The 43,926-nt window shown below is 63.7% G+C and carries 36 protein-coding genes, 1 pseudogene and 1 riboswitch; of the genes and pseudogenes, 20 read left to right on the forward strand and 17 right to left on the reverse strand.

The features are described 5' to 3' along the window. The 5 genes and pseudogenes from JWQ24_RS25270 to JWQ24_RS25290 form a co-directional block, all read left to right on the forward strand. The coding region (locus JWQ24_RS25270; RefSeq protein ID WP_299814262.1) for a ribulose bisphosphate carboxylase small subunit at positions 1-342 on the forward strand (342 nt) is incomplete at its 5' end. Positions 343-470: 128 nt separating this feature from the next. Continuing rightward, positions 471-1,379 carry a CbbX protein gene (gene cbbX / locus JWQ24_RS25275; protein WP_299814265.1) on the forward strand — a complete coding sequence of 303 codons (909 nt, stop codon included), beginning with the start codon at positions 471-473 and terminating at the stop codon, positions 1,377-1,379. A gap of 84 nt (positions 1,380-1,463) precedes the next feature. Continuing rightward, entirely contained in the window at positions 1,464-1,787 is a 324-nt protein-coding gene (locus JWQ24_RS25280; protein ID WP_299814268.1) for a hypothetical protein, read from the forward strand. 87 nt (positions 1,788-1,874) lie between these two features. Then, positions 1,875-1,973, forward strand: a riboswitch (glycine riboswitch). Between the two features lie 148 nt (positions 1,974-2,121). Then, positions 2,122-3,365 (forward strand): annotated as a pseudogene (locus JWQ24_RS25285) (D-amino acid dehydrogenase). A 157-nt stretch (positions 3,366-3,522) separates the two neighbouring features. Further along, positions 3,523-5,205: a thiamine pyrophosphate-binding protein gene (locus tag JWQ24_RS25290; protein WP_299814271.1), complete on the forward strand. Its 1,683-nt coding sequence runs from the start codon at positions 3,523-3,525 to the stop codon at positions 5,203-5,205. 28 nt (positions 5,206-5,233) lie between these two features. Here JWQ24_RS25290 and JWQ24_RS25295 read toward each other — a convergent pair whose 3' ends face one another. After that, on the reverse strand, positions 5,234-7,195 hold the full coding sequence (locus JWQ24_RS25295) for a methyl-accepting chemotaxis protein (protein WP_299814274.1): 1,962 nt from the start codon (positions 7,193-7,195) through the stop codon (positions 5,234-5,236). Positions 7,196-7,409: 214 nt separating this feature from the next. Continuing rightward, positions 7,410-8,090, reverse strand: coding sequence for a Crp/Fnr family transcriptional regulator (locus JWQ24_RS25300; RefSeq protein ID WP_299814277.1), 681 nt, complete (start codon positions 8,088-8,090; stop codon positions 7,410-7,412). A gap of 536 nt (positions 8,091-8,626) precedes the next feature. On the opposite strand from JWQ24_RS25300, the gene JWQ24_RS25305 reads away from it, so the two are divergent. Further along, a complete protein-coding gene (locus JWQ24_RS25305; protein WP_299814280.1) occupies positions 8,627-9,382 on the forward strand; it encodes an ABC transporter ATP-binding protein in 756 nt (251 codons plus the stop codon). Further along, positions 9,379-10,899 (forward strand): permease, encoded by a 1,521-nt coding sequence (locus tag JWQ24_RS25310; protein ID WP_299814283.1) that lies wholly within the window; start codon positions 9,379-9,381, stop codon positions 10,897-10,899. Before JWQ24_RS25305 ends, JWQ24_RS25310 begins: the two co-directional genes overlap by 4 nt. Before the next feature lie 26 nt (positions 10,900-10,925). On the opposite strand, the gene JWQ24_RS25315 is transcribed toward JWQ24_RS25310, so the two are convergent. Further along, positions 10,926-11,774: a transglutaminase family protein gene (locus JWQ24_RS25315; RefSeq protein WP_299814286.1), complete on the reverse strand. Its 849-nt coding sequence runs from the start codon at positions 11,772-11,774 to the stop codon at positions 10,926-10,928. 153 nt (positions 11,775-11,927) lie between these two features. After that, the gene (gene glgX / locus JWQ24_RS25320; protein WP_299814289.1) at positions 11,928-14,033 is read right to left on the reverse strand and encodes a glycogen debranching protein GlgX; all 2,106 of its coding nucleotides are present in this window, start codon (positions 14,031-14,033) and stop codon (positions 11,928-11,930) included. A gap of 205 nt (positions 14,034-14,238) precedes the next feature. On the opposite strand from glgX, the gene rocF reads away from it, so the two are divergent. The 3 genes from rocF (at position 14,239) to JWQ24_RS25335 (ending at position 17,221) form a co-directional block, all read left to right on the forward strand. Further along, a complete protein-coding gene (rocF, locus tag JWQ24_RS25325) occupies positions 14,239-15,207 on the forward strand; it encodes an arginase (protein ID WP_299814292.1) in 969 nt (322 codons plus the stop codon). A 62-nt stretch (positions 15,208-15,269) separates the two neighbouring features. Beyond that, positions 15,270-15,536: a hypothetical protein gene (locus JWQ24_RS25330; RefSeq protein WP_299814295.1), complete on the forward strand. Its 267-nt coding sequence runs from the start codon at positions 15,270-15,272 to the stop codon at positions 15,534-15,536. 98 nt (positions 15,537-15,634) lie between these two features. After that, complete coding sequence (locus JWQ24_RS25335) at positions 15,635-17,221, forward strand: alpha-amylase family glycosyl hydrolase (protein ID WP_299814298.1); 1,587 nt, start codon at positions 15,635-15,637, stop codon at positions 17,219-17,221. Positions 17,222-17,297: 76 nt separating this feature from the next. On the opposite strand, the gene JWQ24_RS25340 is transcribed toward JWQ24_RS25335, so the two are convergent. Together JWQ24_RS25340 and JWQ24_RS25345 are read right to left on the reverse strand one after the other, a co-directional pair. Further along, positions 17,298-18,989 carry an alpha-amylase family protein gene (locus JWQ24_RS25340; protein ID WP_299814301.1) on the reverse strand — a complete coding sequence of 564 codons (1,692 nt, stop codon included), beginning with the start codon at positions 18,987-18,989 and terminating at the stop codon, positions 17,298-17,300. A gap of 368 nt (positions 18,990-19,357) precedes the next feature. Next, positions 19,358-20,956, reverse strand: coding sequence for an ABC transporter substrate-binding protein (locus JWQ24_RS25345; RefSeq protein WP_299814303.1), 1,599 nt, complete (start codon positions 20,954-20,956; stop codon positions 19,358-19,360). 222 nt (positions 20,957-21,178) lie between these two features. Here JWQ24_RS25345 and JWQ24_RS25350 point away from each other — a divergent pair, with 222 nt between their 5' ends. The 7 genes from JWQ24_RS25350 to JWQ24_RS25380 all read left to right on the forward strand — a co-directional run bounded on the left by JWQ24_RS25350 (position 21,179) and on the right by JWQ24_RS25380 (position 28,570). Beyond that, complete coding sequence (locus tag JWQ24_RS25350) at positions 21,179-22,846, forward strand: ABC transporter substrate-binding protein (protein WP_299814361.1); 1,668 nt, start codon at positions 21,179-21,181, stop codon at positions 22,844-22,846. A gap of 208 nt (positions 22,847-23,054) precedes the next feature. Further along, entirely contained in the window at positions 23,055-24,008 is a 954-nt protein-coding gene (locus JWQ24_RS25355; RefSeq protein WP_299814306.1) for an ABC transporter permease, read from the forward strand. A 19-nt stretch (positions 24,009-24,027) separates the two neighbouring features. Further along, a complete protein-coding gene (locus JWQ24_RS25360) occupies positions 24,028-24,915 on the forward strand; it encodes an ABC transporter permease (RefSeq protein WP_299814309.1) in 888 nt (295 codons plus the stop codon). 4 nt (positions 24,916-24,919) lie between these two features. Next, positions 24,920-25,987 (forward strand): oligopeptide/dipeptide ABC transporter ATP-binding protein, encoded by a 1,068-nt coding sequence (locus JWQ24_RS25365; RefSeq protein ID WP_299814312.1) that lies wholly within the window; start codon positions 24,920-24,922, stop codon positions 25,985-25,987. Beyond that, entirely contained in the window at positions 25,984-26,181 is a 198-nt protein-coding gene (locus JWQ24_RS25370; protein ID WP_299814315.1) for a hypothetical protein, read from the forward strand. Before JWQ24_RS25365 ends, JWQ24_RS25370 begins: the two co-directional genes overlap by 4 nt. Continuing rightward, positions 26,178-27,593 carry an amidase gene (locus tag JWQ24_RS25375; RefSeq protein ID WP_299814318.1) on the forward strand — a complete coding sequence of 472 codons (1,416 nt, stop codon included), beginning with the start codon at positions 26,178-26,180 and terminating at the stop codon, positions 27,591-27,593. Before JWQ24_RS25370 ends, JWQ24_RS25375 begins: the two co-directional genes overlap by 4 nt. Continuing rightward, a complete protein-coding gene (locus JWQ24_RS25380; RefSeq protein WP_299814321.1) occupies positions 27,590-28,570 on the forward strand; it encodes an ABC transporter ATP-binding protein in 981 nt (326 codons plus the stop codon). The genes JWQ24_RS25375 and JWQ24_RS25380 overlap by 4 nt, the downstream gene beginning before the upstream one ends. Before the next feature lie 141 nt (positions 28,571-28,711). Here the strand turns inward: JWQ24_RS25380 and JWQ24_RS25385 are convergent, their stop codons facing one another. The 3 genes from JWQ24_RS25385 to JWQ24_RS25395 form a co-directional block, all read right to left on the reverse strand. After that, positions 28,712-29,194: a CinA family protein gene (locus tag JWQ24_RS25385; protein ID WP_299814323.1), complete on the reverse strand. Its 483-nt coding sequence runs from the start codon at positions 29,192-29,194 to the stop codon at positions 28,712-28,714. Positions 29,195-29,203: 9 nt separating this feature from the next. Then, entirely contained in the window at positions 29,204-30,517 is a 1,314-nt protein-coding gene (locus tag JWQ24_RS25390) for an MFS transporter (protein WP_299814325.1), read from the reverse strand. A gap of 150 nt (positions 30,518-30,667) precedes the next feature. After that, on the reverse strand, positions 30,668-31,567 hold the full coding sequence (locus JWQ24_RS25395; protein WP_299814327.1) for a transcriptional regulator GcvA: 900 nt from the start codon (positions 31,565-31,567) through the stop codon (positions 30,668-30,670). A 125-nt stretch (positions 31,568-31,692) separates the two neighbouring features. Here JWQ24_RS25395 and JWQ24_RS25400 point away from each other — a divergent pair, with 125 nt between their 5' ends. Together JWQ24_RS25400 and JWQ24_RS25405 are read left to right on the forward strand one after the other, a co-directional pair. Beyond that, positions 31,693-31,896 carry a DUF1127 domain-containing protein gene (locus JWQ24_RS25400; RefSeq protein ID WP_299814329.1) on the forward strand — a complete coding sequence of 68 codons (204 nt, stop codon included), beginning with the start codon at positions 31,693-31,695 and terminating at the stop codon, positions 31,894-31,896. A gap of 35 nt (positions 31,897-31,931) precedes the next feature. Further along, positions 31,932-32,543, forward strand: a complete 612-nt coding sequence (locus JWQ24_RS25405) for a GNAT family N-acetyltransferase (protein ID WP_299814331.1) — start codon at positions 31,932-31,934, stop codon at positions 32,541-32,543. A 148-nt stretch (positions 32,544-32,691) separates the two neighbouring features. Here the strand turns inward: JWQ24_RS25405 and JWQ24_RS25410 are convergent, their stop codons facing one another. Next, positions 32,692-33,393 carry an SDR family NAD(P)-dependent oxidoreductase gene (locus tag JWQ24_RS25410; RefSeq protein ID WP_299814334.1) on the reverse strand — a complete coding sequence of 234 codons (702 nt, stop codon included), beginning with the start codon at positions 33,391-33,393 and terminating at the stop codon, positions 32,692-32,694. 88 nt (positions 33,394-33,481) lie between these two features. Between JWQ24_RS25410 and JWQ24_RS25415 the strand changes: the two genes are divergently transcribed. After that, the gene (locus JWQ24_RS25415) at positions 33,482-35,254 is read left to right on the forward strand and encodes an acyl-CoA dehydrogenase family protein (protein WP_299814337.1); all 1,773 of its coding nucleotides are present in this window, start codon (positions 33,482-33,484) and stop codon (positions 35,252-35,254) included. A 71-nt stretch (positions 35,255-35,325) separates the two neighbouring features. Here JWQ24_RS25415 and JWQ24_RS25420 read toward each other — a convergent pair whose 3' ends face one another. The 7 genes from JWQ24_RS25420 to dxs all read right to left on the reverse strand — a co-directional run. Then, entirely contained in the window at positions 35,326-36,792 is a 1,467-nt protein-coding gene (locus JWQ24_RS25420; RefSeq protein ID WP_299814340.1) for an amidase, read from the reverse strand. A 97-nt stretch (positions 36,793-36,889) separates the two neighbouring features. Then, positions 36,890-38,245, reverse strand: coding sequence for an oxygen-independent coproporphyrinogen III oxidase (hemN, locus tag JWQ24_RS25425; protein WP_299814343.1), 1,356 nt, complete (start codon positions 38,243-38,245; stop codon positions 36,890-36,892). Positions 38,246-38,424: 179 nt separating this feature from the next. After that, on the reverse strand, positions 38,425-39,582 hold the full coding sequence (locus JWQ24_RS25430) for an alpha/beta hydrolase (RefSeq protein WP_299814346.1): 1,158 nt from the start codon (positions 39,580-39,582) through the stop codon (positions 38,425-38,427). Between the two features lie 71 nt (positions 39,583-39,653). Then, positions 39,654-40,892, reverse strand: a complete 1,239-nt coding sequence (locus tag JWQ24_RS25435; RefSeq protein ID WP_299814349.1) for a methyltransferase — start codon at positions 40,890-40,892, stop codon at positions 39,654-39,656. Continuing rightward, complete coding sequence (locus JWQ24_RS25440; RefSeq protein WP_299814352.1) at positions 40,885-41,640, reverse strand: TlyA family RNA methyltransferase; 756 nt, start codon at positions 41,638-41,640, stop codon at positions 40,885-40,887. Before JWQ24_RS25440 ends, JWQ24_RS25435 begins: the two co-directional genes overlap by 8 nt. Positions 41,641-41,642: 2 nt before the next feature. Beyond that, positions 41,643-42,191, reverse strand: coding sequence for a nucleoside 2-deoxyribosyltransferase (locus JWQ24_RS25445; protein ID WP_299814355.1), 549 nt, complete (start codon positions 42,189-42,191; stop codon positions 41,643-41,645). A 127-nt stretch (positions 42,192-42,318) separates the two neighbouring features. Next, positions 42,319-43,926: 1-deoxy-D-xylulose-5-phosphate synthase (gene dxs, locus JWQ24_RS25450; RefSeq protein WP_299814358.1), on the reverse strand; the 1,608-nt coding region annotated here is incomplete at its 5' end.

The raw sequence follows: 43,926 nt of genomic DNA on the forward strand, positions 1-43,926 counted from the left end.
CTGGACAACGATTGGGCGGTGAACCTCGAATTCACTGACGATCCGCACCCCCGCAATAATTTCTGGGAGATGTGGGGGCTGCCGATGTTCGATCTGCGCGATGCCGCGGGCGTCATGATGGAACTCAACGAGTGCCGCAAGGTTTATGGCGAACGTTACATCCGGATGTCGGCGTTCGATTCCAGCCATGGCTGGGAATCGCAGCGACTGTCGTTCATCGTCAACCGGCCGAAGGACGAGCCCGGCTTCCGGCTGGAGCGGCATGAGGTCGATGGCCGCAACATCCGCTACACCACGACGTCCTACGCCGTCGATCGTCCCGAGGGTCATCGCTACACCTGAATGATTCCCTGGGTTCGGCGGACGCGTTTCCCCCATCGTTCCTGTGTCCGCCGGACGCCCTGCTCCGTCGCTGTGAAAGCGGCGACGGAGTTTTTTTGGATTGCGCACGTAGCGGTTGAGGTTTCGCAATGGATTTGGATGTCCCGCCGATGCCCGACAGGGTCAATCTCCGTGAGGAACTCGAGGCCGTCGGCATCGAGGAGGTACTCACGCAGCTCGATCGTGAACTGATCGGGCTGAAACCGGTCAAGACCCGGATTCGCGAGATCGCATCGCTGCTGCTGATCGAACGTATCCGCAAGCGGATGGGACTGACGTCGGAAGTGCCGACGCTGCATATGTCATTCTCCGGCAATCCCGGCACCGGCAAGACCACGGTGGCGCTGCGGATCGCCAGCATTTTGCACCGGCTCGGATTCGTCCGGCGCGGCCACGTAGTGTCGGTGACGCGCGACGAACTGGTTGGCCAGTATATCGGCCACACCGCGCCGAAGACCAAGGAGATCCTGAAGAAGGCGATGGGCGGCGTTTTGTTCATCGACGAAGCCTATTACCTGCACCGGCCCGACAACGAACGCGATTACGGCCAGGAAGCAATCGAGATCCTGTTGCAGGTGATGGAATCGCAGCGCGAGGATCTGGTGGTGATCCTCGCCGGCTATGGCGACCGCATGGACAAATTCTTTGCCAGCAATCCCGGCTTTCGCTCGCGCATTGCGCATCACATCGACTTTCCGGATTATTCGGATGCTGAGCTGTTCGCCATCGCCGGGCTGATGCTGCACGACATGAACTATCATTTCACGCCGGATTCGTCGGAGGCGTTCGTGCGCTACATCGCCTTGCGAAAGACGCAGCCGCTGTTCTCCAATGCACGTTCGATCCGCAATGCGCTGGACCGCATCCGGCTGCGCCAGGCCAACCGGCTCGTTACCGATCTCGACCGCGAGCTGACAGCCGATGATATCATGTCCATCGAGTCGTCTGACGTGCTGGCCAGTCGTGTGTTTGGAGAGATTCGAAATACGACAGGTTGAGGGCTTCTAAAATTCCGGGCACGAAAGCGATTGAGTGGGAAGGGCGCAGGCTCTAGAAAATCGCGGGTCGCAAAGGACACACGAATGAGTGCTCAGCCTGTCAAGGTCTCCGATATCACCGACGAGAGTTCGGCACAGACCTATCTCGATCAGATGATCATGACGACGTTCTGCCGCGTGCTCGATACGTCGCGGTTGCCGCCGTCGCTGGTGATGCGGCTGATTGCCACCGCTCTGGGGACGACCTATCGTGAGGTCGCCTCGGCGCATCTCGACGGGCAATGCCCATGCGGCTGGTGCCCGTTGCCCACGATCGACATCGAGGCGCTTCGTTCGTCGCTGGAGGAGGCTGCCGCGCCAAAACGCATCGACGATCTGCATTCGATGGTTGTGGCCGGCCGCGCCTGATCAGGCTTTCGCGCTCAATCAATCGGCAGGCCGCACAGAAACGCGGCTTGTCTGCGCGGCCGCGCGTGTTACATTGGTCACGTCCGATCAGACGATGCGGGAGAGATCGATACTGGCTTGCCGGTATCGGCGCCGAAGGAGCAACCCCCCGGGAAACTCTCAGGCACCAGGGACCGCTTCGTTGGACAATCTGGAGAGTGACGCTTCGAGCGTCCACCGAAGGGGATATCCGGCGCTCGCGCCGGTCAAGCTCTCAGGTACCCGCGACAGATGGGGATAGCCGGTCCGGACCACGTCCGGATCATGTCGTCCGTCTGAGCGAAAGAGACTACCCATGTCCCATATTGCCGTGATCGGCGCCGGTATCACCGGCGTCACGACCGCTTATGCCCTGATCGAAAAAGGCCACACCGTCACCGTCTTCGACCGCCATCGCTACGCCGCGATGGAGACTTCCTATGCCAATGGCGGGCAACTCTCTGCCAGCAATGCCGAAGTCTGGAACCACTGGTCGACGGTGCTGAAGGGGATCGGCTGGCTGTTCCGCCGCGATGCGCCGCTATCGCTCAACCTCACGCCGAGCTGGCACAAATATTCCTGGCTGGCCGAATTCGTCGGCAGCATTCCGCACTATCGCGCCAATACTATCGCCACGACCCGTCTGGCCATCGCCGCGCGCCAGCATCTGCTGGGCATGGCGCAGAAGGCCGGCGTCAGCTTCGATGTCGAGCAGCGCGGCATCCTGCATATCTATCACGATGCCAAGGGGCTCGACGTGGCGACCAGAGCCAATGCCTTGCTGGTTGAGGGCGGCCTCAGCCGCGACGCAGTCTCCGCCGACGAGATCCGCCACATCGAGCCGGCGCTGCACGGCAAGTATGCGGGCGGCTTCTTCACGCCGTCGGATTTTACCGGCGACATCCACAATTCACCCGCGGCGTGATGGCCTATTGCCAGCGGATGGGGGCGACGTTTGTCAGCGATACCGACGTTACCAGCCTTGCCGCGACCGCGGATGGTGTTCGTGTCGGCTGGTCGCTGTCGTCGGGAAGCCCCGATCCGGATAGGCACGTCGAGACCGCCCGGTTCGACGGCGTCGTGATCTGCGCCGGAATCGCCAGTCGCAAACTGGCGGCGATGCTCGGCGACCGCGTCAACGTCTATCCGGTGAAGGGCTATTCCATCACCGTCGAACTGAACGATGAAGCAAACCAGCAGGCGGCGCCCTGGGTCAGCCTGCTCGACGACAAGGCCAAGATCGTCACGAGCCGGCTCGGCGTCAACCGCTTTCGCGTGGCCGGCACTGCCGAGTTCAACGGCGCCAACCGGGACATCCGCGCCGATCGCGTGCAGCCTTTGGTCGACTGGACGCGCAAGCAGTTTCCGGGAATCGACACCAGCCGCGTGATCCCGTGGAGCGGCCTGCGGCCGATGATGCCCGACATGATGCCGCGCGTCGGTGCGGGTCGGAAGCCGGGCGTGTTCTACAACACCGGCCACGGCCATCTCGGCTGGACGCTGTCGGCGGCCACGGCGCAGATCGTCGCCGATCAGGTCTCGCTGGGGATGGCGGCCTGATCGCTGCTCCGGAGGCCCACTGAATCGTTGCGGCGGAGGTCGTGACGAAGATGTGAGCCTCCGGAGGGGGCGTGGACAAGGGAATTCCTTTAGACCTAAAGTACTTGGCCCGATCCTTGAATGGCGAGTGGGATCAAAACCGGTGCAAAGTGATCTCATGACCCCGCTCTCCCTTGCAGACAACGCCTCGGCCCTGACGCCTGTCTGGCGCGATGTGGCGCGCGCCATTGCTGACATCGGCGCAAAACGCTGCTTCGGCCTTGTCGGCGGCGCGAATTTCAAGGTCACGCTGGGGTTAACCGAACTTGGCGTTGAGTTTGTTGCGGCGCGTCATGAAGGCGGCGCAGTGTCGATGGCCGATGTCGCCGCGCGGCTGACGCGCGACCTCACCGTCGTCAGCGTCACCGCGGGGCCGGGTCTCACCAATGCGATCACCGGCATCGGCGAAGCCGCCAAGTCTGACACGCCGTTGCTGGTGCTGGCCGGCGACGTCAGTCGCGGCGATACGCAGTCGGCCTTTGCCTTCCATCAGGCCGAGTTGGTTCATGCCGTCGGCGCCGTCTGGCGGCAGATCGCCGATCCGCTCACCGCCTATGAAGATGCGTGGCAGGCGGCCGCACAGGCGCTGCGTGAGCGCCGGCCGGTGGTGCTTAGCCTGCCGATCGACGTGCAGGAAATGAAGGTGGCGGCGAGATTCGGCAGAAAGCATGCCGCGATTGCAAAGCGGGCGCCGCTCAACGCCGACCGGCTCAACGAACTCGTTGCCACGCTTCGTGCCGCGAAACGGCCGTTGATCCTGGCCGGCCACGGCGCGGTGGTCGCCGGCGCCGAAGCCTTGCTGGTTGAACTCGCCGATCGCACCGGCGCGCTGCTGGCGACCTCGGTGCAGGCGCATGGCATGTTCAGCGGGCATCCGTGGAATCTCGGCATTGCCGGCGGTTTCTCCTCGCCGGCTGCGGCGGAACTGATGGCGCAGAGCGACATGATCATGGCGTTCGGCATGTCGCTGAACATGTGGACCACCAAGAAAGGCAAACTGATCTCCGAACTGGCGCAACTGGTGCAGATCGATGTCGAGAAGGGCCGCATCGGCGTGCATCGCCCGGTCGATCTTGAACTGGAAGGCGATGCGGCGGCCGTTGCGACCGCGGTGCTGGCTGTGCTCGATGGTGACTTGCCGGGCTGGCGCACGCCTGACGTCGCCGCCGTGCTCGACGCCAAGAGCAATCGCCGCTTTGCCTATGCCGACACCAGCGATGCCGGGCACATCGACCCGCGCACGCTCAGCAAGGCGGTGGACGATATCCTGCCGAAGGACCGTACGGTCGTCGTCGATGGCGGCCATTTTGTCGGTTGGGTCGCGCGCTATCTGTCGGTGCCGGACCATCGCGGCTGGTGCATTCCGATTGCGTTCCAGTCGATCGGGCTCGGACTTGCCGGTGCGATCGGTGCGGCGGTGGTGCAGCCGGATCGCCTGACCGTGCTCGCGGTCGGCGACGGTGGTTTCCTGATGGCTATCGCCGAGCTGGAAACGGCGGTGCGATTGAAGAAGCGGCTGTGCATCTTCATCTACAATGACAGCGCCTACAGCGCCGAGGTGCATCATTTTGTGCCGGAGGGTTATTCCGCCGCGATGGCGCAATTCCCGGTGACCGATTTCGCGGCCATCGCCCGCGGCTATGGCGCCGATGGCGTGGTGGTGCGGACGCTGGACGATCTCGAACCTCTCAGGCGCTGGGTCGATGCCGGCGCGCAGGGCGTGTTCATCGTCGACGGCCGCATCAATCCCCGTCTGGTCGCGGACTGGTACCGCGACCTTTTCGGCGCCGCGAATCTGTAGTCAGCGCACATTGCGTGCATCTGCGCGCTTACGCCGCCCGCACTTCCCGCAGGAACGCATCGACCTGGGTCTTGAGGTCTTCGCCGTTGCGCGACAGATCGGCGGCGGAGTCGACCACGCGGCTGGCGGCGAGGCCGGTTTCGCGGGCGGCGTCGTTGACCCCGGCGATATTGTCCGAAACCTCGCCGGTGCCGCGCGCGGCATCCGCGACGTTGCGGGCGATCTCCAGCGTGGCGGCGCCCTGTTCCTCCACCGCGGCGGCGATCGCGCTGGCGATCTCGCTGACTTTGCCGATCGTCGAGGTGATGCCCTGGATCGAATCCACCGAGGAGCGGGTGGCAATCTGGATCGCGTTGACCTGCGTCGAGATCTCGTCCGTAGCCTTCGAGGTCTGCGTCGCCAGCGCCTTCACTTCGGAGGCGACCACCGCAAAGCCGCGGCCGGCCTCACCGGCACGCGCAGCCTCGATGGTGGCGTTGAGCGCGAGCAGGTTGGTTTGGGCCGCGATCTCGCTGATCAGCTTGACGACGTCGCCGATCTTCTGCGCAGCCTCGGCCAGGCTCTGCACTTCCGAATTGGTGGTGTTGGCCTGATTGACGGCTTCACCGGCAACGCGGGCGGATTCGTTGACCTGCTGGGCGATCTCGCTGATCGAGGCGTTGAGTTCCTCGATTGCGGCGGCGACTGCCTGGGCGCTTTGCGTGGCTTCCGCGGACGCCGAGGCGACGGCGGCGGTCTGCTGCATGGATTCTTCGGCGGTGGCGGCCATCGATTGCGCGGTATGGCGCAACTCGCCGGCGGCGGAGCCGACCGCGCCGACCACGCTGCCGACGCCGCTTTCAAAACGGTTGGCCAGTGCGTTCATCATGTCGCGGCGCTCGAGCTGGGTATGTTCGCGCTGCTGCTCCTGCGCGGCGCGCAATCGATCGGTTTCGATCAGGCCGTTCTTGAAGATTTCGACTGCGCCGGCCATCGAGCCGATCTCGTCCTTGCGACCAGCGCCGGGCACGACCACGGTGTGGTTGCCGGCGGCGATGGTGCGCATCGCTGATTCCAGCGCGCGGATCGGCTTCGCCATGCTGCGGCCCATCAGGGTCGCGACGGCGCCTGCCAGCACCAGCACGCAGGCCGAGATGATGGCGAGCCAGTTCAGCGACGAGCGCATCAAGGCACGATAGGTGCTGGTGTCGCGGGTAATTTCAAACACCGCCACGTTCTCGCCGGAGAAGCTCTTGATCGCGCCGAAGGTTGTCGCGACCGGCTTGTCGTTGATTTCGCTGTATTGGGTAACGATGTCGCCAGCGATCGCGCGACGCAGCGCGGCCATGTCGGGCGCCGATGTCTTCAAGGTCGATGCGAGCGTCTTGGTGGCCTGCCCGTCGATCTGGTGAATGCCTACGTCGACGTTAAAGCGGGCTTTCATGCTCTCAACGAAGGTTTTGCCGAACGGCGCACCGACATCCATCGTGCCGAGGATCGTGTCGCCTTCGAAGATCGGGGCCGTACCGAAGAGGTTCAGTGCGTCGCGACCGGCTTCGATGCCGCCCACCGGCCTGCGCGTCGACATCGCCTGCACCACCATCTTGCGGCGGGCTCCGACGTCATCGCCAAAGGTTTCGGGCTTGTGCACGCGCATGAACGTGATTGATGGCGGCGTCTGCAGCGATATCAACTCCAGACCGCGCGGCGTCATCCGCTCCATAGCTTCCTTCATAAGGGCAATCGTCGCGTCGCGGTCCTTCGTGCGAACGCTGTCCTTGATCTGCTTCATCGACGCCAGCACTTCGGAAACGGCAAGCGCGGTGCGCGTCTCGGCGTTGAGGGCGGCGGTGAGGTTGGCGTAGTCGTCATGCGCCTCGCGGTCGAGCGCGGTATCGATAATGGCCTGCTGCTGCCACATGCTGAAGGCTGCGAGCGCGCCGCACGAGCCCGCCGTCACCAGCGTGATGGCCACGATCATGCGGGCTGAAATGGATTTTAGTGCGCGCATCTTGGTGCCCCTTAGTCCACGGCCGTAAATGGGCCGCAACGTGTCCCCGGTTAAAGAGATAGGGCGCACGCGTGAAGGAGCTCTTAATCAGGCAAAATCGCTGAGGCTTGGTTCCCACTTAATCGGCGTCGGGTAGTCAGCGCGCCCGCACGCCCGGGGGGCTTTGTGAAAAAGCATCTGAAGGTTGCGGCGGCGTGTGCGGATCCGACGCTTGCTAATCGGGGCGTTCGATCTGCGGCTTGTCATTCAACACGGCGTTGAGCAGCGAGTTATGGACCTCGATCTTGCCGTTATAGCTGATGAAGCCGAGCTTGCGAAACTTGTTCATGAAAAAGCTGACGCGCGAGCGCGTGGTGCCGATCATCTCGGCAAGGGTTTCCTGGCTCAGCTCAACCGCGATGGGTTGCGGGCGCCCTTCCTTGCCGAAATGCGCCAGGATCAGGAGCAACCGCGCCAGCCGCTTCTCGCTGGAATTGAACAGCTGATCGATCAGGTCCTCCTCGACCCGGCTGTTGCGGGTCAGCAGATAGGTCATAAACATCTCGGAAAACGCTGGCTCGTCATGCAGCGTGTTGAGCATCGCCGCTTTGGTGATCGAGGTGATGGTGCAATCTTCCAGCGCCGTGGTCGTGGCGATACGGAGCGGGTGGCCATTGAGGCAGCCCTCGCCAAAGAACTGCCCTGCCTCCAGGATGCCAACCACGGCCTCCTTGCCCTGTTCGGAAAGCACCGTGAGCTTGACCCTGCCTTTCTGGATGTAGAACACCGCTTCCGCGGTCTCGCCCTGGCAGAAGATGTTCTGATTTTTCTTGTACTCGCTGATCGCCTTTCCGTGGCCCACGTGGGCGACGAAGGCTGTCGGATCGAACGGGCCCTTGGTGGGTTTCCCCAGCATCGCTGATCTCGCATCACGGCACTGGCGTAGTGTAACCGCTATGTACGGTTTAGTACAAAGCTATTTTGGATTGTAGTTTGGCATTTCTCTATGGTGCTGATTCAAAACAAAAAAAAGGAGTTCCGTCGGGGAGGCGACGGAACTCCTTGCGCGATGCGGCGAGCCGTTGGGGCAGTGGAACTCGCTTCACCACGCAGGCGCGGAGGAAAGAAGAAACTTCTCATCCTGCTACTGTACGATGATGGTTTCGAAACGCATCCGATCGACCGTACTGGGTGCGAAAAGGGGGCGGCGGCCCCCGGACGCCAAGCGATTGACGCGACAAACCCATCATCATCATCAAATTGCACCACGCACCTCATTTGGTCTGCCCAATTTTGCTCAACCGTTACGAAATCATGACAGATCAGTTCACCGTACTTATGATCAAATGGATTTTGACGGCTGTCACGCTGCGTCCGATTTGGCGTGTCGCGTTCATCGCCCCGAAACAACTTCCCGTCAGGCTACCGGCTGCACAATGGTGAACCCAAGTCATGATCCCGCAGCATGCGTCCGCCCTCGAACTGCGAGGGTTAACGAAACGTTTCGACCGTCCCGCCGTCGATCGCCTCGATCTCACCATTCGATCAGGCGAATTCTACGCGTTGCTCGGCGCCAATGGCGCCGGCAAGACGACGACGTTGCGCATGGTGGCCGGTCTGCTGCGTCCTGACGCGGGCTCGGTCAGCGTACTGGGCATCGATGCGCTGGCGGATCCCGTGGCGGCCAAGCAGATCACCGCCTGGGTGTCCGACGAGCCAATGATCTACGACAAGCTGACGCCGCTGGAATATCTCGAATTCGTCGCCGGCCTATGGGGCTGCGACGCGGCTAAAGCCGAGCGCACCGCGCACGAACTGCTGACATCGCTGGGTCTGGCGTCGCATTGGCACGAACGCTGCGAAGGCTTCTCCAAGGGCATGCGGCAGAAAGTGGCGCTGGCCGGCGCACTGGTGCACGATCCCCGCCTGATCATTCTCGACGAGCCTTTGACCGGACTCGATGCCGTCTCGGCGCGCCATGTCAAAAGCCTGCTGCAGTCGCGCGTGCAGGCCGGCTGCACGGTGATCATGACAACGCATATTCTCGAAGTCGCCGAACGCATGGCCGATCGGATCGGCGTGATCTCGGCCGGCCGGTTGATTGCGGAGGGAACGTTGACCGAATTGCGCCAGCAGAACGGGCAGAGCGACACCAGCCTTGAGGACATGTTTGTGGCGCTGGTGGGAAGCGCGCCGGCTGTAGCATGAGCCAGCCCGGCGTGACCTGGTTCGCCGGCCACGAGATCCGGCTGGCATGGCGCGAGATGCTCGGCATGCTGACGGCCGGCCGTCGCTGGCGCACCCACAGCGCATCGATCCTGCTGGTGGTGTTCGTCCTGTTCCTGCATCTGCCGGCCTATGCCGTGGTCGGCCGCTTCAGTGATCTGAGCGCGCCGCTCGACCAGGGCACGCTGATCGTCATGACGGCGAGCATCTTCCTCGCCTGGGCGCTGATGTTGTCGCAGGCGATCGAGTCCGTCACGCGGGTGTTTTATGCCCGCGCCGATCTCGACCTCATCATGTCGTCGCCGGTGGCGCTGACCCATGTATTCTCGGTTCGTATAGCGGCGATTGCCGTCACCGTCACCGTGATGGCGATGCTGCTCGCAACGCCGTTCATCGATATCCTGGTGATCGCAGGCGGGCTGCACTGGTTCGCCGCCTATGGCGTCGTAATCGCGATCGGGCTGTCGGCTTCGGCGGTGGCCATCGCCGTCACGGTCGGGTTGTTCCGGCTGTGCGGTCCGGCGAAAACGCGCGTGGTGGCGCAGATCATTTCAGCGATCACCGGCGCCGGCTTCGTCATCGCGCTGCAGGTCGCAGCTATCCTGTCCTATGGCACCATGTCGCGTTTTGCGGTGCTGACGTCGGAGGCGGCGTCGTCGTTCGCGCCGGGGCCGGACAGTCTCGTGTGGTGGCCGGCGCGCGCAATGCTCGGCGATGGCGGCGCGTTGTTGCCGCTGATCGCCGGCAGCCTGCTGTTGCTTGGCGTGGCGATGGCGCTGTTCTCGCCGCGCTTCAGCAACTATGTCGCCAGCGTTTCGCCCAAGGCCGCGATACATCGTGCCGGCGTATCGCGGGCGTTTCGGCCGGGCTCGCGGCCGAGCGCGCTGCGGCGCAAGGAATTTTTGTTGCTGTGGCGCGATCCGTGGCTGATGTCGCAGACCTTGATGCAATTGCTTTACCTGCTGCCGCCGGCCCTGATGATGTGGCACAGCTTCGGCGAAAGCGCGGGCGCCTTCATCGTGCTGGCGCCGGTGATCGTGATGGCCGCGGGGCAACTCGCCGGCGGGCTGGCGTGGCTGACGATCTCCGGCGAAGACGCCGCCGATCTGGTCGCCACCGCGCCGCTGCCGGCGTCATCAGTCACCGCAGCCAAGATTGAGGTGGTGTTGATCATCATCGCTGTGGTGCTGGCGCCATTGATCGCTGGCTTGGCGTTCATATCGCTGACGCTGGCCGCAACCACCGCGCTGGCCGCGATCGTCGCGGCGGGATCGGCGACCTCGATCCAGCTCTGGTTCCGCGTGCAGGCGCGGCGCAGCCAGTTCCGCCGACGCCAGACCTCGTCGCGCATCGCGACCTTTGCCGAGGCCTTTGCTTCGATAGGCTGGGCCGCAACGGCCGCCCTGGCCATCGTGATGCCGATCGGCGCCGGCATCACGGCGCTGCTGACAGCGGGCGTGATGGCGCTGACCTGGAAGGTCAGCCCAGCGCGAACGTAGGTCCGCGCGGCCAGCCGTAGACAACGTCACGCCACCATCGAAATCGGCGCCACGGCGGGCGCGGCGTCCGCCGTCACTTCGTCCGTGATCACCGTGAACCGCTCCAGTGGCGCCGGCCCGAACGACGTCGAGATCGCGACGTCCGCGGCGTCGCGGCCGCGGGCCATCACGATGCGGCCGATGCGGGGATGATTGTGGCGGGCATCGAACGTGTACCAGCGGCCTTCGAGATAGACCTCGAACCAGGCGCTGAAATCCATCGGCGCAGGATCAATGGGCACGCCGATGTCGCCGAGATAGCCGGTGCAATAGCGCGCCGGGATGTTCATGCAGCGGCACAGTGTCACCGCGAGATGGGCAAAGTCGCGGCACACGCCGACGCGCTCCTCGTGGCCTTCGGAGGCGGTGCGGTCGTTGCGGGCGTGGTGATAGCCGAAGGTGATGCGCTCGTGCGCGTAATCGCAGATCGCCTGCACGCGCTGCCAACCGGCGGGGACGCCGGCGAACATGGACCAAGCCAGTTCCGACAATTTCTGGGTGTCGCAATAGCGGCTGCCGAGCAAATAGACGAACACATCGTCCGGCAATTTCGCGATAGGAGTCTGCCGGGCGCCGGGCGCGACGGCGTCCGGCATTCCGCTGTCGGAGATCAGGAACTCGTTTCTGATTTCGATCAGGCCGGGCGGGAAGATGACCCGCGTACAGGTGTTGCCGAACATGTCCAGGTAGTCGCGGGCCTGAACGTCGCTCGAAAACGCAATCCTGTGCGGGCTCTGCAGGTCTTTCGCCCGCGAGGGATGAATGCTCAGCATCAGGATCATGGGTGTTTCCTGATGGCACTGGAACGCAATGTCGTAGCCCACACGAATCTGCACCGAGTATCTCCATGTGTTCGGCAATCGAATAATAGTTGCCAAACAAGTGTAGTCGTCGGACTTCGTTCCCGGGTTCAGCCGGCGGAACCTGCAGAAATTGTGGGCAGAATCGGAGATCCAACTTTGCCTTGACTCGCCATGACCGGGTGATCGCTATTTTTGCAACGAGAACAGCAGGAGCGAGCGGCCGGTGACGATGTAAGTGTCGCCGAACGGAAAGACCGGATCCTGCTGCGGCCTGGGAAGGTTGGTGTCGAGCAACAGGTTCCAGCCGATGCCGCCGGTGGCTTCCGGCATGGTGAAATCGACGATGCCCTCGAAGCCGTTGAGGACCAGCAGCATGGTTTGGTCATCGGCCTGCTTGCGGATGCCGGTCTTCTGCGTGCGACCGTCCAGCAACATGCCGAAGCACTTCATGTTTGTGTCGGACCAGTGCTTGTCTTCCATGGCCCCGCCATTGGCGTTGATCCAGGTCATGTCGCGGACGTCGAGCTTCTCGTCGTGCTCGCCGGTAAGAAAACGGGTTCGGCGCAGTACCGAGCATTCCTTGAGCAGCTTAATGATGCGTTTGGTGAAGTCGAGCAGCTCCTGGCCGTTGGCATCAAGCTTCCAGTCGAACCAGGAAATCTCGCTGTCCTGACAATAGGCATTGTTGTTGCCCTGCTGGGTCCGGCCGAACTCGTCGCCGCCGAGCAGCATCGGTGTGCCCTGGGCGAACAGCAGCGTCGCCAGCATGTTACGCTTCTGCCGGCCGCGCAGCGCCAGAACGGCCTTGTCATCGGTCGGGCCCTCGACGCCGCAATTCCATGAGGCGTTGTTGGATGAGCCGTCTTTGCCGTTCTCGCCGTTGGCCTCGTTGTGCTTGTCGTTGTAGCTCGCCCAGTCGTTCAGCGTGAAGCCGTCGTGCGCGGTCACGAAGTTGACGCTGGCCCAGGCGCGACGGCCGTGATGGTTGAACATGTCGCCGGAAGCCGATAGCCGCGGCGCGATGGCCGCAACCGGCGCCTCGCCGCGCCAGAAATTGCGGGCGACGTCGCGGAATTTGTCGTTCCATTCCGCCCAGCCGGGCGGGAAGCCGCCGACCTGATAGCCGCCGGGGCCAATGTCCCACGGCTCCGCGATCAGCTTGACCGTGGTCAGCAACGGATCCTGATCGACGGCTTTCAGAAAGCCGCTCTGCTCGTCGAAGCCATAGACCTCACGCGCGAGAATCGTGCCGAGGTCGAAGCGGAAGCCGTCGATATGCATCTCGCGCACCCAGTAGCGCAGGCTGTCGTTGACCATCTGGATGACGCGCGCGTGCGACAGGTTCACCGTGTTGCCGGTGCCGGTGTCGTTGATGTAATAGCGCTTCTTCTCCGGCATCAGCCGATAGTAACTGGCGTTGTCGATGCCCTTGAACGACAGCGTCGGGCCGAGTTCGTTGCCTTCGGCAGTGTGGTTGTAGACAACGTCGAGGATCACCTCGAGCCCGCCGGCATGCAGCGTCGCCACCATCTCCTTGAACTCGCGCAAAGAGTTCGGCACGTCGGAGGCGTAGCGTGGATCGGGCGCGAAGAAGCCGATCGAGTTGTAGCCCCAGTAGTTGGTCAGCTTCTTCTCGAGCAGGTAATCGTCATTGATGAAGGTGTGGACCGGCAACAGCTCGACGGACGTAATGCCGAGTCCGGTCAGATAATCCACCACCGGCTTGGTGCCGAAGCCGGCATAGGTGCCGCGCAGCTTTTCCGGCACGTCCGGATGCTGCATCGTAAAGCCCTTGACGTGGGTCTCGTAGATGATGGTCTGGTCCCATGGCACGTTCTGACGTCCGGCCTCACCGGTCCAGTCGAAGTCTTTGTCGACCACGACGCAACGCGGCATGAACGGCGCCGAGTCGCGCTCGTCGAACGTGGTGTCGTCGCCGGTCTCCACCTTGTAGCCGAAGACAGCGGGATTCCACGTCAGCGTGCCGGCATGCGCCCTCGCATAGGGATCGAGCAGCAGCTTGTTGGGATTGAAGCGGTGGCCGTTTTTCGGCTCGTAGGGGCCGTGGACGCGGTAGCCGTAGAATGTGCCGGGCACGACGTCGGGAATATAGCCGTGGAACACCTCGTCGGTATATTCCGGCAACTCGATGCGGGTCTCGACATCGCCGTCAAACAGGCAGATCTCGACCTTGGTGGCGTTGGCAGAGAACAACGCGAAGTTGGTCCCCTTTCCATCCCAGTGCGCGCCCAAGGGATAGGGTAAGCCTTCTTCGACCGTTCTGTTCGTCACGAGAGCCCCGTCTGTTCAAATTTCGCAAAATGAAATCCGCACGACAACTTCGCTGCGGCCAATACGTTGCAGTGCAAACGACTGTTTCCCGGCTTTATATTTATGGTCTCATCGTGGCCTATGAAGTTCAATCCGCGGTTATCAGCGTGTTGCGCCGCTGGCCGATCCGGCCTGGAGCGGCGGTGCATTTTGGAAGGGCCAAGCGATGACTGACGTTTCCCAACCCAGGCGCATTGCGCTTCTCGGCGCACCGGTCGAGGTCGGCGCCTCGCAGCGCGGTACCTTGATGGGACCGGCCGCCTTGCGCACCGCCGGCCTCGGTGCGCTGCTGCAAAACCTCGGCTTTGTGGTCGAGGACCACGGCGACCTCACGCCGCTTGACGGCCATCCGCTCTTCGATACCCCGCCGGAAAATGCCAGGCACTATCGTGACATCCAGAAATGGATTCAGGCGCTGAGCGCGCGGGCCTATACGATTGCGCAGTCCGGCGCGCTGCCGATCTTTATGGGCGGCGACCACAGCCTGTCGATGGGCTCTGTCAACGGCGTGGCGCGGCACTGGCAAGAACAAGGCCGCGAGCTGTTCGTGCTGTGGCTTGATGCGCATGCAGACTACAACACGCCAGCCACCACCGTGACCGGCAACATGCACGGCATGTCTGCAGCGTTCCTGTGCGGCGAGCCGGGACTCGACGGGCTGCTTGGCGCCGAGCCACGGGCGTCGATCAGGCCGGTCCATCTCGACCTGTTCGGCATCCGCTCCATCGACAGGCTCGAGAAGGAGCTTGTAGCCGAAAGGAAGATCGCCGTCGCCGACATGCGGCAGATCGACGAGTTCGGCGTCAGCGTGCTGATCCGCCGCGTCATCGAGCGCGTCAAGGCGCGCAACGGCGTGCTGCACGTCTCGTTCGACGTGGACTTTCTCGACCCCGCCACCGCGCCCGGCGTCGGCACGATGGTGCCGGGCGGCGCCACCTATCGCGAGGCGCATCTGATCATGGAGCTGCTGCATGATTCCGGTGTGATGGTCTCGCTCGATGTCGTCGAACTCAACCCTTTCCTCGACGAACGCGGCCGTACCGCGCGTGTCATGGTCGAACTGGTCGGTAGTCTGTTCGGCCAGCAGATCACCGACCGGCCGATGCCGAGCAATGCGATTATCCCGCCAGGATAAGCGGGAACCATCCGCGCGCCCGGGGATTGCTTCCCCATCGTTCATAACCTGAGAGCACGAAAATGATGAAGCATCTTGCGATCATGGCCGTTGCTGCGGCGGCTATCAGCACTTCAATTCCTGCAAGCGCGCAGAATATCGGCGTCGGCGTCGGCCCGGATGGCGTCACCGTCGGCGCGGTGCACGGCGACAGATACCGCGATCGGGACCGTGACTACTATCGCGACCGGCGCGACCGCGACGAGACCGTGGTGATCAAGCGCAGTAGGGATCGCAATCGTGACTACGACCGCGGCGAACGTCGTTCTGTCGTCATCGACCGCGATTAGGATTGTCAGGGAATGGCGGCCTTCCTCCGGGAGGGCCGCTTTTTCGCACCCTTTTTGTTGCCCTTTTGTGTACTCATTTTCCGGTTTATCTATAAAGTATGAACTCTGCAGCGACCGTCTGGTGGCAAGCCGGCACCATTTACCAGATCTATCCGCGCTCGTTTCAGGATTCCAACGGCGATGGGATCGGCGATCTCACGGGGATCATCGGCCGGCTGCCCTATTTGCGCCAGCTCGGCGTCGATGCGATCTGGCTGTCGCCGATATTCCCGTCGCCGATGGCAGACTTCGGCTACGATATTTCCAACTACACCGGCATCGATCCGATATTCGGCACATCAACGGATTGCGACGCGCTGGTCGCGGCGGTGCATGGTTACGGCCTGAAGATCATTCTGGATCTGGTGCCGAACCACACCTCGGACCGGCACGGCTGGTTTCTCGAGAGCCGAAGCTCGCGCGACAATCCGAAACGCGACTGGTACATCTGGCGCGATGCCGGGCCGGATGGCTCGCCGCCGACCAACTGGATGTCGGAATTCGGCGGCAGCGCCTGGGCTTGGGATGAACTGACGCAGCAGTATTACTACCACGCCTTTCTCGACAGGCAGCCCGACCTGAACTGGCGCAATCCCGACGTACGTCAGGCGATCTATGACGTGATGCGGTTCTGGCTGCGCCGTGGCGTCGACGGCTTTCGCGTCGATGTCATCTGGCATCTGATCAAGGACGATGAATTTCGCGACAATCCCGTCAACCCAACCTACAGCCTCGGCCGGCCACCGCATGAATCGGTGCTGCCGCTGTATTCGACCGACCGCCCGGAGACGCTCGACGTGGTCGCCGAGATGCGCCGCGTGGTCGACGAATTTGACGATAGGGTACTGATCGGCGAGGTCTATCTGCCGGTCGAGCGGCTGGTTGCTTACTACGGCCGCGACCTGTCGGGCGCGCATCTGCCGTTCAATTTCGCGCTGCTGTCGGCGCCCTGGAATGCGCATGAGATCGGCGATCTGATTGCGCGTTATGAGGCGGCGCTGCCATTCGGCGCCTGGCCGAACTGGGTTCTCGGCAACCACGATCGCCCGCGCATCGCCAGCCGGGTAGGCTTGGCGCAAGCACGCGTCGCGGCCATGCTGCTGCTGACGCTCAGGGGCACGCCGACGCTGTATTACGGCGACGAGATTGGCATGAAGCAGCTGCCGGTTCCGCCGGAAAAGGTGCAGGACCCGTTTGAGAAGAACGTGCCGGGCATCGGGGTGGGCCGCGACGGCTGCCGCACGCCGATGCAATGGGGGACCTCGGAAAACGCCGGCTTCACCACCGGCGAGCCATGGCTGCCGCTGGCCGATGATTATGTGACGGATAACGCCGCGGTGCTGGCCAGCGATCCCGCCTCGATCCTCAACCTCTATGTGAAGCTGATCGATCTGCGCAGGCACTCGACTGCGCTGGTGTTCGGTGACTACACGCCCGTGCAAACGCCGGGCGACCTGCTGGCCTATCACCGTCATTATGATGGCGAGAGCCTGCTGATCGCGCTCAATCTGGGTGCCGCGCCGCTGTCGATGCATGTCGAGGGCGGTGAAATACTGCTGTCGACACAACTCGATCGCAAGGGCGAGAATGTCTCCGGCCCGTTGGAGCTGCGCGGCGATGAAGGCGTGGTCTTAAGGTTGCGCTGAGCGACTGCAGGCGAAGCCGTAACCGGTTGGATCCAGACGGCGGATTACGCCTCTGGCTAGGCCGCCCTACCGGGTATCACTGCGGGTGCGGGTCCGAATCGCCGTCGATGTCGCTGCGGCGGAGCAGATAATCCAGCCCGCCGACGCGGTACCAGCGGTGGGCATAGGCCTCCAGCATCAGATGGTGCTTGCCCTTGTCGTCGGCGTGACTGTGGTCTTCGTCGAGCAGGTTGATCAGGTGTTTGTCCTGCTCGGTTTTGAGACCGACAGCGAACGAGACTTCGCTCGGCTTCTCGTCGAGATTATGCACGAACAGCACCGAATTGTTACGCCAGTCGTAACGCATCACCAATACGGCGGGATTGCGGGTCGGGATGATCGCGAAGTCACCCCAGCCGATCTCCGGCACTTCCTTGCGCATCCGGATCATGCGCTCGGTCCAGTTCAGCATCGAGTTGGGATCGCGGCGCTGCTTGGCGACGTTGACGTGATCGTAGCCGTAGGGGCCTTTATCGATCACCGGATTTTTCGGCCTGTCATGCTTGGTAAAACCGGCCTGCGGCTCGGTGGACCACTGCATCGGCGTGCGCGCACAATTGCGCTCAGGCAACGAGAGGTCGTCACCCATCGCGATCTCGTCGCCATAGCGCAGCACCGGCGTGCCCGGCAGCGTGTACATCAGGCTGTAGGCCAGCTCGAGCCGGCGGCGGTCGCCGCCCAGCATCGGCGCGAGGCGGCGGCGGATTCCGCGATCGTACAGCTGCATGGATTTATCCGGGCCGAATTTTTCGAACACCGTCTGGCGTTGCGCCTCGGTCAGGCGGCCGAGATCGAGTTCGTCGTGGTTGCGCAGAAACAGGCCCCATTGCGCTGTCGCCGGCCGCGGCTTTGTGACTTTCAGCGCCGCCGCCAGCGTGCGCGCGTCGCCGGAGGCCAGCGCATAGAACAGGTTCTGATTGACCTGGAAGTTGAACATCATCTGCATGCGATCGCCGTCATCGCCGAAATACTCCATGTCGGTCTCGGGCTCGACGTTGGCTTCGGCGAGGATGATGGCGTCGCCCTTGCGCCACTGCAGGAATTCGCGAAAGGCGCGCAGCATGTCGTATTGTTCGATCGGCTTGTTGACCTTTGGCCCCTTGGTGGCAATCACGAAGGGCACTGCGTCCATGCGGAAGCCGGAGACGCCGAGCTGCAGCCAGAAGCCCATGATCTTGAGAATCTCGGCCTGCACATGCGGGTTCGAAGTGCTGAGGTCGGGCTGGAAGTCATAGAAGCGGTGAAAAAACCACGCCTTGGCGTCCTTGTCATGGGTCCATGTGGATTTCTGCACGCCGGGAAACACCATACCCTTGTTGGCATTGGCCGGCTTCTTGTCTGACCAGACGTACCAGTCGCGGTATTTTGAATTCTTCGCGCTCCGGGCGTCCTTGAACCAGGCGTGCTGGTCGGAAGTGTGGTTGACGACGAGGTCGATGATGACGCGGATGCCGCGCTGGTGGCAGCCGTGGGTGAATTCGACGAAATCGCCGAGCGTGCCGTAGCGCGGGTCGACGCCGTAATAGTCGGAGATGTCGTAGCCGTCATCCTTGCTGGGTGAGGGCTGGAACGGCATCAGCCAGATCGCGGTGACGCCGAGTCCGTCGAGATAATCCAGCCGTCGCGTCAGCCCCTTGAAGTCGCCGACGCCGTCGCCGTCGGCATCCATGAAGCTGCCGACTGACAGACAATAAAACACGGCGTTCTTGTACCAGAGATCGTCGATCATGAGGGCACCGGTATGTGATGACGGTGTGGATCAAGTCGCGCGGCGGGCAGGGGTTCCGATTAGCCCTCTTCGCTGTCGTCCCGGACAAGTGAGCGCAGCGAACGCCGATCCGGGACTCATCCCCTCCGAGCCTGCAGTTAAGAATAGAGTAGCGCGTCACATAACGACAGCGTGTATGGGGCCCGGCTTGCGCTCGCAAGTTCGCTTACCGGGACGACGCGGAGTTTTCTACTTCTTCTCTCCCGTCAGCCGCAGCTCCGCTATGTCCGGGGGAGAAGGACGAAAGAAAAAGGCGCCGCCGATTGCTCGGCGACGCCTGATGATGTGCAGCTGACTGTAAAGCAGAAGCTGTTATGCGAAGACCCAGCTCAGTCCATGCTGATCGTCGTCAGATCCTGGAACCAGTGCTGCGCCTGCACGAACTTCTTCACCTTCGGAGACAGCGCGTGCGGGTTGGTGTCGTGGACGACCCAGACCAGCACGGCGTCGTCGACGATCAGCGAATGCGCCTGGGCGATCAACTCATCCTGCTTGGTAGCGTCGAAACTGTTCTTCGCTTCGTCGATCAGCGCATCGACCTTCGGATTTTTGTAGCCGCCCCAGTTGACGCCGACCGGCGCGACCTGGCGCGAGTCGAAGAAGCGGACGATGGCGTAAAGCGGGTCCGAGGTGACGTAAGCGATGTTGTTCGCGGTGATGCCCTTCATGCTGTCGTCGGCCGCGCCCTTGCGCCAGGCCGTGTAGAGCACTTCGAGCTCGACGACCTTGAACTCGACGTCAACGCCGATTTCCTTGAAGCTCTGCTGCAGGAACTCGTTCATTGGTAGCGATAGCATCTGGCCGGTGCCGCCATTGGCGATGATGAAAGTCGCCTTCAGCGGCTTGTCCGGGCCGTAACCGGCTTCCTTCACCAGTCGCTTGGCTTCGGCGAGGTCATACTTGATCTTGAAGTCCGGCTTGCCGAACCATGGGCTCGACGGATCGACCTGGCCGATGGCGGGCTTGGCGAGGCCGTTCATCAGGCCGACGACGGCGTCGCGGTCGATGGCCAGGTTGAGCGCCTTGCGCAGACGAACGTCAGTCCAGGGCGAGCCCGGCAGCACGCTGAGATGATAGTTCCAGACGTGCGGTGTGACGTTATCGACGATCTTCATGCCGGCCGATTTCAGCTGCGGCACGGCGTCCGGCGCAGGCGTCTCGATCAGGTCGACCTGACCGGCGAGCAGCGCGTTGGTGCGGGTCAGGGCTTCTGGCATCGGCACCAGGACGAGCTTGTCGACCTTGGCGAGACGCTTCTTGTCCCAGTAGTCCGGGTTCTTCGAGAGCTCGGCGAGTTCGCGCGGCACCAGCTTGGTGAGCTTGAACGGGCCAGTGCCCGACGGCGTGGCAGCGAACTTGTCCCAGTCCTTGCCGACCTTTTCGTACTGCGCCGGGCTGGAGACCAGGAACCAGAGCATCTGGTAGGGGAAGAACGAGTCGATGGTCTTGGTCGTGATCTCGACGGTGGAATCATCGATCTTGGCGTAGCTGGCTACCGACGGCAGGCGAGTCTTGACCTGAGCGCTCTGGCGTTTGTCGAACTGCGGTGCCTTATCATTAAGCACCTTGTCGAGATTCCACACCACGGCGTCGGCATCGAAGTCGCTGCCGTCATGGAATTTGACGCCCTTGCGCAAAGTGAAGCGCCACTTGGTCTTGTCGGCGGGATCGACCTTCCACTCGGTGGCGAGGCCGGGGATCAGTTTGCCCGGTCGGTCGGACACGTCCATCTCCCAAGCGACCAGCGGATCGTAGATGGTGTATCCGGTGAACTGGTAGGCGCCAGCCCCGCGGTCGGGCTGACCGGTAGTCAGCGGAATGTCCGCCATCGAGATGCCGTAGCGCACCACCGTCTCGGCTTGCGCCGGTGCGGAGGCACCCAGCAGCGCGGCGATGGCCGCAACAAAAATAGAATTCCGAACGCGCATTAAACCAAGCTCCATTGATGGGGGGCGAGAGTCGCCCAATACCTGCAAGCTTGATGCCAGATTAGGCAGATGCTGATGCCCTGTGTGCCAGTCGGAGGCTGTGCCACAGCCCGAGTCATCCGGGCGCCGACGCGCGATCGATGGCACGGGCGTTGCATAAGAATTAGCCAGTGAGTTAGGCTGCCAAGCCGAACCATCCAATCTCTATGGGGACTGACATTGATGCGTATCGAAAAGCCGACCAAGAGCCGCCTTGCGCTGACGATCGCCATGCTGGGCATGGCGACTGCGCTGACCCTGCCACAGGCAGCGCGCGCTGAAACAGTTCTGCGCATTGGCATGACTGCTGCCGATATTCCGCGCACGCTCGGGCAGCCCGACCAGGGCTTTGAGGGCAATCGCTTCACCGGCAACACGATGTATGACGGCCTGACCGGCTGGGATCTTTCGTCCGCCACCAAAGCAAGCGTGGTGATCCCGGCGCTCTCCACCGAATGGAAGGTGGATGATGCCGACAAGAAGAAGTGGATCTTCAAGCTGCGCCCCGGCGTCACCTTCCATGACGGCTCGCCGTTCAACGCCGACGCCGTGGTGTGGAACGTCGAGAAGGTGTTGAAGCAGGATGCGCCGCAGTTCGACGCCAGCCAGGTCGGCGTCACCGCGTCGCGCATGCCGACGCTGGTTTCGGCGAAGAAGATCGATGACATGACAGTGGAGTTGACCACCAAGGAGCCGGACTCGTTCCTGCCGATCAACCTCACCAATCTCTATATGGCCAGCCCGGCCAAGTGGCAGGCCTTCTTCGACAAGGCCGAAGGCGCCGACGCCAAGGCGAAGTCGCAGGCCGCATGGGCGGCGTTTGCCAAGGAGCCCGCCGGCACCGGCCCGTGGAAGATGTCGAAGTTCACGCCGCGCGAGCGTCTCGAGCTGGCGAAGAACGACGCCTACTGGAATAAGGATCGCGTCCCCAAGGTCGACAAGCTGCTCCTGCTGCCGATGCCGGAAGCCAATGCCCGCACTGCGGCGCTGCTGTCCGGACAAGTTGACTGGATTGAGGCCCCGGCGCCCGATGCCGTCAAGGAAATCACCGCGCGGGGCTTCAAGATCGAGAAGAACGAGCAGCCGCACGTCTGGCCGTGGCAGTTCTCACGCATCGAGGGCTCGCCGTGGAACGACATCCGCGTCCGCAAGGCCGCCAATCTCTGCATCGACCGCGAGGGGCTGCGCGACGGCCTGCTCGCCGGCCTGATGGTGCCCGCCACCGGCACCTTCGAGCCCGGCCATCCCTGGCGCGGCAAGCCGACCTTCCAGATCAAGTATGATCTCGCCGCCGCGCAGGCGTTGATGAAGGAAGCCGGCTACGGCCCGGGCAAGAAGCTGTCGGTGAAGACCCAGACGTCGGCGTCGGGCTCCGGCCAGATGCTGCCGCTGCCGATGAACGAGTATCTGCAGCAGGCGCTGGCGGAGTGCTACTTCGATGTGAAGCTCGACGTCATTGAATGGAATACGCTGTTCACCAACTGGCGCCGCGGCGCCAAGGACGCGTCGGCCAACGGCGCCAACGCCACCAACGTGACCTTTGCGGCGATGGACCCGTTCTTCGCGCTGGTGCGCTTCCTGCAGTCGGGAATGGCGCCGCCGGTCTCCAACAACTGGGGTTTCATCAACAACCCGAAGTTCGACGAGCTGGTGACCAAGGCGCGCACGACGTTCGATGCCGCGGCGCGTGACGAGGCCTTGGCCGAGCTCAACGCCGCCTCGATCGATGATGCTGCGTTCCTCTACGTTGCCCACGACGTCGGTCCGCGCGCGCTGAGCCCGAAGATCAAGGGCTTCGTGCAGCCGAAGAGCTGGTTCATCGACTTCTCGTCGGTGTCGATGACGCCGTAAGTAGCGGGCGTGCTTTGATCGAAGCGCTGTTTCTTCCCTCTCCCCGTGTGGGAGAGGGAAGACGCGCGATAGCGCGGCCGGGTGAGGGGTCGTGTCTCGCTCCGTAGACCCCTCATCCGACGCGGACTTCGTCAGCGCCACCTTCTCCTACAAGGGGAGAAGGAAGGAAGAATGAGCCACTTGGCTCTCATTGAACCGAAGGTGATCTTTGTTCGTCTATATCGCGCGGCGTATTGTTTATGTGATCCCGGTCGTCGTCAGTGTGGCGCTGGTGTGCTTTCTGCTGGTGCACATCACCCCCGGGGATCCCCTCGTCGCCATTCTTCCCGCTGACGCGTCGCAGGAACTCGCGGCGCAATTGCGCATCGCCTACGGCTTCGACCGGCCGCTGCCGGTGCAGTTCGGCCTGTGGCTGTGGCGCGCGCTGCACGGCGATCTCGGCAATTCCATCGCCACCGGCCGCCCGGTGCTGGCCGAAGTGCTGCGTGCCGTCAGCAACACCGTCACGTTGGCGATTGCCGCGGCCGCGATCGGCTTCACGCTCGGTCTCTTTTTTGGGCTGATCGCTGGCTATTTCCGCGATACCTGGGTCGACAAGGTAGCGACCTCGATCGCGATTGCCGGCGTCTCGGTGCCGCATTACTGGCTCGGGATGGTGCTGGTCATCATCTTCTCGGTGCAACTGAACTGGCTGCCCGCCGTCGGCGCTGGCCCCGGCGGCTCCGGTTCGTGGGCCTGGGACTGGGAGCACATCAAATATCTGGTGTTGCCGGCGATCACCACCTCGGTGATCCCGATGGGTATCATCACCCGCACGGTGCGCGCGCTGACTGGCGACATCCTCTCGCAGGATTTCGTTGAGGCGCTGCGGGCCAAGGGCCTGCATGAGACGAGTGTGTTTCGCCACGTCATCAAGAACGCCGCGCCGACCGCTCTGGCGGTGATGGGTCTGCAGCTCGGTTACATGCTCGGCGGCTCGATCCTGATCGAGACGGTGTTCTCCTGGCCGGGCTCCGGCCTGCTGCTGAATTCGGCGATCTTCCAGCGCGACCTGCCGTTGCTGCAGGGCACGATCCTGGTGCTGGCGCTGTTCTTCGTGTTCCTCAATCTCCTGGTCGATATCGCGCAGGCCGCGATCGATCCGCGCATCAAGCGGAGCTGACCATGACGGGTACTCACTCATGACCGCGATGACCGACACCGCCCTGCAAGCCGCGCCCGCGCATGCCGCGCGCGGCTACTGGGCCACGGTGGGCCGACGTATCGTCCGCGACAAGGTCAGCATGACCTGTGCGGCCATCCTCCTTCTGATCCTGCTCGGCGCGCTGTTTGCGCCGTGGCTCGGCCTCGCCGATCCCTATCAGGGTTCGATGATCCGCCGGCTGCGCCACATCGGTACGCCGAACTATCCGCTCGGCACCGACGAACTCGGCCGCGACATGCTGGCGCGACTGATCTATGGCGGGCGGCTGTCGCTGCTGATCGGCATCCTGCCGGTGATCCTGGCTTTCGTCATCGGCACATCGCTCGGCCTCGTCGCCGGCTATGTCGGCGGCAAGGTCAATACCGCGATCATGCGCACCGTCGACATCTTCTACGCCTTCCCGTCGGTGCTGCTGGCGATCGCGATTTCCGGCGCGCTGGGGGCCGGCATAGTCAATTCGATCGTCTCGCTGACCATCGTGTTCGTGCCGCAGATCACCCGCGTTGCCGAAAGCGTCACTACCGGCGTTCGTAACGCCGATTTCGTCGAGGCAGCACGCGCTTCCGGCGCGGACGCCTTCACCATCATGCGCGTGCACATGCTCGGCAACGTGCTCGGCACCATCTTCGTCTACGCCACCGGGCTGATCTCGGTGTCGATGATCCTGGCCTCCGGCCTCTCCTTCCTGGGCCTCGGCACCAAGCCGCCGGAGCCGGAATGGGGCTTGATGCTGAACACGCTGCGCACCGCGATCTACGTCAATCCCTGGGTGGCGGCGCTGCCTGGCGCGATGATCTTCGCAGTATCGATTTGCTTCAATCTCCTTAGCGATGGCATGCGCAGCGCCATGGACATCCGGAACTGATGTCATGACAGACACCACCGAAACCTTCGACAAGCTCGAACCGCTACCGGACATCGGCGGCGAAGCCCAGCCGCTGCTGCAGGTCAACGGCCTGACCAAGCACTTCCCGGTGCGTGGCGGGTTGTTCGCGAAGAGCAAGACCGTACGCGCGGTGGACGACGTGTCGTTCTCGATCGCCAAGGGCGAGACCGTCGGTATCGTCGGCGAATCCGGCTGTGGCAAGTCCACCACCGCGCGGCTCCTGATGCATCTGATGGAGCGCAACTCCGGCGATATCGTCTATGATGGCCGCACGGTCGGGCGCGAATTGTCGCTACGTGAATTGCGCCGCGGCATGCAGATGGTGTTTCAGGATAGCTACGCCTCGCTCAACCCGCGCCTCACCATCGAGGAGTCGATCGCGTTCGGCCCCAAGGTCCACGGCATGGCCGAGAAGGCTTCGCGTGCGCTGGCACGCGAGCTGCTGGGGAAGGTCGGGCTGCGGCCGGAGAATTTCGCCAACCGCTATCCGCACGAGATTTCCGGCGGACAGCGGCAGCGCGTCAACATCGCGCGTGCGCTCGCTTTGTCACCGCGCCTCGTCATTCTCGACGAGGCCGTGTCGGCGCTCGACAAGTCAGTCGAGGCGCAGGTGCTCAACCTGCTGGTCGATCTGAAGCGCGAGTTCGGTCTGACCTATCTGTTCATCAGCCACGACCTCAATGTCGTTCGCTACATTTCCGACCGCGTGCTGGTGATGTATCTGGGCGAAGTCGTCGAGCTCGGCCCGGTCGATGATGTCTGGGACAAGCCCGCGCATCCCTATACGCGGGCGCTGCTGGCGGCGATGCCGTCCTCGGATCCCGACAACCGCACCCAGACGCCGCCGATCACCGGCGATCCGCCGAACCCGATCGACCCGCCGTCCGGCTGCCGCTTCCACACGCGCTGCCCCTTTGCCGAAGCGGTCTGTTCCGGCGAGAGCCCGAAGCTTTCGGACGTCGATGCGATTGGCCATCAGGTGGCCTGCTACATGTTCATTCCGGGCGCCGCGCACAGCAAGGCGCCGCCGATGGGAGACGTTGCGCCATGACCGCACCTACCGCAAAACAGATCAAGGTGATCGCCGGGCTCGGCGGTCTCATCGTGGCCGACGATGTCGCCGAGCGGATCGCCCATAATATCGGGCCGGCCTATGAAGGCTTTGCGGCCATCGCCGGCACGCTGCCGATGGATCTCGAACCTGCGACCTTTCTCGTCGTACAGAATACGAAGGCCGCCAAATGAGCGTCACCGAACCCGCTTTGCTGTCGCTGATCGAGGTCGCTGCCGCCATCGCGCAGAAGAAGATCTCGTCGCGCGAGGCCACGCAGTCCTGCCTCGACCGCACGGCGAAATGGCAGCCGAGCCTGAACGCCTATATGTCGATCGAGGCGGATGCCGCGCTCGCCGCCGCTGACGTTGCCGATGCGAAGCTCGCCAAAGGCGAAAGCCGCGGCGTGCTGCATGGCGTGCCGCTGGCGCATAAGGACATGTATTACGACGAAGGCCATGTCGTGACCTGCGGCTCGCATATCCGCCGCGATTTCGTCGCGACCACCACGGCGACGTCGCTGCAACGGATCAAGGATGCCGGCACGATCAGGCTCGGATCGTTGCAGATGGTCGAGTTCGCCTACGGCCCGCTCGGCCATAACTCGCATTACGGCGCGGTGCATAATCCGTGGGCCTTCGATCACGTCACCGGCGGCTCGTCGTCGGGCTCCGGCTCGGCCGTCGCCGCGCGCCTGACCTTTGCGGCGCTCGGCTCCGACACCGGCGGCTCGATCCGGCTGCCGGCGCATTTTTGCGGCGTCACTGGATTGAAGACCACGGTCGGGCTGATCAGCCGCGCCGGTGCGATGCCGCTGTCGCAATCGCTGGACACCGTGGGCCCCTTGGCGCGGACGGTCGAGGATTGCGCGCTGCTCACGGGACTGATGGCCGGCGCCGATCCGCTCGATCCCACCGTCAGCACCCGCGCCGTGCCTGACTACATGGCCGCGACCAAGGCGTCGGCCAAGGGGATGACCGTCGGCATTCCGAAAGCGTTCTACGTCGATGACCTCGATCCCGAGGCTGCAAGGATTCTGCAGGACACCATCGCCACGCTGAAGAGCGAGGGCGTCAGCTTTGTCGAGGTCGATCTGCCTGACCAGCGCCAGCTTACCGCGGCGTGCCAGATGGTGCTGGCAACGGAAGCTGCGGCCATTCACAAGCGCTGGATGATCGAGCGTCCGCAGGACTACGGCGCGCAGGTGCTGTCGCGGCTGCAGAACGGCTTTGCGATCTCTGGCGTGTCCTACATCGAGGCGTTGCGCTGGCGGGGCCCGGCGCTCGCGGCCTATCTTGCGGCGGTCACCGGCACCGATGCCGTGCTGGCGCCGGTGGCGCCCGCGGCTGCGCCGACGATTGCCGAAACCGATGTCGGCAACACCACCGGCTCTGAAGCGATGATCCAGCGGCTGACGCGCTTCACCCGGCCGATCAACTATCTCGGCCTGCCGGCGCTCTCGATCCCGGCCGGCTTCACTGCGTCGAAGTTGCCGATCGGCGTGCAGCTGATCGGTCGCCCGTTCGATGAAACGACGCTGCTGACGATCGGCGCCGCGTTCCAGCGCGTGACCGACTTCCACACCAAATGCCCGGAGCTGACATGAGCAATCTCGTCGAGGTCCGCAATCTCAACGTCAAATTCTCCGGCGAGCGCACCGTCTATGCGGTGAACGATCTCAGCTTCTCGCTGGGCGAGGGCGAGGTGCTCGGCCTGCTCGGCGAGTCCGGCTCCGGCAAGAGCGTAACCTTGCGCGCGTTGATGCGGCTCCTGCCGAAGAAGCGCACGCAGATCACCGGCACCGTCAATGTGATGGGCAAGGATGTGCTGGCGCTCAATGATGAGGAACTGTCGGCGTTTCGCGGCCAGACAGTATCGATGATCTTCCAGGAGCCGGCGCTGGCGCTCGATCCCGTGTACACCATCGGCCAGCAGATCGCCGAAAGTGTGATGCGGCACGAGGGCAAGAGCCAGGCCGACGCCAACAAGCGTGCGCTGGAAATGCTCGAAGTGGTGCGCATCCCCTCGGCGAAGCGCCGCCTCGACGCCTATCCGCATGAGATGTCGGGCGGTATGCGGCAGCGCGCGATGATCGCGCTGGCGCTGGCCTGCAAGCCGAAGATCCTGCTGGCCGACGAGCCGACCACCGCGCTCGACGCTACCGTGCAGATCCAGATCCTGCTGCTGCTGCGTGAATTGCAGCGCGAGTTCGGCATGTCGATTATCTTCGTCACCCACGACATCGGCGTCGCCATCGAGATCTGCGATCGCGTCGCGGTGATGTATGCCGGGCAGATCGTCGAGCAGGGTACGCTGAGCCAGATCGTGCGCAGCGCTGTGCATCCCTATCCGCGCGGATTGCTGGCTTCGACCGTGCACGGCGCGAAGCGGGGCGCGCGGCTGGAGACGATTCCCGGCACGCCGCCGTCACTCGACAAGGCGCCGGTGAATTGCTCGTTCGCGCCGCGCTGCAGTTTCGCCCAGCCGCGCTGCGTCGAAGGCCCGCCGCCGAACGTTCACATGGAAGGCAACCGCATCGCGCGCTGCATTCTGGCGGAGCCGGCGGAAGCCTTGGCGACGTAACCCTCTCCGTCATTGCGTGCCGGTCCAAAGTTGGCAGCGCCAACTTTGGACCGAGCGAAGCAATCCAGAGCCCGTAAGCGAGAACTGGATTGCTTCGTCGCAAGGGTTCCTCACAATGACGGCTGAGAAGTCGCGGCCCGACTACGCCGACAAATTCTTGAGCAGGAACGTCAGCGCCGTATGCGCGAACGCGTGCATGTTGCCGAGGCGGTCAATGCTTTCCGTCTCCAGTGTCATCACCGCCTGCTGCGGGCCGGCCACCGCCATGCAGCTGTGGCCCGCAGCGTCGCCGTAGCGGTTGCCGGTCGGTCCCGTCGCGCCGGTCTCCGACAGTCCCCAATCGCAGTTGAACCGTTCGCGGATCTGCTTCGCCAGCAGTTGCGCATAGGGCTCCGACGCCGAACGCAGCCCCTTCATGGCGTCGTCGGGAATTTCCATCAGGACGCGGCGGGCGTCGCGCGTGTAGATCACGCCGCCGCCGAGATAATACGCCGACGCGCCGGGTACTGCGAGCAAAGCCGCAGAGATCAGCCCGCCGGTGGAGGATTCCGCCACTGCGATGGTTTGCTTTCGCGCGATCAGTTTGGCCGCGATCTTTTCCGCGAGCGGGACAAGGTCTTTCATGTGCCGATCCTACGCCGGCACGGTGTCCCTTGTCTCGACGATCTGGCCGCCGCGATAGATGATCAGCGTGGCGATCAGGCCGGAGGCGGCGGCGAACATCAGCCAGAAGCCGGGCGATGCGTCGTTGCCGGTTTGCTTGATCAGCCAGGTTGAAGCCAGCGGCGTGAAGGTGCCGAATAACGCTGCCGCCAGCGCGAAGGCCAGAGAGAAGCAGGTGGTGCGGACATGCGCCGGCACGATCTCGACCAGCGCGCCGAGCATGGTGCCGCTATAGACGCCGAAATACAGCGAGAACAACATTTCCACCGCCAGCATCTTGCCGAAGCTCGGTTCCGCCGTGAGCCACATCAGTGCGGGATAGGCCGTGATCAGCGCGAGCGTGGAAATCGTGATCAGGACCGGCTTGCGTCCGATCCGGTCCGACAGCGCGCCGCCGACCGGATTCCAGATGAAGTTGGTGACCGCGACCGCCAGCGTCACCAGCAGGCTGTCCGCGGTGGACAGTTTCAGCACGTTCTTGCCGAAAGTCGGCGTGTACACCGTGACGAAATAGAACGTCACCGTGGTCATCGCCGCCATGAACATGCCGAGCACGATGATCCTCCAGTTCAGCGCGGCGGAGGCGAATATCTCTGAGGCGGTCGGATGCTTCTTCATGGCGAGGAACGCCGGGGTTTCTTCCAGCGTACGGCGCAGGAGGAAGATGAACGGCACGATGGCGCAGCCAATGAAGAACGGAATGCGCCAGCCCCATGCGGTGACCTGATCCGCCGGCATGATCTCGCTCAGGAAGTAGCCGAGCAGGGCTGCGACAAAGATTGCGACCTGCTGGCTCGCAGACTGGAACGAAGTGTAGAAGCCGCGATTGCCGGGCGTCGAGATCTCGAACAGATAGACCGACACGCCGCCGAGTTCGACGCCGGCGGAGAAGCCTTGAAGCAGCCGGCCGATCAGAACGATGATCGGCGCGGCGATGCCGATCGAGGCATAGGTCGGGCACACCGCGATGATCACGGTGCCCATCGCCATGATCGCCAGCGTCACGATCAGTCCCTTGCGGCGGCCGATGCGATCGATATAGGCGCCGAGCACGATGGCGCCGACCGGGCGCATCAGTGCGCCGAGCCAGAAAGTGGTGAAGGTCAGCAGCAGCGCGTTGGTGTCGTTGCCGGGCGGGAAGAACGCCTTGGAGATCGCGGTGGCGTAAAAGCCGAACAGGAAAAAATCGAACTGTTCGAGGAAATTGCCTGATGTCGATCGCAGGATGGCGCCGAGGCGCGATTTCAGTTCCGGCGGCTGTCCGTGTGAGGTGGTCGACGACATCGTGTGTTTTCTCCCGGTGCGGCAGCGGCGCTCTGGTGGCCCTGGCTGCGACAGTTTGTCCTGCCCGCGGCAATCTGCCACGCCGGTTACAGAGATCAAACCGTAAAACGCCACCGTCCACGGCTGTGCTGCAGCGCAATCAGCGCGCCGTCAGCCTTTGGCCGCGACGGACGCCAGCAGCCAGTCGCGGAACGCCGCCAGCTTCGGCGATTGCGCCGCCGCCTCGGGCGCGACCAGATAGAAGCCGGCTTCGGTCGGCAGTCGGATCTGGAACGGCACCACCAGCCGCCCGCTGGCGAGGTCGCCTTCAACATAGGTGGAGCGGCCGATCGCGACACCGATGCCGTCGATCGCCGCCTGCAGCGCCATGAAGATCATGTCGAAGGACAGACCGGGCTGCCGGGAGATGTCGAGCGGCAGGCCGGCGGCGGTGAGCCACAGCCGCCAGTCGTCGTCGTAGCCGGCGCTGGAATGCAGCAAGGTGTAGCGTGACAGGTCCTCGGGCGTGCGCAGCGGGTTATCGCCGCGGAGCAGCGCCGGACTACACACCGGAAACAGATGGTCGGCGGTCAGCCAGTCCGCGCTCAGGCCGGGCCAGCGGCCGCGGCCGTAGCGGATCGCGGCATCGACGTCGCCGCTCTTGAAATCCACCATTGTGGTCGAAGTGGTGATGTGGACGTCAATCTCGGGATGCGCCGCCTGGAACGCCGGCAGCCGCGGCAGCAGCCATTTCGAGGCCAGTGACGCCAGCGTGCTGACCGTCAGCACGCGGTCATTGTCCTTGCGCAGCAGGCGGTCGGTGGCGAGCCGCAGGTCGTTGAAGGCGGCGCGGATGCCCGGCAGATAATCGCGCGCCTGCGGTGTCAGCGCCAGCGCACGGTTCTGCCGGACGAACAGCCGGATGCCAAGTTCATCTTCCAGCCGCTTGATCTGATGGCTGATCGCCGTCTGCGTCACGTTCAGTTCGGCGGCTGCGGCGGTGAAGCTGAGATGCCGCGCGGCGGCCTCGAAGGCGCGCAATCCGTTCAACGAGGGCAGGCGAGCGGTCATGGCGTGCTCCGCATGGGTCGCCTGATCCATGAGCGTAGCTCATGTGAGCGGGGACAACATGTCGTTTGTGGAAGCGTCGAAATGCTCCGATATTTACTGTGCGAACTTTAGCTCAGGAGAGCAAAATGTCTACTTGCACACATCAATCGATGACAAATCATCATGCACCGGGCGTCCTGGCCGAAGCGGTCGAACTGCTGCACACCTGGCGCGAGCGGATGCAGCAGCGCCGCGAACTCACGCAATGGAGCGAGCGCGACATTCGCGATGCCGGGATGTCGAAGGGCGACGTGCTGTACGAGGCCAGCAAGCCGTTCTGGCGGGCATAGGTCGGGATCACGCGAGCGGAAAACGGGAGCGCGCCATGTATTTTATCGATCCCCGACATCTCGATGATTACTCGGACGCGCTGCTGACCCGCAGCGGCGCGGTCGTCACGGTGCGGTTTGCCGGGGCGGCGGATGCCGAGGCGCTGCAGGGCTACTTCCGCGATCTCTCGCAGGCCTCGCGCTACAGGCGGTTGATGGGCGCCGCCCGCGAATTGCCGGTTGGGCAACTCGATGTCTTCACCCACCTGCGTGACGACGGCCGTTTTACGGTGCTGGCGACGATGACGATCGACGGCCATGAGCGGATCGTCGGCGAGGCGCGTTACGCTTTTGACGAGGCGACCTCGCACTTCGAATTCGGCCTTTCGGTTGCCAATCAATGGCAGGGCCACGGCCTGGGCATGGCGCTGCTGTCAAACCTGCAATGCCGCGCCGCGGCGCTGGGCGCTGAAACGCTGTTCGGCGATACGCTGCCCTTCAACGACGCCATGCTGGGGCTGGCGCGCCGCGCCGGTTTCACCTTCGCGCCGACGCCGGGCGACTGGAAGCAGATACGCCTTGAGAAGCGCATCGCGATCGCGCCGCAGGAGATTTCCTGCGCGAGCTGGCGGTTGCGCGCCGAGGCGATGATGCAGATAAGCGCGTGATTTAATCTGTCATTCCGTGGCGGGCGCAGCGAAAGCTGCGAGCTAATCCGGAATCCAGATATGGCAGTTGAACAACTCGGGGTTCCGGGTCTGCACGCCAGCCGGCTTCGCCGTCTGAAGCGCAGCCCGGAATGACAGCGCGAAATCCCTAGAACTTCTCCACCCACGGCCGGATTTCCAGCTCCGAACTCCAGGCGCTGCGCGGCTGCTGCAGCACGTTCCAGTAGTTTATGGCGATGGCGTCGGGATCGAGCATCGAGTCCGGTCGGTCGGCCGGCTCGGTGCGGACCGAACTGCGAATGCCGCCGTCGATCACGAAATGCGCGATGTGGATTCCTTGCGGCGCGAATTCGCGCGCCAGCGATTGCGCCATGCCACGCAGCGCGAACTTGCCCATCGCGAACGGCGCGGACTGTGCGAAACCCTTGATGCTCGCCGACGCGCCGGTGAACAGGATCGCGCCGTGCCTGTTCGGCAGCATCCGCTGCAGCGCCTGTTGCGCGACGAGAAATCCGCCGAACGCGCTGACGGCGATCGACTGCGCGACATCCTCCGGCCTGAGCTCAATGAACGCACCGCGGGCACGAAGGCTGGCGTTGTAGACGACGACATCGAGCTTGCCGATCTGCTGCTCGACATCGACGAACAGTTTTGCCACGTCGTCGGCATTGGTGGCATCGCAGGCGAACGCCTTGGCGCCGGTCTCTTCGCACAATGCGGCGAGCTTGGCGGTGTTGCGTGCCGCCAGTGCGACGCGCAGGCCCTGCTTCGTCAGCAGCCGCGCCAATGAGGCGCTGATGCCTTCGCCGGCGCCGACGATCAGCGCGGTTTCATAATGCGGAATATTCATGGAGCCATTCTCCGGGTGCACTTTATTCGGCCGCGCTTGCGGCGCATGATGCAGATGGAAACGCCGTCACCATAAACAAGAGGTCGTCATGAACGCCCAAGGTAAAATCGTCCCTACCAAAATCGTCGCCAACATGATCGCGCCCGATACGTCGGGGATGAATTTTTATCGTGCCGATCCGGCGCTGGCCGATCTGCTGCGCATCCATCTGCCGGCGGATCTGTTCGCGCATATCGAGCCGCATCTCGACCGTCTGGGCGGTCTCGTCGGCGGTCCGCTCGACGAAGCCGGGCGGATGGCCGACCAGCACGTACCGGTGCTGCACCAGCGCGATCGCTTCGGCCGCGATGCACAACGTATTGAGTATCATCCGGCCTATCGCGAACTGGAGCGCGCCGCGTTCGGCGAATTCGGTATCCATGCGATGTCGCATCGCAAGGGCATTCTCGGCTGGCCGGAGACCTATCCGGTGGCGGCGAAGCACGCTTTCACCTTCCTGTTCAACCAGGCAGAATTCGGCATGGGGTGCCCGATCAACGTCACCGACGGCGCGGCGAAGCTGCTGTCGAAATTCGGCGATGCGGCTCTGAAAGAAAAGTATCTCGACGGGCTCACGCAGACCGACATGGCGAGGCTCACGCAAGGTGGCCAGTTCATGACCGAGAAGGAGGGCGGCTCTGACGTCGGCAAGCTCACGACCAAGGCGGTGCAGGAGGGCGACCACTGGCGCCTCACCGGCGAGAAATGGTTCTGCTCCAATGCCGACGCCGAGATCGTGATGCTGCTGGCGCGGCCGGAAGGCGCGGAGGATGGGACCCGCGGCGTCGGGCTGTTCCTGATGCCTCGGCGGCTCGAAGATGGCTCGCCGAACCACTACCGGATCGTGCGGCTGAAGGACAAGCTCGGCACGCGCTCGATGGCTTCCGGCGAGATCAAACTGGAAGGCGCGATTGCGTATGCCGTCGGCAAGCTCGATCGCGGCTTCGTTCAGATGGCCGAGATGGTCAACTCATCGCGGCTTTCGAACGGCGTCAAGTCGACGTCACTGATGCGCCGCGCCTATCATGACGCGATGGCGGTGGCGCGCGGCCGCGTGGTGTTCGGCAGCCGCATCATCGATATGCCGCTGGCGCGCCGGCAATTGATGAAGATCATGCTGCCGACCGAGCAAGCGTTGTCGATGAGCTTCCTTACGGCGGATGCGCTGGACCGCGCCGAGGCTGGCAGCCAGGACGCCGCGGCCTTGCTGCGCATTCTCACGCCCACGCTGAAATTCCGCGCTACCCGCGATGCGCGAAAAGTCTGTGGTGACGCGATGGAGATGCGTGGCGGCATCGGCTATATCGAGGAATTCGCTACCGCGCGGCTGCTGCGCGATGCGCATCTCGGCTCGATCTGGGAGGGCACTGGCAACATCGTGGCGCTCGATGCGCTGAAGCGCGCGGTCGGTCGCCATGGCGCGGAGGCCGCACTGGCCGCCGACCTGCATGCGCGGCTCGATGATAGCGCGAGCGTGCCGCAGGCGTGGCGCGACCGGCTGCATGGTCTGGTCGATCGTGCGATCAGCTTTGCTCGGGACGTCGCAGCGAAGGTCGACAACGAGGCGGATGCGCGGCGCGCCACCAGTTCGCTGTACCATGTCGCCAGCGCGGTCACGCTTTCGTGGGAAGCGCATCGTATCCACGCGCTGCGCGGTGACGCCCGGCGCCTGCTGCTGTCGCGGCTGGTTATAGATCATCGCCTGATGGCGCCGGATCCGTTCGCGGTGATCGAGACCGACACGCAACGCGTCATCGTGGAACATCTCTTGAGCGAGCGGGATGTGGGGATGACGGAGGCGGCGCGGCTGGTGGTGGAATAGGTTGCAGCCCGGATGAGCAAAGTGACATCCGGGGGCAATCCCGGATGTCACTCCGCTCATCCGGGCTACGTTTAAAACCCCTTCGGAGGTACGAAGCCGCCGAACGCCTGTTCGATCAATTCTGCGAGCTTCAACGGCGTGCGGTCTTCCAGCCAGGGACCTACGATCTGCAGCCCGATCGGCAGGCCATCATTCGACATGGCCACCGGGATCGCGGTGGACGGCAGGCCGGGCAACGTGGCGATGCCGGGCCAGACCAATTGATCGACGTAAGGATAGTTCTGGCCGTCGATGTCGATGACTCGCTTGGTCTGGTCGGGTTCGTGGTCGTGCGGATAGGCCGGGGTCGGCATCACCGGGCAGATCACCGCATCGAACTCACGGAACAGCGCGCGCCATTGTGCGCGCAGCCGGTTGCGGCCGGTCTCTGCGACCAGCCAGTCGCGATGGGTGAGTGCCGCGCCGCGCAGGCGTTCGGCGCCAAGGCTGATGTCGGCTGGATCGAGTTGTGCAACCATGGCCTGGTAGCCGGCATAGACGTCCGGCGATGCCGACGCTTCGAGCAACGCCAGTAGAATCCGCATGTACAGCCGCGCGCCGTCCGCGAGATCGGGCAGCAGTGGGCTTGTGCGCGATACGACGACACCGGCCTTCGTCAGATTCGCAGCAAGCGTCTCGACCGCGCCACGTACGCTGGCGGCGCTGGCAATCAATGGATGCACGTCAAGCACCAGTACGCGGAAATCCTTCAGCGCAGTGTGCCGCGCCGGCGGCAAAGCGAGCTTGTAACCGACGCCTTCATGCAACGGATCGGGGCCGGCGATGACGTCGAGCGTCAGCGCCAGATCGGTAGCGCAGCGCGCCATCGGGCCGATCACGGAAAGATCCCGGGTCCCGGGCAGCGGCGGGAACGGGGGGGCGACGTGGCCGCGGGTGGCTGCCAGAGCGAGGGTCGGCTTGTGGGCGTAGATGCCGCAGTAATGTCCGGGCACCCGCAGCGAGCCGCCGATGTCGGAGCCGAGCGACAGCGCGCCGTAGCCGGCAGCCAGGGCGGCCGACGATCCGCCGGACGAGCCGCCCGGGGTGCGGCCGAGATCGAACGGATTGTTGGTGGTGCCGTAGATGTCATTATAGCTCTGCCAGTCGCCGAGTCCGAGCGGCACATTGGTCTTGGCCAGGATCACGCCGCCGGCGTCCTTCACGCGGGTGATCGCCAGCGCGTCTTCCGCGGCGATAAAATCCTTCTGTGCCGGAAATCCCCATGTCGTCGGCAGGCCGGCGACGTTGAAGGACTCCTTGACCGTCATGGGAATGCCGAGCAGCGGCCTGGTTTCACCGCGCGCCAGCGCTGCATCGGCAGCTTTGGCGGCGTCGATCCCTCTGGCAAAGTCGCGCACGCAGACCGCGTTGACCCGCCCGTCATGCTGCTCGATCTGCGCGATGGTGGCCTGCGCCAGTTCGACCGCGGACACCTGTTTGGCCTTCAGCGCGGCCGACATCTCGGTGGCGGTCGCAAAAATGGAGAGTGATGCAGTCAAGACAGGCTCCTGTTGGGTTTCAGTAGGAAGCAAGCATGGGCAGTTTGGCGCGTCGGGGCAAGTCCCGCCGGGCGGCCACGATCAGGTCACGGATGGCTCACACCGACAGCGAATGTTGGCCGGCCGCCACTTTGAGATAGGCGTCGAAGCGGGCGCAGATATTGCGCACGAACGGGCGGCCAAGCGAAGTCAGCCTGAAGCCGGTCGTGGTTGATTCGACGAAGCCGTCGCCGTCTTCCGCCACGATAGCGTCGGCTTCATCCAGCAACGCGCTCGAAGCGTCGTCGAAATTCCGCATCACGGCTGCAGCTGAAAATTCGAAATCGCACATCAGGCGTTCGATGACGAAAGCGCGCAGCCGGTCGTCCGGCGTCAGTGCCCGACCGCGCACGGTGGCTAAACCGCCCTGATCGATGCGGCTGGCATAGTCGGCGGCCGCTACGGCATTCTGCATGTAGCCCTGCGGCAGCTTTCCGATAGCCGAGGCACCCAGTCCGATCAACGCATTGGTGCGGTCGGTTGTATAGCCCTGAAAGTTTCGATGCAGCGGCTTCGTCGCCAGGCTGTCATCGTACCGCGCGAAGTGGTCGAGCCCGAGCTGTCGGTAGTCGGCGTCTTCAAGTTGCGTCGTCACCTGGCGGGCCATCTTGAAGCGTTCGATGGGGCCGGGGAGCGTTTTCTCATCGATCAGCTTCTGGTTGGGCGCCTTCCACGGCAAGTGGGCGTAGCCGAACATTGCGATACGGTCGGGCGACAGCTCCAGAACCTGCTCGATGGTGCGCGACAGACTCTGCATGGTCTGTTGCGGCAAGCCGTAAACCAGGTCGAAATTCACCGATGCAACGTCGCGCGCGCGGAACATATCGACCGTTGCTTTGGTGACTTCATAGCCCTGCGACCGGCCGATCGCCACCTGCACCGCCGGGTCGAAATCCTGCACGCCGATCGAGATCCGGTTTATACCGATCCCCACCATCACATCGGCCTTGGCCTCCGTCATCAAGCGCGGATCGATCTCGATGGCGAATTCGGGCGCGTCATCGAACTGGAAGTTACGCCGCAAGGTGTCGCCAAGCCGCGCAATGTCGGGTGCCGAAAGGATATCCGGCGAGCCGCCGCCCCAGTGGATATGCGTGACATGGTGTCGGCGCGGCAGCAACGCGGCAACGCTGGCAATCTCACATTGCAGCGTCTCGAGGTAGCGCGCGACGGGCTCATAGCGGTGGGTCGCCTTGGTGCTGCAGGCGCAATACCAGCACAGATCGTTGCAGTACGGGATGTGCACGTATAGCGACAATGCGGCATCATCTTCAAGCGCACCAAGCCATTTGCGATAATCCGCGGGGCCGACAGTCGGGACGAAATGATTGGCGGTGGGATAGCTCGTGTATCGCGGCAACGGAGCGGCGCGGCGCATCACCAGGGCGGCTTCGTCGATCTTGATAGGATTCATTGATCTGCTCTGCGGCTCCCTGCGCGACTTAAAGTCAAACGCCTGGAGAAGATACAGCGCGCAGGGCGTTGCAAAAATGATCTGGATCAAGGCGCCGAAGTTCGCGCCGACGTCGGTGTTCAGCGACAGCGCGCCGAACAAATGGCACGGCGGTTCGCGCAGCCTGACGCTGCGCACCGTTAGCCCGGCGACGTCTGCGTCGTCTTCAGGAATGCCAGGAGCAGCCGGCTGACTTCCGCCGGCTGCTCCTGCTGCACCCAGTGACCGGCGCGGTCGATCAGATGCATACCGCGGATGTCGCTGCAGGCCTTGGTCTGCATCGCGTCGAGCACGCCGGGGCGCTGATGGATGCCCCAATCCTGCCGCCCGGAGATGAAACAGGACGGCACGTCGATGCTTCGGCCCGACCATGTCTGCTGCTCGGCGTTGAACGCGCCCGACGTGCCGCAGCGATACCATTGCAATCCGCCCTGGAATCCGGTGCGGGCATATTCGCCGGCATAGAAGGCGAGTTCGCGCTCCGGCAGCCATTTGCAGGCGCCGATCTGCTGCGCCGACGGCATCTCGGTGGCGACCGTCTCCGCCATCGTTCGTCCCAGATCCATCACGTAATAGGTCGGCATCTTCGCCAGTTCGGTCGCGGTCCAGCCTTGCAGCGGATAGGGCGTGTTGCCGGGCCAGTCCGCGCTCTTTTGATGATAGTAGCCGCGCAGGAAGTTATGCACGCCCTGCGGCGCGTGCTGCATGTCGGCATTGGCACAACGCTTTGAATAGTACCATTGATAGTGCTCGCGCGGTCGCGGCAGGGCTGCGAGGTCGCGATGGATCGGATCTTCGGCGGTGGGCGCCGCGGGCTTGTCCGCTGTGTCGAACGGCAGCGGCGGCGGCCCGGCGAACGGCGCGCTCATCAGCGCGACCGAACGAAACACATCCGGCCGCACCAGCGCGCACCACGCCGCAACCGACGAGCCGAAATCATGGCCGATCACGGCGTCGACATGGCGATAGCCGAATGCCGACACCAGCCCCAGTGCATCGCGTACCAGGTTGAGCAGCCGGAATGGGCGGATGTCGCCGTCATAGTCGGCATCCCAGCCGGTGGTGCGGCCATAGCCGCGTTGGTCCGGCGCGATCACGTGATAGCCGGCCGCGGCCAGCATCGGCATCACCTTGCGCCAGCTATAGGCCAGTTCGGGAAAGCCGTGCAGCAACAGCACGCAGGGCCGGCCGGTGGTCTCGAAGCCGGCTTCGAGCACATGGACGCGCAGGCCGTTGATATCATCGACAAAGCGCGAGCGAATTCCGGGCGGCAGAATGTCGGAGGAGATGGCGTCCAAGATGTTCGATCCCGCTGGATTTTGATTCTGATTTTGAATCGATCCTAACACGGGAGCTTATCTTTGCGAGCCTATCGCCGGAATCTCGCCACCAGCTCGACATGCGGCGTGTGCCGGAATTGATCGACCGGGGTTACGCTGTCGATCTTGTAGCCGCCGTCGATCAGAATTTTGGCGTCCCGCACAAAGCTCTGCACGTTGCAGGATACCGCGACCACCGTCTTGATCTTGCTGGCGGCCAGCTTCTCGGCCTGCGCCTGCGCGCCGGAGCGCGGCGGGTCGAACACCACGGCGTCGACGTCGCGCAATTCCTGCGTCACCAGCGGGCGGTGAAACAGGTCGCGCACAGCGGCGGTGATCGGCTTCAGGCCGGAGGTCTCCTTTGCCGCCTGCTGCAACGACTGGATCGCGCCGGCGTCGGAGTCGTAGGCCATCACGCGCGATTTCGCGGCGAGGCGCAATGCGAACGGGCCGACGCCGCAGAATAGATCGACGATCACTTTCGAGCCCTTGCAGGCTTTCACGACCAGTTCGGCCAGGGCTTGCTCGCCAGCGGCGGTGGCCTGCAGGAACGAACCCGGTGGCAGCACGACCTGCGCGCTGCCGACCGTGATCATCGGCGGCGTGCGCATCAGTACCAGTTCGCCGTGCCGCGTCAGGCGCGCGAGTTTGTAGTGTTCGGCAAGCTGCGACAGCTTGGCGATCAGCGGCGTCGGCAGTGGGCCGGTGCCGCGGACATCGACGTCGAGGCCATTGCTGGCCGCAGTCAGCTGGATATCGAGCGGCTTGTCGGTAGGTTTGAGCAACAAGGCCAGCGCGCGGGCCACGTCGAGCGCGCCATGCAGGCCGGGATCGAGGATCGGGCAATCCTCGATCGCGACGATGGCGTGGCTGGCGGCAGCGGAAAAGCCGACGCGGATTTCGTTGTCGCCACCGCGGCGCGCGTGCGCCGTGATGCGGCGCCGGCCTGCGCCGTGGGCGTCGATGATCGGATCGACCGGGCAATCGATCTTCGCATGCGCCAGCGTGTCGATCACGATCTGCCGCTTCCACGCCTGATACGGATCCGGCTGCCAGTGCTGGATGGCGCAGCCGCCGCAACGGCTGAAATATTGGCAGAACGGATCGATCCGCTCCGGGCTGGCGGTCTCGACATGTTCGAGCTTGCGGCGTTCGGCATGGCCGGGCGAGGGCAGGGTTTCGACGGTCTCACCGGCCAGCGTGTAGGGCACGAACACGGTGGCGCCGCCGGCAAAAGCGACGCCGTCGCCGCGCTGGCCGACATGGTCGATGAGGAGGCGTTCACCCACGGCGCGCGCCGAGGAAGAATTCGATGTTGCCGTCGCCGCCGGCGATGGAAGAGGGGAAGATGTCAATGTCGGTACAACCTTGTGTCGCGGCGAATGCCGCGATGTCATCGCACACCGCCTGGTGTACGGAAGCGTCCTTGATGATGCCGCGCTTGGAATGCTGCCGCGGCGCCTCGAATTGCGGCTTGATCAGCGCCAGCAGATGCATCGGTGATGCCGCCAGCGACAGCGCCACCGGCAGGACGGCCTTCAGCGAGATGAAGCTGACGTCGATCACCACCACGTCCGGCCGCGCCGGCAATCGCTTGTTCTCATAGGCGCGGATGTCGGTCTCTTCCATCGAAACGATCTTTGGATGGCCGTGCAGCGACGGATGCAACTGGCTGCGGCCGACATCGATCGCGAACACCAGGCTGGCGCCGTTCGCCAGCAGCACCTCGGTGAAGCCGCCGGTGGACGCGCCGACGTCGAGGCAGACGTGGTCCTCGATCTCGATCGGATAGCGCTCCAGTGCGCCGGCTAGCTTGACGCCGCCGCGCGACACGAAGGGATGCGCCGGCTGCGCGCTGATCACGGCGTCTTCCGCGATGCTCTCCGAGGCTTTGGCCACCAATTTGTCGTCGGCGATCACCAGCCCGGCCTCGATCGCTGCCTGCGCCCGCGCACGGCTCTCGAACAGGCCGCGTTCGACCAGCAGCATGTCGGCGCGCTTACGCGAGGTCGGTTGATTGATTGGGCGCTTTGCCATGCTCAGGGTTTCGTCGCTGTAGCGAGGCGCAGGCAGGCCTCGAAGCCGGCCAGATCGTGCCAGAGATCGGCGGGCTTGCGGGACGGCACGACCAGCGGCGCGCCGTACAGGTCGAGCGCGTGGATCATCATCAGATTGTCGGTTTGGCCGAAATCCTCGACGGTCAGACCATCGGCATCCGTGAAGCGGCCGTCCTGCGCGGTGACGCTCGTGATCTCGCGCACACGGTCGACATACAACGTGGGGTCATTCGAGTAGGCGAAACAATTTTTGCCGCGGCCGGCCATGTAGCCGAGTTCATAGACGGTGCCGGCATCGGCGCCCGGTCCGCGAAATGGCGTCAGATTGGCGATGATCGCGTCGGCCTCGTTCATCATGGCCTCGTTGCCGCGGAATATCTGGAGCGAAGCGTCGGGCGCTGCGAGATCGATCAGGTTGTCGAGCGGATAAAGGCCCGTGGTGCCATGACGCGCGCAAATCTCGACCTTGCGTCGTCCGATGGCGACTGCGTCTGGCAGGAATACGTCGGGGCCGGCGAGATAGATTCTCATGGTCGAATGCTCTCGTCGTCATTGCGAGGAGCACTTGCGACGAAGCAATCCAGTCTTCGCTTGGAGTCTCTGGATTGCTTCGCTGCGCTCGCAATGATGAACGCAGCGCTGTCGCTCAGGCGTTGGCTTACGCCAGCTTCACCGTCTCGGCGGTGAAGTCCTTGCCGAGGGTCTCGAACACCTTCTTGACGATACCCTTGGCGTCGAGGCCAGCGCGGCCGTACATCGCCGCCGGCGAATCGTGGTCCTGGAAAGTGTCGGGCAGCACCAGGGAACGCATCCGCAGGCCGCTGTCGAGCATGCCGTTATCGGACAGGAACTGCATGACGTGCGAGCCGAAACCGCCGACCGAGCCTTCCTCGATGGTCAGCAGGATCTCGTGATCGCGCGCCAGCTTCAGGATCATCTCCTCGTCGAGCGGCTTCATGAAGCGCGCGTCCGCAATGGTGGTGGACAGGCCGTGGGCGGCAAGTTCGTCGGCGGCCTTCTCGCATTCGGCGAGACGGGTGCCGAACGACAGCAATGCGATCTTGGTTCCTTCGCGGACGATGCGGCCTTTGCCGATCTCAAGCGCGACGCCGGCTTCAGGCATTTCGACGCCGCGGCCCTCGCCGCGCGGATAGCGCAGCGCGCTCGGGCGATCATTGATCGCGACCTGGGTCGCGACCATGTGAACCATCTCGGCTTCGTCGGAAGCCGCCATGATGACGAAATTGGGCAGGCAGCCGAGATAGGCATTGTCGAACGAGCCTGCATGGGTGGCGCCGTCGGCGCCGACCAGACCGGCGCGGTCCATGGCGAAACGGACCGGCAATTTCTGGATCGCGACGTCGTGCACGACCTGGTCATAGGCGCGCTGAAGGAAGGTCGAGTAGATGGCGCAGAACGGCTTCATGCCTTCGGTCGCCAGCCCGGCCGCGAAGGTCACGGCATGCTGCTCCGCGATGCCGACGTCGTAGGTGCGTTCCGGAAAGGCCTTCTGGAAGAGGTCGATGCCGGTGCCGGACGGCATCGCGGCGGTGATGCCGATGATGCGGTTGTCCTTGGCGGCTTCCTTGATGAGGCTCTCGCCGAACACCTTCTGGTAGGACGGCGCGTTCGACTTCGACTTGGCCTGGGTGCCGGTCGCGACGTCGAATTTGACGACCCCATGATACTTGTCGGCCGAGCTCTCGGCCGGACCGTAGCCCTTGCCCTTCTGGGTGACGACGTGGACCAGGATCGGCCCGGTCTTGGCGTCGCGCACGTTGCGCAGCACGGGCAGCAGGTGATCGATGTTGTGGCCGTCGATCGGCCCGACGTAATAGAAGCCGAGATCCTCGAACAGCGTGCCGCCGCCCATCATCATGCCGCGGGCATATTCCTCGGCCAGGCCGGCCCGGTCCTTGATGAGCTTGGGCAGGTGCTTGCCGAGCTGCTTGCCGATCTCGCGCAGCGACCGGTAGGCGCGGCCCGACCACAGGCGCGCCAGATAGGCCGACATGGCGCCGACCGGCGGCGCGATCGACATGTCGTTGTCGTTGAGGATCACGATCAGGCGCGAATCCATGGCGCCGGCATTGTTCATCGCCTCATAGGCCATGCCGGCCGACATCGCGCCGTCGCCGATCACCGCGATCACGTTGTTGTCGCCGCCGCTGAGGTCGCGCGCCACCGCCATGCCGAGCGCGGCGGAGATCGAGGTCGAGGAATGCGCGGCGCCGAACGGGTCGTATTCGCTCTCGGCGCGCTTGGT

This window comes from Tardiphaga sp. (genome assembly GCF_028290495.1).
Classification (GTDB): domain Bacteria; phylum Pseudomonadota; class Alphaproteobacteria; order Rhizobiales; family Xanthobacteraceae; genus Tardiphaga.

What these genes read in the sequence shown, in the direction of transcription:
- cbbX (WP_299814265.1), top strand. Translation starts at nt 471, where the DNA reads ATGGATTTGGATGTCCCGCCGATGCCCGACAGGGTCAATCTCCGTGAG.
- JWQ24_RS25280 (WP_299814268.1), top strand. Translation starts at nt 1,464, where the DNA reads ATGAGTGCTCAGCCTGTCAAGGTCTCCGATATCACCGACGAGAGTTCG.
- JWQ24_RS25290 (WP_299814271.1), top strand. Translation starts at nt 3,523, where the DNA reads ATGACCCCGCTCTCCCTTGCAGACAACGCCTCGGCCCTGACGCCTGTC.
- JWQ24_RS25295 (WP_299814274.1), bottom strand. Translation starts at nt 7,195, where the DNA reads ATGCGCGCACTAAAATCCATTTCAGCCCGCATGATCGTGGCCATCACG.
- JWQ24_RS25300 (WP_299814277.1), bottom strand. Translation starts at nt 8,090, where the DNA reads ATGCTGGGGAAACCCACCAAGGGCCCGTTCGATCCGACAGCCTTCGTC.
- JWQ24_RS25305 (WP_299814280.1), top strand. Translation starts at nt 8,627, where the DNA reads ATGATCCCGCAGCATGCGTCCGCCCTCGAACTGCGAGGGTTAACGAAA.
- JWQ24_RS25310 (WP_299814283.1), top strand. Translation starts at nt 9,379, where the DNA reads ATGAGCCAGCCCGGCGTGACCTGGTTCGCCGGCCACGAGATCCGGCTG.
- rocF (WP_299814292.1), top strand. Translation starts at nt 14,239, where the DNA reads ATGACTGACGTTTCCCAACCCAGGCGCATTGCGCTTCTCGGCGCACCG.
- JWQ24_RS25330 (WP_299814295.1), top strand. Translation starts at nt 15,270, where the DNA reads ATGATGAAGCATCTTGCGATCATGGCCGTTGCTGCGGCGGCTATCAGC.
- JWQ24_RS25335 (WP_299814298.1), top strand. Translation starts at nt 15,635, where the DNA reads ATGAACTCTGCAGCGACCGTCTGGTGGCAAGCCGGCACCATTTACCAG.
- JWQ24_RS25340 (WP_299814301.1), bottom strand. Translation starts at nt 18,989, where the DNA reads ATGATCGACGATCTCTGGTACAAGAACGCCGTGTTTTATTGTCTGTCA.
- JWQ24_RS25345 (WP_299814303.1), bottom strand. Translation starts at nt 20,956, where the DNA reads ATGCGCGTTCGGAATTCTATTTTTGTTGCGGCCATCGCCGCGCTGCTG.
- JWQ24_RS25350 (WP_299814361.1), top strand. Translation starts at nt 21,179, where the DNA reads ATGCGTATCGAAAAGCCGACCAAGAGCCGCCTTGCGCTGACGATCGCC.
- JWQ24_RS25360 (WP_299814309.1), top strand. Translation starts at nt 24,028, where the DNA reads ATGACCGCGATGACCGACACCGCCCTGCAAGCCGCGCCCGCGCATGCC.
- JWQ24_RS25365 (WP_299814312.1), top strand. Translation starts at nt 24,920, where the DNA reads ATGACAGACACCACCGAAACCTTCGACAAGCTCGAACCGCTACCGGAC.
- JWQ24_RS25370 (WP_299814315.1), top strand. Translation starts at nt 25,984, where the DNA reads ATGACCGCACCTACCGCAAAACAGATCAAGGTGATCGCCGGGCTCGGC.
- JWQ24_RS25375 (WP_299814318.1), top strand. Translation starts at nt 26,178, where the DNA reads ATGAGCGTCACCGAACCCGCTTTGCTGTCGCTGATCGAGGTCGCTGCC.
- JWQ24_RS25380 (WP_299814321.1), top strand. Translation starts at nt 27,590, where the DNA reads ATGAGCAATCTCGTCGAGGTCCGCAATCTCAACGTCAAATTCTCCGGC.
- JWQ24_RS25385 (WP_299814323.1), bottom strand. Translation starts at nt 29,194, where the DNA reads ATGAAAGACCTTGTCCCGCTCGCGGAAAAGATCGCGGCCAAACTGATC.
- JWQ24_RS25390 (WP_299814325.1), bottom strand. Translation starts at nt 30,517, where the DNA reads ATGTCGTCGACCACCTCACACGGACAGCCGCCGGAACTGAAATCGCGC.
- JWQ24_RS25395 (WP_299814327.1), bottom strand. Translation starts at nt 31,567, where the DNA reads ATGACCGCTCGCCTGCCCTCGTTGAACGGATTGCGCGCCTTCGAGGCC.
- JWQ24_RS25400 (WP_299814329.1), top strand. Translation starts at nt 31,693, where the DNA reads ATGTCTACTTGCACACATCAATCGATGACAAATCATCATGCACCGGGC.
- JWQ24_RS25405 (WP_299814331.1), top strand. Translation starts at nt 31,932, where the DNA reads ATGTATTTTATCGATCCCCGACATCTCGATGATTACTCGGACGCGCTG.
- JWQ24_RS25410 (WP_299814334.1), bottom strand. Translation starts at nt 33,393, where the DNA reads ATGAATATTCCGCATTATGAAACCGCGCTGATCGTCGGCGCCGGCGAA.
- JWQ24_RS25415 (WP_299814337.1), top strand. Translation starts at nt 33,482, where the DNA reads ATGAACGCCCAAGGTAAAATCGTCCCTACCAAAATCGTCGCCAACATG.
- hemN (WP_299814343.1), bottom strand. Translation starts at nt 38,245, where the DNA reads ATGAATCCTATCAAGATCGACGAAGCCGCCCTGGTGATGCGCCGCGCC.
- JWQ24_RS25440 (WP_299814352.1), bottom strand. Translation starts at nt 41,640, where the DNA reads ATGGCAAAGCGCCCAATCAATCAACCGACCTCGCGTAAGCGCGCCGAC.
- JWQ24_RS25445 (WP_299814355.1), bottom strand. Translation starts at nt 42,191, where the DNA reads ATGAGAATCTATCTCGCCGGCCCCGACGTATTCCTGCCAGACGCAGTC.